Source organism: Curtobacterium sp. 8I-2 (assembly GCF_902506155.1).
Taxonomy (GTDB): Bacteria; Actinomycetota; Actinomycetes; order Actinomycetales; family Microbacteriaceae; genus Curtobacterium; species Curtobacterium poinsettiae.
Map to the genome: position 1 here is coordinate 2,527,813 of NZ_LR732827.1, position 57,137 is coordinate 2,584,949.

Sequence of the window (57,137 nt, forward strand, 5' to 3'; positions counted from 1 at the left end):
TCGCCGCCGCCTGGCCGCTGCCGACCAGGATCGCCTGGACCCCGCGTTCGAGCAGCGCCACGCGACGCTCGACGTCGGCGTTCGTGGGGTTGCCGAGTCGCGTGTAGGTGTAGCCGTCGTCGGTGTCGGCGAAGCGGTCACGGGCCTGGTCGAAGTCGTCGAACAGGAACCCGGAGGACATGTGGATCGCGGGCACCCGGGCGCCGTGCCCGGCGTCGGGCACGAAGCCGCCGTGCACCTGCTCGGTCGCGAAGCCGTGGTCGTCGGTCGCCATGGGACACCTCCGGGGGGTCGTGTGGCGGTAGCCTCGCAGCCCCTCGGGGCGGACAGGCGATTGCGGCCCCCGGTTACGTGGCCGCTGCCCCTCAGACGAGCGCGCGGACCCTGGCGACGACGGTGTCCCAGACCTGGAGCAGGGGCTCGCGCGCCAGCCACACCGCGACGGCGTTGACGAGGACGAACAGCACGAACCACAGCGACGCCGGCACCCGCATCTCGGCTGCGGCGATGTGGAAGTCGGTCTGCACCCGGGCGCCGGTGAGCAGCCAGCGACCGACCTGCGCCACCGACCGCAGGCCGTCGACGACGAAGAAGGCCCCGACGGCTGCGACCACCAGCACGGTCACCTCGGACGGGCGGACGGCCACCCACAGGGCGAGGGCGTCGAAGCCGAGCACGACGAGCAGGCCGAACCAGTTCCGGACGAAGGCGAGCGCCACGAGGCCGATGACCGCGAGCACCACCACGGGCAGCCAGCGGGAGCCGTGCAGCACCCCGGTGACCAGGAGCACACCCGCCCACAGGGGCGCGCTGTAGCCGGCGTAGAGGTTCAGGATGCGGACGAGCCACCGGATGCCGCCGGGCACCCGTCCGAGTTGGACCCAGGCCTCGCCGGAGCCGTCCGGGTGCAGTTCGATGCGCTGGATGCGTCCGCCGAACGGCACGACGACGATCGCGTGCCCGACCTCGTGCGCGATGGTGGCGGCGATGCGTGCCACACGGCCGACGAACGGCACGAACGGCAGGACGGCTCCGACGAGGAGCGCGACGAAGACGAGGGGTGGGGCTGCGGTGGTCAAGCCACCAGCATCGCAGCCCCGCCCAGGAAGATCCTGCGGGACCGGCGTCAGGGGAGCACAGCGGTCGTCAGCACCACCGTGACCAGGACCACGGTGCTGGTGATCGCCAGGGCGGTGAGGACGGCGAGGAACACCGTCAGGCGGTTCACGCGTCGGCGCCCGGCTACTCGACCGTCACCGACTTCGCCAGGTTCCGGGGTTTGTCGACGTCGCACCCGAGCTGCAGGGCGAGTTCACGGGCGAGCATCTGCAGCGGCACGACGGCCTCGAGCGGACCCCACGGCGCCGTCATCGCGCCCCAGGCCAGGCCACCGGTGCCACGGCGGCCGAGCGCGGGGATGTCCGCCGACTCGCCGCCGATGGTGATGACGAAACCACCGCGGGCCCGGACCTCGGCGATCGCCGACCGGATCTTCGGTTCGCCGTGGTCGATGACGACCACCGGTGTGCCCTCGTCCACCAGGGCGAGCGGTCCGTGCTTGAGTTCACCGGCGGGGTAGGCCTCGGCCCAGCGGTAGCTGAGCTCCTTGAGCTTCAGGGCGCCCTCGGCGGCGTACGGCAGCCCGGTGCCACGGCCGAGGAACAGGAATCCGGTCGCCTCCTTGACGCTCGACGCCAGCAGCGGCATCCGCTCGGCGGACACCCGCGCGGCGTGCTCGATCCGGGCGGGCAGGTCGAGCAGCTCGTCGACGAGCACCTGGGCGTGCGACGGCTCGATGCGGCCGGAGGCGACCATCGCGGCGATCATCGCCGCGACGCCGACGACGACCTGCGCCGTGAACGTCTTCGTGGCGGCGACCCCGATCTCCGGACCGGCGTGGCAGTCGAGCACGGCGTCCGCTCGTCGGGCCAGCGAGGAGTGCATGTTGTTCGTCAGCGCGAGCACCGGGTGGCGGTCCTCGAACCGGTCCAGGGCGCGGAGCACGTCGGCCGTCTCACCGGACTGGCTGATCGCGACGACCAGGGTGCCAGGACCGAGCACGGCCTGGTCGGCCTCGCTCGCGACGACGATGTCGGTCGGCACCCCGCCGATCCCGCGCAGTGCCGTCGCGATCACCTGACCGGCGTTCAACGACGTGCCGCAGGCGACGATCGCCAGCCGGTGGAAGCCGGCCAGACCGAGGCCCACCCACATGCTGCCGTCGGCGGTGCGCCGGGCCACCCGGTCCAGGATCGTCGCGACGACGTCGGCCTGCTCGCCGATCTCCTTGGCCATGTGGTCGGTGTGGTCACCGAGGTCGAGCGCGGCCGCGGCGAACGGGGACGCCGTGGGGAACGGCACGGGCACCGTGATGCCGTCGGACGACCAGGTCCAGGCTTCGCCGAGCTCGACGACGTCGCCGTCGCGGAGCGCCACGAACGTCTCGCACCACTCGGCGATCGCACCGATGTCGCTCGCCACGAAGTCACCACGGCCGGAGCGCGCGACGACCAGCGGGGAACGGTCCGCCGCCACGACCATCCGGCCGTCCCGGGCGTCCAGCACCACGATCGCCCACGACCCCTCGAGCTGCGCCGTCGCGATCTGCACCGCGAGCATCAGGTCTGGGTCGACCGTCAGGGCCCGCTCGACCAGGTGGGCGATGACCTCGGAGTCGACGTCGGACCGGAACCGGTGCCCCTGCGCCTCGAGCGTCTGCCGCAGCCGCTCCGCGTTCTCGATGATGCCGTTGTGCACGATCGAGATCCGGCCGGTGCAGTCGGCGTGCGGGTGTGCGTTCGCCTCACGCACCGCACCGTGCGTGGCCCAGCGGGTGTGGCCGATGCCGATGCCGGTGAGCGCGTCGCCGGAACGGGCCGCGACGAGCGTGCGCAGGTCGCCGACGCGGGAGACCGAGCGGATCGTCTCGGCGCCGCCGACGGCCGTCCGGACGGCGATGCCGGCGGAGTCGTACCCGCGGTACTCGAGTCGTTCGAGTCCGTCGAGCAGGTAGGGGGTCGCGTCGTCAGACACGCGGGCCGCGATGATGCCGCACATCGGTTGTCCCTTCGGGGGAGCGAGGGTGGGTGGAACGGGGCGGTGGGGCTGCACCGACCGCCGTCGGGTCTGCCGCGCGTCCGGGTCCCCTGGGCGAGGGAACCGGCGCCCGTCCTCGGATCAGGCGAGGACGGACGTCGGTGTCGTTGGGCCGAGGGGCTCGGGTACCGGACGGGGGTCGGGTACCGGACGGGGGTACCGCGGGCTGGCCCCGGGGGAGGGGCACGGCGGTCGGTGCAGGAGAAGCCTCACCCGCCGCCGACCCCACGGCAACACCGGTCGGCCGCTCTTGCGGTTCCCCGCGCGCGGGGGCACACCGCCCTGCGGGCGCGTGCGGACTCCCGCAACCGCGCGCGCTTCGCGTGGAGCGACGCGCCAGCGGCGCGCGGCGCCAGCGCCGACCGAGCCTGCGAGGTCGGTTGCGTGAAGACGTGGAGCGCAGACGGACAGGAGGCCCGGTACCAGCTGGTACCGGGCCTCCCCTTCATCCTGTGGTGGCGTCTCCTACGTGAGGAGCGCGACCAGGTGCGATCGCGACCGCGCGCCGACCTTGCGGTAGATCTGCGTGAGCCGCAGTTCCACCGTGCGCTGCGACATGAACAGCGACGACGCGATCTCACGGTTGCGGTACCCCTCGGTGACCTTCTGCACCACCGCGCGCTCCTCGGCGGTCAGCGACGTGAGCACCGCCGACGCGTCCGGCGCGCTGCGCGGCGTCCCGGGGAACGCCGGCGACAGCACCGGCGCGGACCGGACCGACGACGAGCCCGTGCCGAACGGCGGCATCGCCGCAGCCGGCGCCGGGGTCACGAGCGGACGACGCAGGCCCGCCGCCTCGTAGGCCGCTGCGGCCGCCGCACCCAGGCGCGGACGCTCCGCGGGGTTGCCGACCGCGGCCAGCGCCGCGAACGTCCGGGCCCGCTCGTACTGCGAGTCGTGCGGCTGGAACAGCTCCAGCGCGCGGCGACGAGCCGACTCGCGGGTGGTGTCGTCGGCGACGAGCGCCAGGCTCCGCGCCAGCACCAGGGCACCCCACCGACCCGGGCGGGCGTGGTGGTCCGCAGCGAGACGGGCCGTGATCGTCCGGGCATCGTCGATCCGACCGAGGCGCACGTACGCCTCGACCAGGTCACCGAGGTGCCGGAGCACCGCCGGGTTCCGGAGCGACCGGCCGATCGCGTCGGCGGCCTCGAGCGCGGTCGCTGCCTCGTCGAGCCGACCGTCGAGCAGCAGGACCTTGCCGCGGAGCGCGTGCAGCTTCGCCGTCGCACCCCAGAGCCGACTCGTCGAACGGTGCTCGAGGCACCGGTCCACCACGTCGAGCGCCTCGGCCGACCGGCCCTCAGCGAAGTGCCGCCACGCGACGGCGATCGCCCGGGACGGCTCACGCAGCCGCTCGGCGACGGACGAGCCGGACTCCCAGACGTCGATCGCGCGGAGCGCCTGCCGGAAGTTGCCGGAGCGCACCTCGTTCTCGGACGTCAGGTACCGGGCCGCCTCGTTCCACACCGCCGCGGACTCCTGCCCACGGGCGAGCACGAGTGCGAACACCCGTCGCGCGCTCCGGTAGCGCTCGCCGATGCTCAGCGCGTGGGCGAGGAGCAGCAGGGCCGGGTCGGACATCGCCACGAGCGCCGACGTCGCGAGCCCGTCGTGCAGCTCGGTGTCGGGCGGCAGCACGCCGTCCACCGCGGCGATGAGCTCGCGCGCGGTCGTCGTGATCTCGAGGGTGTGCGCGGACGCCGACGCCTCGAGCGGTTCGATCCGGTGCAGCAGGTCCTTCGCCTGGTCGAGCTCCCACGCCTCGGCGCGGAAGCACGCCACCATGGCCATCAGTCCGGCGACGGCGTCCACCTCGGTGGGGTCGGTCGCGTCGACGGGGACGAGCAACTCGTCCGCGTGAACGGCGTCACCGCTGAGGTACTCAGCCGAGTACTGCAGACGCAGCCGGCGGACCTCGTTCGGCGTCGTCCGGAACGGACGGAGCGCCGCCAGGTACCGCGCGGCGAAACCGAGCAGACGCTTGCCGAGCATGGCCTCCGCGACCCCGAGGAGCGCGACGTGCTCGTCCTCGGTCCCGCCACCGATGTGCAGGGCACGCTCGGTCAGCGCGATCGCGGCGTGCACGGCACCGTCCACGACGTACGACCGTGCGGCCTGCAGCAGTGCGACCACGTCGGGGACGTCGTCGACGAAGCTCCGGTGCCACGCGGCCGACCGCGGGTCGGTCTCGGCGCTCGCCGTGGCCAGCTCGGCGTGTGCCGCGCGGCGGTCACGGGCGGGCATCCGCCAGTAGAGCGCGGAACGGACCAGCGGATGCCGCACGGTGACGCTCTGCCCGCGGACGGTCGCGAGACCGGCCCCGACCAGGTCGTCCAGCTCGTCCCGGTCCCACGCCGTGGTCTTCGCGACGGGCACCAGGGCGAGCTTCGCGAGGACGTCCAGATCGCGTCCTGCGGCCGGCTCGAGTGCGAGCGCAGCGATGGCCTCGGTGGTCGGAGTGGGGCGGAGCGGGAGCACGATCGGCTCGGCACCGGTGAGCTGCTCCCGGGTGAGCACCGCGAGCTGTTCGCGGAGTGCGCCGGGGTTGCCGCCGGTCTCCTCGGCGAGGACGGCGAGGACGCCGTCGTTCGCCTCGGCCGGTGCCATGGACCGGGCGAGGAGCAGGGCCTCGTCCGACGGCAGCGGTTCGATGCGCAGGGTCGGCAGGGCCGCGAGCGGACCGTCCGACGGCACCGAGCGGACCGTCGCCACGACGCGCAGGGCGGTGCCCGCGAGTCGTCCGGCGAGGAACGCGATGAGCTCCTGGCTCTCCGTGTCCATCCGGTCGAGGTCGTCGATGAGGACGAGCGTCGGCGGCAGGGTCAGAGCGTGCACGGCGTCGAGGAAGTCGTGCGCCGCCGCCAGTCCGGCCGTCACAGCGGCCGCGGTCCCACCGGCCTGCAGCAGGTGGGCGATGTGCGCGGTCGCTCGTGGGTCGTCCAGCGCGGTGAACAGGGAGGTCACCCCGGCCAGTGGCCAGCGGGATTCACTCCCGTTGACACCGACCCGGACGATGGGCAGGGAAACGCGGTTCGAGACCGCGTCGAGGACGCTGCTGCGTCCGGAACCAGGGTCGCCGACCACGACCATCGCGGACTCCCGTGGGAGCACTGCGAGGGTCGCGATCCGGTCGACCTCGAGACGTCGACCGGTGAGTGCCATGACTCACCGGCCTCCGGGTCCGGAGGCGGATGCTGCGAGGAGGGCGTCGGCGAACACGGGGGTCGCTGCGACGGGGCGCACTGCGGCGGACCGGGCTGCTGCACGGCGGGTGACCGTGGCGGAGCGCGGACGAGAGGCGGCGACTGAGCGCGCGCCGGAACTGTCGTGGATTGGATGCGGTCGTCGAGTGAGGGTGCACTCGGTTCCGCTCGGGAACGATGATGTCATCGTCTGTATCACCCCTCGGGTTAGGGTCTTCGGACGAACACGACGGGTCGGTTCCACCGTTCGGATCTAGGGAATCCGAGGGCGTCACGTGACCTGCCGTCTGGAGCACGATAACTCAGGTCTCGTCCCGCTGAGCGGACTCGCGCGGACGGATGTCCACATCCGTGCCCCCAGTACGGGGGGCCACGAGGGGGCCCCTCGTCCGCTCGCTGCGGGGTGTCCGAACGGGCCGATCGGGGCCGTCGGAGCCAACCGGGGTACAGGGCTGTCCGGACCGTGTTCGTCGCCGCAGGTGTACCACGGACGGGATGTCCAACGCCGAACCGACCGACGCCCGCCTCGATGACCGCACCCGGTGGCGCGCCTTCGCCGTCTGCGTGGCGGTCGCGGCCCTGACGATCCTCGACCTGTCGAAGGTGAACGTCGGGCTGCCCTCGATCGAGCAGTCCCTCGGGGCCACCAGTTCGTCGCTCCAGCTCATCGTGGCGGGGTACGCGCTGGCCTTCGGTCTCGCCCTCGTGCCCGCCGGCCGGCTCGGCGACCTGAAGAGCCGACGGGTCATGTTCATCGTGGGGCTCAGCGCGTTCACCGGATCGAGTCTGCTGTGCGCCGTGGCGCCGAACATCGAGGTCCTGATCGTCACCCGGATCCTGCAGGGCTTCGCCGCCGGCATCCAGATGCCCCAGGTCATCGGACTCGTGCAGCAGCTGTTCCGCGGGCCGGAGCGGGGCCGTGCGTTCGGGCTGTTCGGCGCGATGATCGGCATCTCCACCGCACTCGGCCCGACCATCGGTGGTGGCCTCATCGCGATCGGCGGCGAGGAGTCCGGCTGGCGGCTGCTGTTCTGGATGAACGTGCCCCTCGGCATCGCCGCGCTCGTCTTCGCCATCCGCCTGCTGCCGAAGGGGGCTCAGGGGACGGCGCAGGACCGCGAACTGGACGTCGTCGGCATCCTGCTGCTCGGTGCGGCCATCGTCACCCTGATGCTGCCCTTCGTGCTGACCAGCGGCGGTGGTGGTTCCGCGACGCGCTGGTTCTGGCTGGTCGGCTTCGCGGTGTTCCTCGTGCTGTTCGTGCTCTGGGAACAGCGGTTCAAGCGGCAGGGCAAGTCGCCCGTGGTGCACTTCGAGCTCTTCCGACTGTCGTCGTACCGCAACGGACTGTCGATCGTCGCCGTCTACTTCGCGGCGCTGCCGGCGTCCTTCCTCATGGTGACGCTCTACCTGCAGGAGGGCCTCGGCCTCTCGCCGCTGTTCGCCGGCATGGTGAGCATCCCCTTCGCGGCGACGAGTGCCGTGGGCTCGTACATCGGCGGACGGATCGTCGACCGGGTCGGGCGGGCGCTGGTCGTCGCCGGGCTCGGGATGGTCGTCGTCGGCTTCCTGCTGCTCATGCTCGCCGCGGTCGCCACTCCGCCGGAGGTCACCCCGTGGGCGATGGCCGGAGCGTTCCTGGTGGGTGGTCTCGGTGGCGGGTTCGTGGTGTCACCGAACCAGACGCTGACCCTGGCCGAGATCCCCGTCGAGCAGTCCGGTGTCGCGGGCTCGATGCAGCAGCTCGGGCAGCGGGTCGGGACGGCGATCGGTACCGCGGTCGCGACGAGCATCTTCTACGGCATTGTCCGGAGCCAGACGGCGGGGTCGGGGTCCGGCGGGTCCGGGCCGGGCAGCCGGCTCGACGCGTACCACGACGCGTTCCGCAGCGGCACGACGTTCACGGTGTCGCTGATGGCGCTGGCGTTGGTGCTGGCGGGTGCGGACCTGGTGGCGCGTCGCCGGGCGGCGCGGCGGTCCGAGGGGGAGTCCGAGCGCTCCGACGCGGCTGTGGAGCCCGCCGACCGCGGCTGATCCGCTCGACGGCGGCCGATCCGCTCGAGGGCGGCCGATCCGCTCGAGGGCGGCCGATCCGCTCGGCCGCCGGCCTAGGACTCGCGGCGGATGACCTCGACGACGGCGTCGTGCACCAGGCCGTTCGTGGCGAGGGCGCTGCCGTGCCAGGGCCCGGGATCGCCGTCGAGCGAGGTGAAGCGACCGCCGGCCTCCTCGACGATGGGGACGAGGGCGGCGATGTCCCACGGCTTCAGGTCCGGTTCGCCGGCGACGTCGAGGACGCCCTCGGCCACCATCATGTACGACCACATGTCGCCGTAGGCCCGGGTGCGCCAGACCCGGCGGGACAGGTCGACGAGCGGCTCGAGGCGGTCGTCGTCGTCCCACTGCTGGATGCTGTTGTAGCTCAGGCTGGCGTCGGCCAGGTCGGCGACCCCGGACACCCGGAGCGGTCCGTCCAACGAGAACGCACCGGAACCCTCGGCCGCCCACCAGCGCTTGCCGAGGGCCGGAGCGCTGACGACGCCGAGCACCGGGCGACCGTCGACCGCGAGCGCGATCAGGGTCGCCCACACCGGCACGCCACGCAGGTAGTTGGCGGTGCCGTCGATCGGGTCGACCACCCACTGCCGGTGCCCTTCGCTGACGGCCTCGGCTCCGGTGTCGGCCGTAGTCTCCTCACCGAGGAACGCGTCGTCCGGTCGCTCGGCGGCGAGCCGCTCGCGCAGGGCCCGTTCGACCGCCTGGTCGGCGTCGGTGACGTGCGTGCTGTCGGCCTTCTTCGTCACGTGCAGGTCGGCGGCACGGAAGCGCTCGAGGCTGATCGCGTCGGCGGTGTCGGCGAGGGAGCGGGCGAAGTCCAGGTCGGCGCTGAGGTCCACGTCGCCCAACCTACCGTCGCTACGCGGCGACGACCTCTTCTTCCTCGAGCCGGGTGACCTCGCGTTCGCGGGCGATGCGGGTCCGGCGTGCGACGAGCCCGTGCACGACGGCACAGAGCAGGAGCGCCGCCGCCAGCCAGAGGGCGAGCACGAGGGACGGTCGGCCGAGCGACGCATCCGGGAAGTACTGCAGGTCCTGTGCGGCCTGCAACCACGCCGCGCCGCTCCAGAAGGTGTGCAGCGCGGCGAAGAACCCCGGCTGGAACGCCGGCTGGAAGATCCCGCCGGAGGACGTGAAGTTCAGCATCACGAACAGCATCGTGAGGATCGGGGTGGTCCACCGTCCGAGCACGGGGTGCAGCCCGACGCCGAGCGCGACGATGACCGCGTCGTAGAGCCAGGCGAACAGGAACACCTGCCAGTGGTGCGTGGTGATGACGCCGTAGACCGGGCCGGCGACGACCACACCGATCCCCGCGACGACCCCGGCGGTGGACAGGCCGATGACCGCGGTCCACACGGTACGGAGCTTCGTCGCGACCGAGGCCACGGCGATCGCGGACGCGTACCCGCCGACGCTCAGGGCCACGAGCAGGAAGAACAGCCCCTGGCCGGTGGTGTCCTGGCCGCCCGTGGGCACGACGTCGACGACCCGGAACGGCACGTGCTGGTCGTAGGCGATCGGCAGGAACACCTTCTGTGCGGCGCTCGCGGTCGTCTCCGACGCGGCGGTCGAGACGAAGAGCGTGGCACCGGTCGCGGTGGGTGCGTAGACCGCCGCGAGGTCGCGGTCGCGCACCTGCTGCTCGGCGGCCTTCGTCGAGGCGACGACGTGGGCCACGAGGGCGCCGTCGGACTGGTCGGTCACGGTCTGGGCGAACACCTGGGTGGCGGCGCCCTGGCCGACGATGCCGACGGGGAGTTCGTGCGGCGCCGGGGCGTGGAAGGCGCCGAGGTACGCCAGGCCCATGCCCGCGGCCAGGAACAGCGGCACGAGGATGTGCGAGGCGAACGTCAGCAGCACGCGACCGAGGCCGGCCGGGCGCAGGACGCTGTCGGAGCCCTGCGGCTTCGGGGCTCGCGAGGACTTGTGCGTGGGGGAGTGGTGCGCGTGCGACGTCGTCGTCGTGCTCGGGGACGGGGCGTCGACAGCGGGGGTCGGCGCAAAGTTGTACTTTGCAACTTCAGACACGATCGCCAACCGTACAACGCTGGTGCGTGCTTGTCGACGCAGGCCCGGAGTCGAGTCGTCGTCCGGTGCGAGGTTGCCCGCTCCGTGCGAGGCCGCGAGCCCGCACGGAGCGCACGACCTCGCACCGTTCAGAGCCCCTCGCACGGTGCGAGGTCTGCGCGGTGCGACGGGGCGGGCGCGGGCTGAGTGGTCACGACTCACCGCGCGCCAGCGCTCGGGCGGTCACGAACTGTCGGATGCCGCGCAACCAGCCGACAGTTCGTGACCGCTCGACGCACACACCGCGGGGTGTCGTGACCAGCCGCCGACCAGCCGCCGCCCAGCGCCGAGCGCCGACCGGCCGCCGACCAGCCGCCGAGCGCCGACCGGCCGCCGACCAGCGCCCGCAGCCACCGCCCCTCGCGCTACTCCGAACCGGGGTCCGACGCGCCCATCCCGGTCAGCAGCGCCCGGAACGAGTCGAGCCGCTCGACACCGGTCGGCCCGAGCTCCCCGTCCTGCACCCGGTCGACGATCTCCCAGTCGTGCGCCTGCGCCAACGGGATGCCGTCCCGCGCGGGCAGCACCGGGATCGCGTGCGAGGCGAACGCCCGGAACACGTTCGCGGGGTCGACGTGCCCCAGGCCGAACGACCGCACGCCCGGGGTGTCGATGATCCAGCCGCCGTCACGGACCCGCAGCGCGATCGACGACGAGGACGTGTGCCGCCCCCGGCCGGTCACGGAGTTCACGACGCCGATCGCCCGCGTGGACCCGGTCAACGCGTTCACCAGGGTCGACTTGCCGACGCCGGAGTGCCCGACGGTCACGGTCACCTTGTCGTCGAGCAGTTCGTGCAGCGCCTCGAACGGGACGTCGTCCGATCGGCTCGTCACGATCCGCAGGTCCAGGCAGGCGAAGTGCGCCAGGAACGCACCGGGGTCGGCGAGGTCGGTCTTCGTGATGCAGAGGATCGGGTCGAGGCCGGCGTCGAACGCGGCCACCAGGTACCGGTCGATCAGGCGGGTGCGCGGCTCGGGGTCGGCCGCGGCCACCACGATGAGCATCTGGTCGGCGTTCGCCACGATGACGCGCTCGACCTCGTCGGAGTCGTCGGCACTCCGGCGCAGCAGGGTGGTGCGTTCGGCGACCTTCACGATGCGCGCGAGCGACCCGGGGTCCCCGGAGACGTCCCCGACGAGTGACACGTGGTCGCCCGTGACCACGGACTTCTTGCCGAGCTCGCGGGCCTTCGTGGCCGTGATGACGTGGTCGTCGATCAGCACCCCGAACCGCCCGCGGTCGACGTTCGTCACCCACCCGACGGGGGCGTCGTCGTAGGTCGGCCGGGTCTTCGTGCGTGGCCGGTTGCCCTTCGGGTTCGGACGCACCCGCACGCTCGACTCGTCGTACTGCCCGTACGGCTCGTCCGCGTCGGTGTCGTCACCGTCGGCGTCGTCCCACCAGCTCATGCGTCAGTCCCCACTCACCGGTGCAGCGGCCACCGAGGACGCCACGAGTGCCGCCCACAGCTCCGGGAACTGCGGCAGCGTCTTCGCCGTCGACCCGATGTCGTCGACGGCGACGCCGTCGACGACGAGGCCCACGATCGCCCCAGCGGTCGCCATCCGGTGGTCGTCGTACGCGCCCCAGGCGCTGCCGTGGAGCGGCGCCGGCTCGATCCGCAGGCCGTCGTCGAGTTCGTGCACCGCGCCTCCAGACCGGTTGAGGTCCGCCGCCAGCGCGGCCAGGCGGTCCGTCTCGTGGCCCCGCAGGTGCCCGATGCCGGTGATCTCGCTCGGCCCGCCGGCCAGCGCGGCCAGCGCGACGAGCGCCGGTGCGAGTTCGCCGCCGCGGCTCAGGTCGAGTTCGAGACCCGGCAAGGAGGCCCCGCCGCGGATCCCGACGCCGCCGTCGACGAGCAGGTCGTCACGGTCACGGGCCACGGTCGCCCCCCACAGGGGCAGGAGCGTCTCGAGGTCGGCGCCGACCTGCGTCGTCTCGGTGGGCCAGGTGCGGATGCGGACCGTACCGCCCGCGACGAGCGCGGCCACCGCGAACGGTGCGGCGTTCGACAGGTCGGGCTCGATCGTGACGTCGCGCGCGCCGATCGGACCGGGGTGCACGACCCACTCGCCGACCGACGGTTCGTCGACCCGGACGCCGCGGGCACGGAGCGCCGCGACGGTCATCTCGATGTGCGGCATGCTCGGCAGACGCTCGCCGACGTGGGTCAGGTGCAGTCCCTCGTCGAAGCGGGGTGCCGACAGCAGGAGCCCGGAGACGAACTGCGAGGACGCCGACGCGTCGATCGTCAGGGCGCCCCCGCGGACCGAGCCGGTGCCGGTGAACGAGAACGGCATCGAGCCGCCGCCGTCGTCCGTGACGTCGACACCGAGGTCCACGAGGCCCTGCACGATGGCGTGCATCGGCCGCTTGCGGGCGTAGGGGTCGCCGTCGACCGTGACGGGCCCGACGGCCAGGGCGGCGAGCGGCGGCAGGAAGCGCATCACGGTGCCGGCCAGCCCGCAGTCCAGGCGGACGTCGCCGTGCATCGGGGCGGGCGTGATCCGGAGGTCCGGGCCGTAGGGGTTCGGGGCGGTGCCGGCTGCGGGCTCGAGTTCCTCGATGCCGACGCCGAGCGCCCGGAGGCCGGCGATCATCAGTGCGGAGTCGCGCGAGTGCAGCGGCAGCCGGATCGTCGAGGGGCCGTCGGCGAGGGCCGCGAGCACGAGCTCCCGGTTCGTCAGCGACTTCGACCCGGGCAGCGCGACGTCACCGCGCAGCGGGCCCCCTGCGACCGGGGCGATCCAGGGTGCGGCGGGCTGGGTCCCGCTCTGGGAATGCGTCGTGTCTGCCATCGGTTCACCAGGGTACTGAACGCACCGGGAGGATCAGTGGCGACAGCAACACTCGCTCGAGAGCGGACCAGCACGGCGACCGTGCTGACCGCGGTGCCGACGACGCTCGGCACGCTCGGCCTAGACTTGGCCGCGATGACGACCGACGAACCGCAGGCAGCTCCGCACCACCTGGTCGACGAGACCGAGGTGCAGCTCGACGCCGTCGAAGACGAGCAGACTGCCCTCGACGAGGCAGCCGACGAGCCCGTGGACGCGAAGACCGTCTCCGAGGCGGAGCTGCGGTCCCTGTTCGAGGACCAGGCCCTGCCCTTCATGGACCAGCTCTACGGCGCGGCCATGCGGATGACCCGCAACCCGGCCGACGCGTCGGACCTGGTGCAGGAGACCTTCGTCAAGGCGTTCGCCGCGTTCCGCCAGTTCAAGCAGGGCACGAACCTGAAGGCCTGGTTGTACCGGATCCTCACGAACACGTTCATCAACACGTACCGCAAGAACCAGCGGAACCCGTACCAGGGCACCATCGACGAGCTCGAGGACTGGCAGCTCGGCGGCGCCGAGAGCGTCACCCAGTCGATCTCCGCCCGGTCCGCCGAGGCCGACGCGATCGACCACCTGCCTTCCTCCGCCGTGAAGGACGCCCTGCAAGCGATCCCCGAGGACTTCCGGATGGCCGTCTACTTCGCCGATGTCGAAGGCTTCTCGTACCAGGAGATCGCCGACATCATGAAGACCCCCGTGGGGACGGTCATGAGCCGCCTCCACCGTGGTCGCCGGCTCCTCCGTGGGCTCCTGGCAGACCACGCCCGCGAGACCGGCATCGTCCCGGACGCAGCGTCGACGGCGACGATGCGCGGACGAGGCCGGGGCGCGGCGTCGACGACGAAGGCAACCGCGGCCACGGGTCGCACCGGACGGAAGGACGCACGATGAGCGGCTGCGACTGCTCGAAGGCGAAGGCCGAACTCGAGGAGTTCCTGCACGACGAGCTCCGCCACGAGGACGCTGCGGACATCCGCGAGCACATGGACGGGTGCGAGGACTGCCAGACCGAGCACCGCGTCGGCGTCGTGCTCATGGAGACCGTCCGCCGTGCGTGCAAGGAGACCGCTCCGGACCAGCTGCGCAGCGAGATCCTCGAGCGCATCCGGCAGGAACAGTCGACGCACTGACGTCACGGGCCGGGCGCACGCCCGGCTCGGGTGGCGCCCGGACCGGTCAGGCATCGGCGTTCGCCTCGGCCCGGTCCGGCGTCAGCGGCCGGCCTGGAACGCACGGGTGATCGCCGCTGCGTCGAGGACGCGCTCGTGCACCCGGACCGTGTCCACGTCGCCGGTGTAGACGTAGTCACCGGCGTTCGGCCAACCGGCCAGCGTCTGGCGTCCGGCGCGCCAGTGTCCGGCGTACTGCCGCAGGGTGACGGCGTCGGAACGACTGCCCTGCAGCTGGCCGTCGACCCAGAGCGCCATCGATCGTGACTGGAACGTCGCGACCGCGTGGTGCCATTCGCCGTCGGTGACCGTCGCCGTCGATCCCAGCGTGAACTTGAACTGCGACCCTGATCCCTCGACGCCGAACCGCAGGACTCCGTCGGCACCGATGTACAGGTGCCGGTCGCGGTACTGGGACGCCGCAGAGCGGTCCGAGCCGAAGCCGAACACGCGCCCGCCGTCGGTGTCCTGGGTGCAGAACCAGACCTCGATCGTGAAGGCGTTCGGAGCGTCGACCGCGGTGTCGGTGACCGCCCACCCTTCGGCCCCGTCCTCGGTCCAGAACGTCGCGTACGGGTTCGTGGCGCAGTCGGCGTCGACCCGGGCAGCGGCGGGCGTGAAGGTGCCGTCGGCCCCGGACCCGCTCGAGTCCACGACCCGGGGGCCGCTCTTCTCGGCGAAGTCCCACGCGAGTGCCGCGCCGGGTGCGGGCTGGTGGAAGCACCCGAACCCGCCGGTGCCGAGTGCCGAGGCGGTGCCGGTCGAACCGCTGAACCCGGCTCCGGCCCCGAACCCGGTTCCCGCTCCTGCTGCGGCGAGCAGGGTGAGGACGATGGCAGCCGCCGTGAACGCCGCGACCGGCACGGTGGACGACGACACGGCGGTGATGGTGACGGTGCCGGGCTCCGCGACGACCGGCGAGTGGACGTCCCGGCGCGGCGCGCCGCAGGTCCGGCAGGGGTGACCGGCGGTGATGTCCCGGTCGGCCCGCCCGGCGACGACGAGCACAGCGGCGACGACACCGGTCAGCAGCAGGGAGGTCCAGTCGCCCCCGCGGATCCAGACACCGGGCAGCCCGACCCACGGGAAGCGCAGGACGCCCACACCGAGGACGGCGTCCGGGGCGACGGCAGTCCGGTCGGCCGTCGGGTTGGCGTCCCCGCGCAGACGCAGGGCGCCGTCCTGTTCGACGCGCTCGAGCCGGTGCAGCCGGAGTCGGTCCCGGTGGTCCGGGTCCTCGACGAGCAGCACTCGTCCGGCCTCGACGGTGTCCAGGCCGGCCGGCATCGCGGCGACGACGTCCCCGGTCCGGATGCCGGGGGCCATCGAGTCGGAGACGACGGTCGTCACGTGCCACCCGAGGGCCGCGGGGAGCGACGCCCACAGCGAGAGCAGCAGGGCCGACCAGAGGACCGTGCGTGCTGTGACCGCGAGGAGCAGCCGGGGCACGTCGCCGGCGCAGCGGACGTGACGGCGGGTGGTGGCGTTCGGCATCGGCTGCTCCTCGGGTCGGGCGGGTCGGGCGGGTCGGGTTCGGGACGGGGTCAGTCGGTCTGCGCTTCCCACACGAACGTGGTGCCCGCCTCGGACGACTGCACGGTGTTCGGGGCGCCCGCGCTCAGGTCGTAGCTGATGCGATAGGTCGTGCTCGCCGTACCCGTCGCCGGCTTCCACGCGTCGACGCCGGTGCCGAAGGACTCGGACTCCATCAGGCCGGCGAGCGTCCCGTCGTGCACGGTCGTCGCCGTGGTGAAGGTGCTGCAGTCTCCGGGGGTGCCGAGGCTGCCGCGCTCGACGGTCAGTCCCACGTGCTCGGCGAGTGCGTCGTCGTCGGCCTGGTCGGTGGTGAAGAGCTTCACGGTCGAGGCGTTGGTGGTGTTCGCCGTGACGGTGATGCAGTTCGAGCCGCTGGACCCGGGCACCAGATCGTCGGCGTCGAACATCGCGACGCCCTGGTCGTCGTCGGTGAGCGAGACGGCGCCGGTGCGCCAGCTGTTCGCGGCGTTGTCGGTGCTGCTCGAGAAGGCGGCGTACGAGGCCGTGGCGATGAGGGCACCGCTGGCGACGACGGCGAGCGGGAACGCGATCCAGGCTGCGGTGCGGCCGTGGCGGGAGGTGATGTGCATGGCTGTCCTGTCGGTCGGGATCACCCGGCGGGTGATATGACAGCAGAGTATATGAATATCAGTTGTTATGGAAGCCCGTCGCAACACGACCGGCGGCCCGGGTAGGTTGGCCGACATGACCCTCACCGTCGAGTCGACCACCGCCTGGTCTGACACGGACGTCGCCGACGTCGCCGCCCTCGTCCGCCTGCTCGGTCACGACGTCGACGACGCGTCGATGCGCGCCCGCCTCGAACGGCTCACGCCCGAGGCCGGGCACCGCACCTGGGTCGTCCGGGGGGACGACGGCCGTGTGGCCGCCGTGGCCGGGGCCCAGGTCACGTGGGCGTACGCCAGCGACGAACCGACGGCGCAGCTGCTGCTGCTGGTCGTCGACGACACGGCCCGGAGGCTCGGCACCGGTTCCGCACTCATCGACACGTTCGAAGCGTGGGCCGTCGAGCAGGGCGCGCGTCGCCTCAGCGCGGTCAGTGCGGCAGCGACGGACAACGCGCACCGGTTCTACCAGAAGCGCGGGTACCACGACGCCGGAGTCCGGTACACCAAGTTCGCCTAGGGGCGTCGCACTCCTCGGGAACAGCGAAGCGCCCCGTGTGGGAGTCCATCGGGCTCCCACACGGGGCGCTTCCTCGTGGTTACGCCGACGTGCTCAGTGCCGTGTCGATGACGTCCGCGGCCTCTTGTGCGGAGCGCTTCGACGACCCGGTGGCCGGTGCTGCACTCGCCGAGCGGGCCGCGACGGACAACGGTCGGCCGCCCAGGTGCGGCGACAGGTTCATGCAGACGAACGGCCAGGCGCCCTGGTTCTCCGGCTCCTCCTGTGCCCACACGACGTCGGCGTCCGGGTAGCCGGCCAGCACCTCGAGGATGCGGTCGAGGGGGAGCGGCGCGAGCTGCTCGAGGCGGACGAGCGCGACGTCGGTGATCCCGCGCTTGTCGACCTCGGCGCGCAGGTCGTGGTGCACCTTGCCGGAGTGCAGCACGACCCGGCGGACGGCACCCTTGTCGGTGATCCGGTGGTCGTCCAGCACGGGCTCGAACGTGCCCGTCGTGAAGTCCTCGACCGCGCTCGTCGCCTGACGGAGCCGGAGCATCGCCTTCGGCGAGAACACGATGAGCGGCTTCTGCGGACGGGCCCAGGCCTGTCGGCGGAGCAGGTGGAAGTACGACGCCGGGGTCGACGGTCGTGCGACGATCATGTTGTCCTCGGCGCACAGCTGCAGGTACCGCTCGATGCGCGCAGACGAGTGGTCCGGCCCCTGGCCCTCGTACCCGTGCGGCAGCAGCAGGACGAGGCCGGAGCGCTGTCCCCACTTCTGCTCGGCGGACGAGATGAACTCGTCGATGACGATCTGGGCGCCGTTCGCGAAGTCACCGAACTGCGCTTCCCAGAGCACGAGGGACTCGGGGCGTTCCACCGAGTAGCCGTACTCGAAGGCCATCGCCGCGTACTCGCTCAGCAGCGAGTCGTACACGTAGAACCGGGCCTGGTCCTCGGTGAGGTTCGACAGCGGCAGCCACTCCTGGCCGTTCACCCGGTCGTGGAAGACCGACTGGCGCTGGACGAAGGTGCCACGGCGGGCGTCCTGTCCGGCGAGGCGGACCGGCTTGCCCTCGACCAGGATCGACCCGATCGCCATGAGCTCGGCCATCGCCCAGTCGATGCCGCCGTTGCGCGTCATCTCGGTGCGCTTGGTCAGCAGCTGCTGCAGCTTCGGGTGGATGGAGAACCCGGCGGGCGGGTTGCTGTGTGCGTCGCCGATCGCCCGGACGAGCTCGTCGGACACGGCGGTCTCGTGCACCTCGACCTCGGAGTCGTCGCGCTGCGCTGCCGGGCGCTCGAGGCCCTGCACCGCACCGTCGTCGTCGACCTCGATCACCGGGATGGTGCCGGTCTGCGCCTCGTGCGTCTCGGCGAAGGCGCGTTCCAGGCGGTCCTGGAAGTCGCGGTGCGCTTCGTCGTACTCCTCTTGCGTGATGTCACCACGGCCGACGAGGGCCTCGGTGTACAGCGTGCGGACGGAGCGCTTCGCCTCGATGAGGTTGTACATCAGCGGCTGCGTCATCGAGGGGTCGTCGCCCTCGTTGTGGCCGCGACGGCGGTAGCAGATCAGGTCGATCACGACGTCGCGGTGGAACTCCTCGCGGTACGCGAAGGCGAGCTCGGCGACGCGGGCGACGGCCTCGGGGTCGTCACCGTTCACGTGGAAGATCGGCGCCTGGATCGTCTTCGCGACGTCGGTGGAGTACACCGAGCTGCGCGCGGACTCGGGCGGGGTGGTGAACCCGACCTGGTTGTTGATGACGAGGTGGACCGTGCCGCCCGTGCGGTAGCCGCGGAGCTGCGACATCTGCAGCGTCTCGACGACCACGCCCTGGCCCGCCATCGCCGCGTCGCCGTGCACGAGCACGGGGAGCACGCCGAAGCTGCCGGGGGCCTCGCGGTCCTGCTTGGCGCGGACGATGCCCTCGAGCACGCCGTCGACGGCCTCGAGGTGGGACGGGTTCGCGGCGATCGTCACCGGGATGCTCGAGCCGTCGGACGTGCGGAACACGCCCTCGGTGCCGACGTGGTACTTCACGTCGCCGGAGCCCTGACCGGACACCGTGCCCGGCAGCGATGAGCCCTCGAACTCACGGAAGATCTGCCCGTAGGTCTTGCCGGCGATGTTCGTCAGCACGTTCAGACGGCCACGGTGGGCCATGCCGATCGCGACCTCGGCCAGTCCGGCTCCGGCGGCGTGCTGGATCAGGGTGTCGAGGAAGGCGATGGTGGACTCGCCGCCCTCGAGCGAGAAGCGCTTCTGCCCGACGTACTTGGTCTGCAGGAAGGTCTCGAACGCCTCGGCCTCGTTGAGCTTGCCGAGGACGCGGAGCTGCTCTTCCTTCGACGGCTTCGAGTACGGCACCTCGATGCGCTCCTGCACCCAGCGACGCTGTTCCGGGTCCTGGATGTGCATGTACTCGATGCCGACCGTGCGGCAGTACGCGTCGCGCAGGATCCCGAGGACGTCGCGGAGCGGTGCCGAGGTGGTGCCGGCGAGCCCGCCGGTGACGAACTCGCGGTCGAGGTCCCAGAAGGTGAGCCCGTGGCTCTCGATCTCGAGGTCGGGGTGGGTGCGCTGGCGGTACTCGAGCGGGTCGATGTCGGCCATCAGGTGCCCACGGACGCGGAAGCTGTTGATGAGCTCCTGCACGCGCGCGGTCTTGTTCACCCGGTGCGCCAGGTCGACGTTGATGTCGTTCGCCCACTGGATCGGCTTGTACGGGATCCGGAGCGCGGCGAAGATGCCGTCGTAGAACCCGTGCTCACCGATCAGGCGCTCGTGCACGTGCTTGAGGTACTCGCCCGAACCGGCGCCCTGGATGACACGGTGGTCGTAGGTGCTCGTCAGGGTGATGGTCTTGCCGATGCCGAGCTCGACCAGGGTCTTCGACGCCGATCCCTGGAACTGCGCCGGGTACTCCAGGGCACCGGCGCCGATGATCGAGCCCTGCCCCTTCGTCAGACGGGGGACCGAGTGCACGGTGCCGATGCCGCCCGGGTTGGTGAGCGAGATCGTCGTGCCCTGGAAGTCCGCCGGGGTGAGCTTGTTGTCACGGGCGCGCTTGACGAGGTCCTCGTAGGCCGAGAGGAACTGGCCGAACGTCAGGGACTCGGCCCGCTTGATGCTCGGCACCAGGAGCGAGCGGGTGCCGTCCTTCTTGGGGACGTCGATCGCGATGCCGAGGTTCACGTGTGCCGGGGCGACGACGAACGGCTTGCCGTCGCGCTCTTCGTAGAAGACGTTCTGGCTCGGGAAGTCCTTGAGCGCCTGCACCATCGCCCACCCGATCAGGTGCGTGAAGGAGATCTTGCCGCCGCGGGCCCGCCGCAGGTGGTTGTTGATGACGATGCGGTTGTCGATCATCAGCTTCGCCGGGATGGTGCGGACGCTCGTGGCGGTCGGGACCGTCAGCGAGGCGTCCATGTTCGACGCCAGGGTCTTCGCCATGCCCCGGAGCGGGGTCGCCACGTCCTCGTGGGTCTCCTCGTGGTCGTCCGCCGCGTCGTTCGCCTCGGCCGGGATCGGCTGCGGTGCCGGCTGGCGCGAGGTGGTCTTCGCCTGGATCGGACCGGACTTGGCCTCGCCCGGAGCGTCACCGGTGGCGGGCTGCTGCGTCGACGACTGCTGCTGGGCCGGTGCCGGCTGCGCGGGGGACTGGGCCGGGGCCGCAGCGCCACCGACCTGCGTGCGGTGGTAGCTCTCGAGGACCGGCCACCAGGACTTGTCGACCGACTCCTTGTCCGCGACGAACTGCTCGTAGAGCTCGTCGACGAGCCACTCGTTCGCCCCGAATTCGCCCGCGGTCTCGTCCGTTCCGGTCAGATGGCTCGACACAGCCGATCGCCCACTCTCCGTCGATAGATGCTCGTGTGTGTCGTGCGGAGCAACCCTGCGCCGCACAGGTTCCAAGCCTAGCCGCTCCGACATGTCCGTTCCGTGTCAGCCACGGCGCGAGTCGGCGGCCCGTGGGCACCCGGTCGGGGCCGTGACCGGAGCCGTACAGTGGAGCGCATGAGGTTCTACGAGACGCGGCCGACGCACGACCTGACCTACTCCGACGTCTTCCTCGTCCCGAGCCGTTCCGGTGTGACGAGCCGCTTCGACGTCGACCTGGCGGCGAACGACGGCAGCGGCGCCACGATCCCGATCGTCAGCGCCAACATGAACTCGGTCACGGGCCCCCGGCTCGCCGCCACGCTCGCCCGGCGCGGTGGCCTCGGCGTGCTGCCGCAGGACATGCACCTGCAGGACCTCGACGCCGCGATCCGCTGGGTGAAGGACCAGCCGGTCGACTTCGACACCGCCTACGACATGGGGGCGCAGACCACCGTCGCCGAGGCCCTGGAGCAGCTCCTGCCCGTCGCCGGTCGTGGCGTGGTCGTCCGCGACGCCGACGGCGAGTACCTCGGCTGCGTGCCCGCCACCCGCCTCGGCACCGCCGGCCCCGACGCCGTCCTCGGCGACCTGCTGCACGGAGCCTCGACCGCCATCGACGCCGAGGACGCCGGGACGCCCCGCCACGTCCACCAGGTGCTCTCCGCCGCCGAGGTCGACTTCGCGCCGGTGATGCGGCACGGTCGGGTCGTCGGCACCACGAGCCAGACGAGCGCGATCCGCTCCGACATCTACACGCCCGCCGTCGACGCCTCCGGGCGGCTCCGGGTCGCCGCCGCGCTCGGCATCAACGGTGACGTCGCGGCCAAGGCGAAGGCGCTGGCCGCCGCGGGCGTGGACGTCCTGGTCCTCGACACCGCGCACGGCCACCAGGACGGCATGCTCCGTGCCCTCCGCACGGTCTCGTCCCTGCGGCTCGGCATCCCGCTCGTCGCCGGCAACGTCGTCACCGCCGACGCCGTTGCGCACCTGGTCGGCGCCGGGGCGGACATCATCAAGGTCGGTGTCGGGCCGGGCGCCATGTGCACGACCCGCATGATGACCGCCGTCGGCCGCCCGCAGTTCTCCGCCGTGCTCGAGACGGCCGCCGCCGCTCGGTCGCTCGGCGCGCACGTCTGGGCCGACGGCGGGGTGCGCTACCCGCGCGACGTCGCCCTCGCGCTGGCCGCCGGGGCGTCCGCGGTCATGATCGGCTCGTGGTTCGCCGGCACGCTCGAAGCGCCCGGTGTCCTGCGCCGCGACACTGCGGGCAAGGCGTACAAGGAGAGCTGGGGCATGGCCTCGGCCAAGGCCGTCCGCGAGCGCTTCGAGCGGCTCGACCCGTACGAGCGGGCCCGCAAGGAACTCTTCGCCGAGGGGATCTCGTCGTCGACGATCTACCTCGACCCGGAGCGCCCGAGCGTCGAGGACCTGCTCGACATGATCACCACCGGCGTCCGCAGCTCCGCGACCTACGCGGGTGCGTCGTCGCTCGCCGAGTTCTCCGAGCGCGCGCTGGTCGGCATCCAGTCCGCCGCCGGGTACGAAGAGGGCAAGCCCCTGCCCGTCAGCTGGTAGCGCGGACGGGGCGCGCGTCGCCCTGGTCGCGACCACGAACGGACGGGAGGCGCGGTGCCAGCTGGCACCGCGCCTCCCGTCCGTCCTGCCGGTGCGTCTACCGGCGTCGGGTCGCGTCCTCGACCTCGCCGACGAGTTCCTCGAGGATGTCCTCGAGGAACAGCACGCCGAGTGTGCGGCCGTCCGCGTCGAACGCGCGCGCCACGTGGCGGCCTGCGGCCCGCATGGTCGCGAGCGCGTCCTCGAGGTCCATCTCCGTGTACAGCGAGATGAGCTGCCGGATGCGCTTCGGCGGCACCGGGTCGTCGAACTCGTCCGGACGCAGGTCGATGACGTCCTTCACGTGCACGTAGCCCGTGGGGGAGCCGTCCTCGCCGACGAGCACGTAGCGGGAGAACCCACGCTGTGCCACGGCGTGCTCGACGTCACCGGGGGTGGCGTCGTCGGGCAGTGTGACGAGCTCGGCCATCGGCACGGCCACGTCACGGACCTTCTTCTCGGTGAACTCGAACGCCAGGGCGAGCTTGCCGTCGTCGGTCAGGGTGCCCTCGCGGCGGGACTGCTCCACGATCGTCTGCACCTCTTCCACCGTGAACGCGCTCACCGCTTCGTCCTTCGGCTCGACGCGGAACAGTCGCAGCACGGCGTTCGCCACCTCGTTCAGGCCGACGATGACCCAGTGCAGGCCGTGGCCGATGTACCAGAGCGTCGGCACGAGCAGCAGCGCGGCGCGGTCCGGCATCGAGAACGAGATGTTCTTCGGCACCATCTCGCCGAACACGACGTGCAGGAACGACACGAGCAGCAGCGTGAACACGAAGGCCACGGTGCCGATCACCTCGGCGCTCCAGCCGGTCAGGTGCAGCGGGACCTCGAGCAGGTGGTGGATCGCCGGCTCGGAGACGTTCAGGATGAGCAGCGAGCAGACCGTGATGCCGAGCTGCGTCGTCGCGAGCATGCGGGTGGCGTGCTCCATCGCCCACAGCGTCATCTGCGCGGCCTTCGAGCCCTCTTCGGCGCGGGGCTCGATCTGCGAGCGGCGTGCGGAGATGACCGCGAACTCCGCCGCGACGAAGTACGCGTTGCCCAGCAACAGGACGACGAGCCAGAAGATGCCCCACCAGTCGGAGCTCATCGGGTGCTGCCCTTCGTCGTGGTGGCCGCGGCCTTCGTGGTGGTCGGGGTGCTCTTGGTGGACGGGATGATGATCGCGGTGGCCGCCGTGTCGGTCGGCTCGCGCGTCGGGGTCCAGCGGATGCGGTCGATCCGGCGGCCGTCCAGACGCTCGACGCGGAACACGCCGCCGTCCAGCGGGACCTCGTCGCCGACGACGGGCAGACGGCCCAACGTCGACATGACGAACCCACCGACGGTCTCGTACGGGCCGTCCTCGGGCACCTTCACGCCGGCGCGGTCCTCGAGCTCGTCGGGACGCAGCAGACCGGGGAAGGTCAGCCAGTCTCGGGAGCGGACCACGTCGATGCGTGCGCGGTCGTGCTCGTCGGAGACCTCGCCGACGATCTCCTCGATCAGGTCCTCCAGCGTGACGACCCCGGCGGTGCCGCCGTACTCGTCGACGACGATGACCATCTGGTAGCCGCGGCCGCGGACCTCGGCGAGCAGGGTGTCGCCCGGCATCGTCTCCGGCACACGCTCGGCGTCGGTCATGAGCGCCCCGACGGGGACCTCCGGACGCTTCTCGCGCGGCACGGCGACGGCCTGCTTGACGTGCACGATGCCGACGACGTCGTCCGCGTCCTCCTCGATGACGGGGAAGCGGCTGAAGCCGGTCTTGCGGGCGAGGGCGATGACGTCCTCGGCGGACTCGGACACCCGGATCGTGGAGAGCCGGGGGCGCGGGGTCATCACGTCACTGGCGCTCAGCTCGGAGAACGAGATGGTGCGCTCGAGGAGCGTCGCGGTGTCCTGCTCGAGCGAGCCCTCGGACGCCGACCGGCGCAGCAGCGAGGTGAGTTCCTCGGCACTGCGGGCGCCGGAGAGCTCTTCCTGCGGCTCGATGCCCATCGACCGCAGGACGGCGTTCGCGGTGCCGTTCAGCAGCGCGACCGCCGGCTTGAAGACCGTCGTGAACGCGATCTGCAGCGGGACCACGAGCCGTGCGGTCTGCAGCGGCAGCGCCAGCGCGAAGTTCTTCGGCACGAGCTCGCCGAGGATCATCGACAGCAGGGTCGCGATGACGAGCGCCACGATCGAGCCGACGGTCTCGACGATGCCCTCCGGCAGGTTCATCGCCAGGAACGGTGCCTCGAGCAGCTTCGCGATCGAGGGTTCGAGCAGGTAGCCGGTCAGCAGCGTGGTCAGCGTGATGCCGAGCTGCGCGCTGGACAGGTGGGTCGAGGTGACCTTCAGCGCGCCGATGACCGGTGCGAGGCCGGCCTCTCCGCGGTCACGCCGTGCTTCGACGTCGGCGCGGTCGAGGTTCACCAGCGCGAACTCGGACGCGACGAAGACACCCGTGCCGAGGGTCAGCAGGATGCCGCCGATCAGCATGACGATGTCGATCGGACTCATGATTCACCCCCGTTCGCGCACAGGGATGACGTGCAGCTCACCGAGTGAGCGGCGGATGAGTGAGGCGAAGAACTATTCGGGGGATCGTCCACAGTGCTGCCAATCGTACCGCCTGCGCGGGCTCGGAGCCGTGGAACCGTACAGATCCGGTCCGCCGTCTACGCCGTGATCCGCGCGCGGTGGTACTGCTGCGGCTCGTAGTCGACCGCCACGCGGAGTTCCAGCGCGGCGCGGAGCGCGAACGACGGGTCGCGGAGCATCTCGCGCCCGATCATCACCACGTCGGCCAGGCCGGTCGCGACGATCTGCTCGGCCTGGAACGCCTCGGAGATCATCCCCACCGCGATGGTCGGGATGCCGGCGTCGCGCTTGATCGCTGCGGCGTGCGGTACCTGGTAGCCGGGGCCGACCGGGATCGGCGCGCTCGCGACGTTGCCGCCGGTCGACACGTCGGCCAGGTCGGCACCGCGCTCGGCGGCCCAGCGGGCGACGACCGTGGTCTCGTCGAGCGTGAGCCCGCCGTCGACCCAGTCGGTGGCCGAGAAGCGGACGACGATCGGGAAGCCCTCGCCGACCTCGGCACGCACGGCGTCGACGACCTCGAGCAGCGCGCGGGCACGGTTCTCGAGCGAGCCGCCGTACTGGTCGGTGCGCTGGTTGCTCAGCGGCGACAGGAACTGGTGCAGCAGGTACCCGTGGGCGGCGTGGATCTCGACCAGGTCGAACCCGGCCTCCACCGCGCGGCGGGCGGACTGGGCGAAGGCGAGCGCGACGACGCGGATGTCCTCGACCGCGAGCTCGCGGGGCACGTCGTAGCCGTCGAACGCCACGGCTGACGGGGCGACGGTGGTCCAGCCGCCCTGGTCGGCGGGGACTGTGCCGTGCGTCGCGTCCCAGGGGCGGTACGTCGAGGCCTTGCGGCCGGCGTGCGCCAGCTGGATGCCCGCTGCGGCGCCCTGGTCGTGCAGGAAGTCGACGATCGGCTTGTAGGCGTCGCGCTGCTGGTCGTTCCACAGCCCCAGGTCCTGCGGGGTGATCCGTCCCTCGGGCACGACGCCCGTCGCCTCGACCACGACCGCGCCGGCACCGCCCTTCGCGAACCCGCCCAGGTGCACGAGGTGCCACGGGGTCGGCACGCCGTCCTGCTGGTCCACCGAGTACTGGCACATCGGGGAGACCCAGATGCGGTTGCGGACGGTCAGGTCACGGACGGTGATCGGGTCGAACAGGGCGTGCGTCACGCGGGCTCCTCAGAGGACGGGTGCCGGTGCCTCGGCCAGTTCCGTCAGGAACGACCGCAGCGACGCCGGCGACGTGTAGTGGTGGCCGACCGCCCCGATCGCTTCCGCACCGGTGGCGTTCTCGGCCCTGTTGTCCACGAACACCATCTGACCCGGGTCGATTCCCAAGCGCGCACAGGTGTCGCGGTAGATGGATGCCGCGGGCTTCAGGACGTGCTCCTCGGCGCTCACCACGACGGTCTCGAACAGCGAGCCCATCGGGGATCGTCGGTACGGGTCGCCGAAGTCGAAGCCCGCGTTGGAGAGCAGCGCCACGCGGGTGCCGGCGTCGTGCAGCTCCTCGACGATGTCGAGGGTCTCCGGCTCGACCTCGAACCACCCGGTGAAGTCGATCGCCCAGAACCGGTGGATCTCGGAGATGCTCCAGTTCCGTCCGGTCCGTTCCGCGATGGCACGCCAGTACGCCACGACGGACAGGTCGCCGCGGTCCAGGTCGTGCCGGAGCTCCTGGTACACCGGGAACAGTTCCTCCGCCGGGACACCGGTGGCGGCCACCAGGGCGTCCCGCGAGGCGTGCGGCGTCCGGCTGATCACCTCGCCGTAGTCGAAGACCACCACGCGACCAGGCAGGAACAGGCTCATGGCCTCCACCGTAACGTGGGGCCGGTGAACGACTTCGTGCCCGTCCGACCGTCCGATGCCGCCGCGTGGGTCACCGCGCCGACGGGGGAGTCCACCAAGTACCGGCGCGGGGTGCTCGGCATCGCGACCGGGTCCGACCAGTACCCCGGCGCCGCCGTGCTCGGGGTCGACGCCGCCGTGCACACCGGCGTCGGCATGGTCCGGTACGTCGGACCCGCACGCGCCACCGACCACGTGCTCACCCGCCGCCCCGAGGTCGTGTCCGGCGTCGGCCGCGTGCAGGCCTGGCTCGTCGGCTCCGGCATCTCGGCGTCGTCGCTCGGCGACCTGGACGAGGCGACGGCGTCGGGCTTCTCGCACGCCTCTGACGACGGCGTCCCGGTCGTCGTCGACGCCGGGGCGATCCCGCTCGTCGACCTCGGGCCGCTCGCCGTGCTCACACCGCACGCCGGTGAGCTCGCTTCGTTCCTGGGGGCGGATCGCGCCGACATCGAGCAGGACCCGGCCGCCGCGGCGCTCCGTGCGGCCGAGCGGTCCGGCAGCGTCGTGCTGCTCAAGGGGGAGCGGACCCACGTGGTCACCCCGGACGGGTCGGTGCGGCTCGTGGCGTCGTCGGCGACGCCGTGGCTCGCGGCCGCCGGCGCCGGGGACGTGCTCGGCGGGGTCCTCGGGGCACTCGTCGCCGCGCGGCAGGGCGCCGTCGAGGCTGCCGGGTCGTCGCTCACGCCGTCCGACCTCGCGCACCTGGCCGCGTCGGCCGCGGTGGTGCACGGGCTCGCGGCGCGACGGGCATCCGGCGGCGGGCCGTTCCCGATGACGACGCTCATCGCCGAGCTGCCCGGGGTCGTCCGGGACCTCGTCGTGGACGGGGATGCGCGCGGGTAGCGGTCGGTGCGCGTGCACCTTCCGACGATCCACGAGGTGATCGACGCGTGTTCTGTCGAAGGATGCGAACGCAGTGGGTTCGGCGGTCACGTCACGGGCGTGACGCGCGTCGCGGACGTCAGGTCGCGGGGGTGGCGTGCACCAGGAACTCGACGGAACCGGCGTCGTCGACCTTGACGAACCCCAGGCTCGGCGCCTGCACGCCGTAGTCCGAGAAGGTGATCGGGACCGAGCCGGAGATGTCGACGCCGTCGCCGTTCAGGCCGACCTGCAGCTTCGCGGTGACGTCCTTCGTGACGCCGTGCAGCGTGAGCTTCCCCGGAGCCGTCACGGTCGTCGTGTCGGAGCCCCTCGGCACCGCGTCCGCGATCGGTGCGGTGAGCTCGAACGTGGCCTCGGGGAAGGCCGCGGTGTCCATGGCGGAGTCGCGGAAGTACGAGTCGCGCTGGTCCGAGTCGGTGGTGATGTCGCCGACCTGCACCGTGATCTTCGCGGCGGTGATGCTCGTGCCGTCGACGGTCGCGGTGCCCGAGACGCTGTCGGTGCGGCCGGTGACGGTGACGTCGGAGCCGTTCAGGACCTCGTGGACGCGGTACCCGGCCTCGGAGTCGCCGCCGACCGTCCACTCGCCGGACAGGTCGGTGTCGTCGAGGGTGGAGGCCTGGCGCGTCGCCGCGACGGACGGCGCGGCCGAGGCCTTCGCGTTCTCGTTGCTCGTGTAGACGTTCGTGAAGACCACCGCGCCGACGACGCCGAGGACGACGACGGCGGCGATGACGGAGATCCAGATGACGGCCTTGCGGCGCTTGCGCGGGGTGTCGGAGGTCACGAGCTGAACGGTGACACGTCATGCTCGGGAGACCCTGAGTCCGTGGCGGGGATCGTCTCCGGTCCTGCCGCTACGCTCGTCCGGTGCAGAGGACCTCGACCCGGTGGCTCGAACTCGCCGGCTTCGTCCTGGCGTTCGTCGCCGTGCACGGCTTCCTGTGGTGGCTGACCCTCGTGTCGACGAACCTGCCGCTCGGTGACGTGACCATCACCTACAGCCGCTGGATCGAGACCGGGCGGAGCGCGGACTTCTGGGTGGGCATCGACGGCGCGTGGGTGTACCCGATCCTGGCGATCGTGCCGATGGCCGCAGCGGCCCTCGGGGGCGTCGAGTCGATCGGCACCGGCTGGCTGCTGCTGATGGTGCTGCTCGACGCCGCGGCGTGCGCGTTCCTGTGGCGGTTCCGGGCGCGCGTGGGGTCGTCGGACCGCTTCGGCGTGCACGGCGTGCGGGTCGCCTGGTGGTGGCTGCTGTTCCTGCTCGTGCTCGGGCCGATCGCACTGGGCCGGATCGACACCGTCGCGACGGCGTTCGCGCTGGTGGGGGTGGCGTTCGTGGCCTCGAGGCCGGCCGTCGCTTCCGCGCTGTTCACCGCCGGTGCGTGGACGAAGGTGTGGCCGGCGGCACTCGTCGCGGTGCTGCTGCTCGTGCGTCGTGGACATCGCCGTGGCGTGCTCGCCGGTGCGCTGGTGCTGAGTGCGCTGATCGTGCTCGTCGACGTGCTGTGGGGTGGTGCGCCGTTCCTGCTGTCGTTCATCGGCGAGCAGACCGGTCGCGCGCTGCAGATCGAGTCGCCGCTCGCGACGCCGTTCATGTGGGCCGCAGCCTCCGGCGTTCCGGGGGCAGCGGTGTTCTACAACCAGGAGATCCTGACCTTCGAGGTGTCCGGTGCCGGCACGTCCGCCGCCGCCGCGGTGTCGACGCCGTTGATGGCCGTCGTCGTGGTGGCCGGGGTCGTGCTCGCGCTCTGGGCCGCCCGCCGCGGTGCCCGTCGGGCCGAGCTCGCGCCGGTGCTCGCGCTCCTGTTCGTGGCCGCGCTCATCGCGACGAACAAGGTGGGGTCGCCGCAGTACATCGGCTGGTTCGCGGTGCCGATCGTGTGGGGGCTCGCCGCAGGCACCCCCAGTGCGCGCCGGTTCGTGCCGATCGCGGTGACCGCCCTGCCGATGGCGCTGCTCACGCAGGTGATCTACCCGGGCTACTACGACCAGTTGCTCGGCGTGCAGCCGTGGATCCTCGTGGTGCTCACGGTGCGGAACGTACTCGAGGTCGCGATCCTGGTGTGGAGCGTGGTCGTGCTGGTGCGGATGGGGCGGGCTGCGGGGCCCGGACGGGTGTTTGGACGCTCGTCGCCGTCCGTGCACGACCAGCCCGAGCCGGGCAGGATGGACGCATGATCGTCGCCTTCTCCGTCGCTCCGTCCGGTGGTCCCGCTGCAACGTCCGACGGGTCCGTGCACGATGCCGTCGCGGCCGCTGTCCGCGTGGTGCGCGAGAGCGGGCTGCCGAACCGCACCTCGTCGATGTTCACCGAGATCGAGGGGGAGTGGGACGAGGTCATGGACGTCGTCAAGCGCGCCACCGAGGCCGTCGGTGCGTACGGCACGCGGGTGTCGCTCGTGCTCAAGGCCGACATCCGCCCCGGGCACACCGGCGAGATCGACGGCAAGCTCGAACGGCTCGAGGCCGCGCTCGGCGAGTAGCCCGCGGCGCCGTCGCCCGACACGCCGGACCGGTCCCTCGGATGTCGGTGGCCGGGTGTCTCATGGTCGGCATCGAGCCACTTCCGGTGGCCTCCGAGACGACGATGAGGAGCGCGTGATGATGCACGATGGGTGGTGCCCCGACTGCGACCTGCGAACGGTCGTCATCGACACGGACGAACAGGGCGAGAACGCCTGGGCGAGCTGCGCGGAGTGCGGCACCGGATGGGTGCACCGTGACGAGCTGCCCGATCTGCAGGGTGCGTCGAGCGGTGTCGCCGGGCAGGGTCGCCGCGCAGCCTGACCGCCACGGGTCGGGGCGGTGCCCTCAGCGCTCGAGCGCCCCGTGCACGCCTTCCGCGCGCTGCTGCACCCGCTCGAACACGTAGTCCGGCTCCGGCCGTTCGAGTGACCCCGTGTAGAACCCGAGCACGAAGTCATGGCCGAAGAAGCTCGTGTGATGCTGGTACGCGGTGGCGAACGACTTCTCGCCACTGTCGAGCCGGACCACGCCGAACTGCCCTTCGGCCACGGTCCATGTGCCGTCGGCCGACACGGTGCTCGGGCGGGACCTGCAGGCGTCGAGCTGGTACCCGCCGTTCCCCGAGCCGTCGCAGACCAGGGCAGCGGGGAAGTCCTGTGCCCGGAATGTGCCGTCCTCGTCCAGCACCAGCACCGACTGCCCCCGGTCGTCCTGTGCCCACGTTCCGACGAATCCCTGCTGGACGTCTCCGGGGCTCGGCGTGGCGGGCACCCCGGAGCAGGCTGCGAGCAGCAGTGAACTCACCGCCAGGACGCCAGAGAAGCCCGCCCTGTTCCTCCGCTTCACCGGTCCACCGCCCCCGTCCGTGTCGTGCGCATCGTTCGACCGCAGCGCCTCGGTGCTCGCCAGGAGCGCCCGGCCGGGAGCGCGGCCCGTTCCGGCCACTGTAGTTGCGTGCGCTTCCGTTCGCCCTTTGGAGCGGTCTACACTGCTGAGACCGGGTCGTCGCGGCAGTCACCCACGACGCCGCCCGGACCGTCCCGTTCGTCGCTGAACCCGGACCGGCACCTCCGGTCGTGACGGCGTGATCGACCGTCGCACGCACGCACTGCGCGGACCGGTCTGCCGAACCGGCTGCAGCCGTCGCCGCGTTCCCGATCGCCGCGGTCCCGCACTGCGGACAGTTCTATCTCCCTCCCGCACAGAACAGGCCCCATGTCACAGCTCACGCCTGCGCGTCGCACCCTCGCGCTCATCTCGCTCGCCCTCGGTGGCTTCGCCATCGGCTCGACCGAGTTCGTCGCGATGGGTCTGCTGCCGAACATCGCGCAGGCCCTGCTCCCCGAGCAGTACGGCATCGACCCCGACGCCGGGATTGCCCACGCTGGCTGGCTGGTCAGCGCGTACGCCCTCGGGGTGGTGGTCGGTGCGCCGACCATCGCGGCGATGTCCGCACGGTTCCCGCGCAAGGGCCTGATCCTCGTGCTGCTCGTCGGCTTCGTCGTCGCGACGATCGCGAGCGCCCTGCTGCCCTCGTTCGGCCTGGTGCTCGTCGCCCGCTTCGTGGCCGGGCTGCCGCACGGCGCCTACTTCGGCATCGCCTCGATCGTCGCCGGCGACATGATGGGTCCGGGCAAGCGCGGCAAGGGCATCGCCATGGTGCTGCTCGGTCTGTCGGTCGCGAACGTCGTCGGTGTCCCCGCGATCACCTGGGTCGGCCAGATGGCCGGCTGGCGGGTCGCGTACGGCGTCGTCGCCGCACTGTTCGCCCTGACGTTCCTGGCCGTCGCGGCCTTCGTGCCGAAGAGCGCCCGCGACGAGCACGCCACGATCGGCCGTGAGCTCCGGGCGTTCCGCGTGCCCCAGGTGTGGATCGTGATGGGCCTCGGCGCCGTCGGGTTCGGTGGCTTCTTCGCCGTCTACTCGTACATCTCGCCGCTCGTGCAGAACGTCACCGGGATGTCGGAGTCGTTCGTGCCGATCGTGCTCGTCGTCGTGGGCATCGGCATGGTCGTCGGCGGGGTCCTCGGCGGACACCTGGCCGACCACAGCGTGAAGCGCACCATCTACGTCGGCATGTTCTCGCTCATCGGCGCCCTGCTCATCACGGTCCTCACGGCGCAGTGGCTCTGGGGCATGCTGCTCGGCGCGTTCCTGCTCGGGGCGACCTCGTCGGCCATCCCGCCGGCGGTGCAGTCGCGCCTGATGGACGTCGCGGGCGATGCGCGCACGATCGCCGCGGCGCTGAACCACTCGGCGTTCAACATCGGCAACTCGATCGGTGCGGCCCTGGGCGGCGCGGTCATCGCGGCCGGCTTCGGGTTCCTCGCCCCGGGCTGGCTCGGCATCGGCCTGGCGCTGCTCGGTGTGCTCGTCACGATGGCGAGCTACGCCGTCGAACGGCGGAGCACCCGAGGGGCTGTCCGTTCCTCGTCGCCGTCCACCGGTCCGATCACCGCACCGGTCCCGACGGCTTGACACGCGGGGTGCGCGTACGCACCCACCGGACGGGAGGCCCGTGGCGGCGCCGCCACGGGCCTCCCGTCCGTCACGTGGCGCGGAAGACCGCCCCGAGTGAGCAGAAGAGGTCGGGTTCCGTGACGGGACCCGACGTCTTCTGCTCACTCGATGCGCGACGCGACGCGCGTCAGAGCCCCAGGGGGCTGCCGTCCTGCACGATGATGCCGTCGGTGATCGCCCGCTTCCGGAGCGCCACCTTCGTGCCGACGTCGAAACCGGCGACGCGGTACTTCTCGCGGATCCGCTTGAGGTAGCTCTTCGCGGTCTCCTCGGAGATGCCGAGCTGGTAGGCGACGCTCTTGACGGGCTCGCCGCCGCCGTACAGGGCCATCACACGACGCTCCTGCGCGCTGAGCTTCGGGACGCCGCCGACGTCGCCGCTGTTGATGGCGAGGTCGAGCTCGGCCGAGACGTACTGCTCGCCGCGCTGGGCGGAGCGGATCGCCTCGACGATCATGTCGGCGTCCTCGCTCTTGACCAGGTAGCCGAGGGCGCCGGCGCCCAGGGCTTCGCGCACGACGTTCGGCTCCGAGTAGGTGCTCATCACGACGGTCTTGACGCCGGCGGTCTTGAGCGTCGAGATCTTCAGCGACACCGGGATGGAGTCCTTGAGGTCCAGGTCCAGCAGCACCACGTCGACCGGGAACGCGGGGCTCGTCAGGAGCTCCGGCCAGGTCGTGACGGCGGCGACCAGGGTGATGTCGTCGGCGGCGTTCCGGATCCACTCCGTGAGCGCGCCGAGGAGCATCCTGTGGTCGTCGACCAGTGCGAGTCGGATCGGTTCCTCTGGAGTCGCCATGCTGGCGTCCTTTCTCGGTGCGGATTGCTCGGCCGATCCTAGGAGGATCCCGGCCGGAAGCGGGTGAGGCGTGCTGGTGTCCGACAGTTACATCGACGGATGTCGGTTCACGACGCAGTGCGCGACGATGTGCAGCGTGCCGTCGCGAACGGTCTCGGTGTACTGGCCGATGCGCTGCAGGGCGCTCCAGGCCGTCGGGCCGAGGCTGCGCCGGGGCACCCCGCGGGACTCGATGACGACGGGCACGTCCATGGTGTCGTCGCTGACCGGGTGGCCGTCGGAGCCGATCGGGCCGAGCGTGACCGAGACGACGGGCATGCCGGGCTGCGCGGTACGGCCGTCGCCGACCATCTGCCAGATCGCCTGCAGCAGGCCGTCGCGCTGCGTGGGGGAGAGGTGTCCGGCCAGGGCGGTCGGGTCCGCGACGCTCACCGAACGACCGAGGTGGTCGGACTCGGTGATCGCGTGGTAGAGCCAGGTCTCACGGCGGCCCTCGATCAGGTGCAGACGGAGCTCGGTGGCGAGGGACGCGGCGACGGAGCTCGAGGCGTCGGACAACGGCAGCGGGTCGGTGCCGTTCGCGACGGCGTCGAGCAGCTTCTCGGCGGCGAGGTCGAGCCGGGCGAGCTCGTCCGAGGCGAGCATGCCGACGGCGAACTGCGGCGCCTGCACGTTGCTCTGCACGAGCACCCGGTCGAGCTCACGCTGCACGAGTTGGCGGAACCGCTGCACGACGTACAGGGCGAGCGACGGCGGCACGACGACGAGCGAGAGCAGGGACACGATGCCGGGCAGGGTGTCGTGCGTGATCGGCGTCGACACGACGGCCATCACCACGAACGCGATGCCGAGCACGCCGATGGCGGCGGCGACCTCGCGGGCGGGTCGGAGCGTGGCGATCGGCAGCAACGCGAACCCGGCTGCCATCGAGGCGCTCGCGGTGTGGGCGATGTCGTGCTCGGGCCAGATGCCGATGAAGTCGAGCGTGACCACGCAGGCCAGCACGACGCAGATCAGCGCGAACGCCGGCCCCGTCAGCCGTTCGCCGTAGGTCAGGACGCTGAGCCCGACCCCGACGGCCGCGACGATGTAGAGCACCCAGGCGACCGTGGGCAGCAACGGGTCGGAGTACTCGTTCCAGCGCACCAGGAAGAACGCGATGCCGGCGACGGCTTCGATCGCGGTGAGGATCGCGGCGCCGAGGCCCAGGTACCCGGCACCGAGTGACGCGCCTGGTTTGGCGGCCTGGCGCAGGGACCGGGCGCCGGTGGACGTCGAGGGGAGTCCTCGGGCCTGGCGGCGCTCGCTCGTGCGGTAGCGCTCGCGCGCCTCGCGACGGGTGCGGGGCGCCGGCGGAGCGGTCTCGCCGGGCAGACTGCGGCCGATGGTGTCCTCGGGGATCCGGCTCATCGCGGTGCCTCCAGGACGACGGTGGTGCCGGAGCCCGGCGCGGAGAAGAGCTTCGCGTCGCCGCCGACCTCGCGCAGACGGTTCACGACGCTCTCCTTGAACCCGAGGCGTTCGGCGCTGACGGTGGTCAGGTCGAAGCCGACACCGGAGTCGGTGACCATGGCTCGGACGACCTCGTTGTCGTGGACGATCGTGACGTGTGCCTCGCCGACGCCGGCGTGCCGACGGACGTTCTCCAGGCACTCGCCGAGTGCGAGCAGGAACGCGTCGAGCACGTTCGACGGCAGCAGGACCTGCCCGGTGCCGTGCCAGCTGACCTCGAGGCCCATCCGGCCGAAGCGCTGCTTGACCGATTCGAGGGTCTGCCCGAGCGGTGATTCCTCTTCGCGGGTGAGCGAGTAGTCGCCGGACTGCGAGGGCTGCGGGGTCGCGCCGAGGCGCAGGTGCCGCAGCAGCCGGGCGTCCTCGGCGGCCTGCTCGCGCATCGCCTGCTCGGAGACGCCGACGCCGGAGTGGGCGAGCAGCGTCAGGGTCGCGAGCACGGTGTCGTGCAGCAGGCGGGCACCCTGGCGTCGCTGCGCCTCGGTCTCGCTGGCCTGCCGTTCGGCGCGGTGGGCGGTGCCGATGCTGTAGATCCGGCGGGCCACGCGGGGGATGCTGCGCGAGATCCAGATCGCCACGACGGCCATCAGGATCCACCCGAGCAGTGCGCCGCTGACCGGGGTCGACAGGATCGAACCCGAACCCCAGACCATGAGCACGACGACCACGCCGCCTCCGGCGATGGTGATGCCGAGCCCGAACGGGTGCCCGCGCTGCGCCATCAGCGGTGCCGAGAGCCCGCCGGCGGCCAGGGGCATCACGGCGCTGGCGATGAGCGGCCGGGCCGTGTCGTCGACGCCGGTGAAGAGCAGCACCATCGTGGCGAGCCCGGCGACGACGACGGCGGCGGTCCACCACACTTCGCCGCCGCGGCCGAAGCACACCAGCGCGGTGATCATCGCGGCGACGCACAGGAGTGCGCCGATGAGGACCGGCACGGGCACGGCTGCAGCGGAGACGATGCCCACGACGCTGACGAGCGCGCAGACGATGCCCACGACACGGGTCGCCGACCGCAGCAAGCGGTCGCGTTCCTGTGCGATGAAGTCCATCGATGTCCTGGTTGGTGACGATCTGGGTGGAGCGGGAAACCGAGCGTCGGTCAGTGCCGAGCTCCACGCCATCATTCCACGCGCGCCACCCGTTGGGGGGTCTTCGGCGCGCCGCCCGCGCTCTGCGGCACCGGTTCAGGACTCGAGCAGCCGCCGCAGGTGCGCCCCGACCTGCTCGTGTTCGATGAGGAACCCGTCGTGTCCGAACTCGCTCTCGATCACCGCCGCGGTGTCACCGTCGAGCGCGTCCGGCACGCCTGCGGCGATCCGGTGCTGGTCCTCGACGGGGAACAGCCGGTCACTCGAGATGCCCACGACCAGGGTCCGCGCGGTCACGAGCGCCAGCGCCGCCGCCACCCCGCCGCGCCCGGCACCGACGTCGTGCGAGTCCATCGCGTACGTCAGCGTCACGTAGCTCGAGGCGTCGAACCGCCGGGTGAACTTGTTGCCGTGGAAGTCGAGGTAGCTCTCCACCGAGAACCGTCCGTCGTCGCCGAGCGGTGAGACGTCGCTCTGCCAGGACCGCGCAAAGCGGCTGTTCAGCTCGTCCGACGCCCGGTAGGTCATGAGCGCCATCCGCCGTGCCAACGACAGTCCGCGGTGCGGCCCCTCGCCGGTGTCGGCCTCGTAGTAGTCGCCGCCCGCGAACGCCGGGTCCATCTGGATCGCCGCCCGCTGCAGCGAGTTCGCCGCGATCTGGTCGGCGGTGGTCTGCGCCGTCGACGCCAGGACCGCCAGCCGCCCGACCCGCGCCGGGTGCGAGACCGCGAACTCGAGGGCGTGCATGCCGCCCATCGATCCGCCGACGACGGCCGCGAAGGTGTCGATGCCGAGCCGGTCGGCGAGCTGCGCCTGCACCTCGACCTGGTCCCGCACCGTCAGGAACGGGAACCGCGAACCCCACTCCGCGCCCGTCGGCGACACCGACGACGGTCCGGTGGTGCCCTGGCAGCCGCCGAGCATGTTCGGCGCGATCACGAACCACCGGTCGGTGTCGATCGCCCGGCCGGGTCCGACGACGTCGCCCCACCAGCCGGCGGTGCGGTGTCCGGGGCCGGCGGGCCCCGTGACGTGCGAGTCCCCGGTGAGCGCGTGCAGGACGAGCACGGCGTTGTCGCGAGCCGCGTTGAGCGTGCCCCACGTCTCGTACGCCACGCGCACGGACGGCAGGCGGCCGCCGCGCACCCACTGCTCGCCGAGCGACGCGAAGTGCCGTGCACCCGGGTGGTCACCGGGGCGCCAGGCGCCGGTCACGGGCGGCTTGCCCAGGGTGCCGAGTTCGGTGCCGGGCACCAGGGTGGACGGCACGGAGTCCTCGGGGGTCGTCTGCCAGTCCATGGTGCGTCCAGTCTGCCGGGAGGCGCGGGTCGCCGCCGCCGTGTTACGTCACCTCGGCGCGTCGCCGCGCCCCGGGCCCGGGTGCCGCGGCCGTGTGTGCGCATGTTCCGACATCGTGCGCGTTGTTCGACTCGTGGATCGTCGCATCATGCACACGTACCGGATACGTGTGCAACGAACGACGTCCCACGCGTCGATCGACACGTGGGACGTCGGAACATGCACACGCATCGAGCGAGTGGTGCCGGCGGCGCGGCGAACCCTACGCGCGCTGGCTCTCCTGCGCGACCGCCCGGGCCGCGGCGAGCCCGGCCTCGAGGTCTGCCTTCAGGTCGGCGATGTTCTCGATGCCGACCGACAGTCGCACCAGGCCGGGCGTGACCCCGGTGGTGAGCTGCTGCTCGGGCGTGAGCTGCGAGTGGGTGGTCGACGCCGGGTGGATGACGAGGGAACGGACGTCACCGATGTTCGCCAGGTGCGAGAACAGCTGCAGGTTGTCGACGAACGCCTTGCCCGCGGGCACCCCGCCCTTGAGCTCGAACGACAGCACGGCACCGACGCCCTTCGGCGCGTACCGGTTGGCTGCGGCGTACCAGGGCGACGTCGGCAGGCCCGCGTAGGCGACGGTGGCGACGTCGGGGTGCTGGTCGAGCCACTCCGCGATCTCCTGGGCGTTGGACACGTGCCGCTCGATGCGGAGCGACAGGGTCTCGATGCCCTGCAGCAGCGCGAACGCCGTGTCCGCCGAGTTCGAGGCGCCGAGGTCACGGAGCAGCTGCACCCGGGCCTTGACGATGTAGGCGAGTGCGTCGCCGACGGCCTCGGCGAAGACCGCACCGTGGTACGACGGGTCCGGGGTGCTGAACTCCGGGAACCGGTCGGCGTGCTGCGACCACGCGAACGTCCCGCCGTCGACGATGAGCCCGCCGATGACGGTGCCGTGTCCGCCGAGGAACTTCGTGGCCGAGTGCACGACGATGTCGGCACCGTGCTCGAACGGACGGATCAGGTACGGCGTCGCGATCGTGTTGTCGACGATCAGCGGGACACCGGACTCGTGCGCGACGTCGCTGACCCCGGTGATGTCGAGGACGTTGATCTTCGGGTTGCCGATGGTCTCGGCGAAGAACAGCTTCGTGTTCGGGCGGACGGCGCGGCGCCACTCCTCGAGGTCGTCCTGGTCCTCGACGAACGTCGTCTCGATGCCGAGCTTCGCCAGCGTGTACTTGAACAGGTTGTACGTGCCGCCGTAGATCGACGACGACGACACGATGTGGTCGCCCGCCCCGGCGATGTTCAGGACCGCGTAGGTCTCGGCAGCCTGGCCGGACGCGACGAGCAGGGCCCCCGAACCGCCTTCGAGCGCCGCGATCCGCTGCTCGACGACATCGTTCGTCGGGTTCGTGATCCGGGAGTAGATGTTGCCCGGCTTGGCGAGCGCGAACACGTCGCGCGCTTCGTCCGAGTTCGCGAAGACGTACGAGGTCGTCTTGTAGATCGGCGTCGCTCGGGCCCCCGTGGTCGGGTCCGGCTGCGCGCCGGCGTGGACCTGGGTGGTCTCGAACTGCCAGGCGGCGGCGTCGTTCGTGCTCATCGGTGCTCCTGTCGGGTGCGGTTCTCGTGCGGTCGCGCCGTCGGCCGGGAGGCGCGTGCGGCGCTGCGTCCCCGGTCACGGTACGCAGGTGGCCTGGTCCACACCAGCGCACCCGCCTCGGGACGTAACGCGCGCGCCCGGCGCGCCACGGGCCTCCCGGCCGTCCGTCCGTCCGCACCGTGCTGTCACCGTCGGACGGTGCGAGGTCGGTGGTCCCGTGCGGAGCTGCCGCGCCGCAAGGGACGGGCAAGCTCGCACGGGCCGGAGGAACGCGCACGGTGCGGGGTTCCGTCGGACGGTGCGAGGTCGGTGGTCCGGTGCGGAGCTGCCGCGCCGCAAGGGACGGGCAAGCTCGCACGGGCCGGAGGAACGCGCACGGTGCGGGGTGGCACCGCTACGCCGCGTCGCGGCGGAACAGCCAGTCGACCTTCGGCTCGAGCAGCCAGCGCATCCCGCGCCGCACGAAGGGCTGCGCCAGGAAGAGGCTGACGACGCAGGCGATGACGACCATCAGCAGCACGAACGGCCAGGCCGAGTGCTCGCCTGCCAGGACGCCGGACTCCCGGATCGGGTAGAGCACGAACGTGTGGAGCAGGTAGACGTACATCGTCGCGGCGCCGAACCGGGTGATCCAGACGTTCCGGCGGGGGATGAGCACCAGGAACGACGCCGTCAGCAGCGTCGCGAGCAGCATCAGGCCGAAGCGCACCGCGCCGGCCCACCAGGCGTCCTCGCCGAGCCCCGAGTAGGAGTCGTCGTAGAAGAACCAGTGGTGCAGGTCGAACTCCTTGAACTGCGGGATCCAGACCGCGCACGACACCGCCCACGCGGCGAACACCACGGCGGCCGCCACCCGCACCCGGACGACCGTGCGGCGCGACGCCTCGTACCAGCGGTCGAAGACGCCCCACTGCTTGACCTGCCACCCGAGCAGGAAGAACGGCAGCAGGCTGATCGCACGGGACAGCGAGAGCGTCGAGTCGACGTTGTCGAAGTACCCGACGCCGATGCTGAACACGACCGCCCAGAACAGCGGCCACCGCAGCTGCGCCAGGTACGGCAGGATCAGCTTGAAGATGCCGAGGGCCAGCAGGAACCACAGGGTCCACGTCGGCTGCGTCGGGTTGAAGTCCTTGCCGCCCTCGACGATGCCCTGCACCACGGTCCAGATCGTCTGCATGATGATGTACGGCACGACGATGTCCGTGATCGTCCGGCGCATCCGCTTCGCCGTCGGGGTGTCCGCCGACGAGAAGTACCCGCTGATCACGCCGAACGCCGGCATGTGGAACGCGTAGATGAACGTGTAGAGCGCCAGGGCGTGCTCGCTCGCCGGCGTCTGCCGCTGGATCGCGTGGCCGATGACCACGAGCGTGACCGCGACGAAGCGCGCGGTGTCCCACATCGGGATCCGGCGCGGGGCTCGACCGGGCTCGAGCTGCGTCGCCGGGGCCGAGGGGGCGGGAGGGGCGGCATCCGTCGTCATCGCCGGTCACGTTACCGGATCGTGACCTGGACGGCCTGGTGCGGTGCCGGAACCGTCCCGCTCGGTACGGTGGACGGACCGGGCCACCACGTGCTCCGGTCACCGACGCAGGAGGCAGATCACATGGCAGCACGGCGCGCAGTCGTCACCGGAGCGAGCTCGGGCATCGGGGCGGCCACCGTCCGGCTGTTCCGGTCGCGGGGCTGGGACGTGCTCGCCGTGGCCCGCCGCACCGCGAAGCTCGAAGCGCTCGCCGCCCAGACCGGGGCGGACACCCTGGTGGCCGACATCACGGACGCCGACGACGTGACGGCGCTCGCCGCGCGGGTCGCGGACCTCGGCGGCGCCGACGTCCTGGTGAACAACGCCGGCGGGGCGTTCGGCTCGGCGAGCGTCGAGGAGTCCGACGTCGACGACTGGCGCGCCATGTTCGAGGTCAACGTGATCGGCACGAAGCGAGTGGTCTCCGCGCTGCTGCCGCACCTGCGTGACCGGGCTCGGGTGTCCGGGGGAGCCGACATCGTCACGGTGACCAGCACCGCCGGGTTCGTCGCGTACGAGAACGGCGGCGGCTACAACGCGGCGAAGTTCGCAGAGCACGCCCTGGTCGGCGCACTCCGGCTCGAACTGAACGGCGAGCCGATCCGGGTCGTCGAGATCGCGCCGGGCATGGTGAAGACCGACGAGTTCGCGCTCACCCGGTTCCGCGGCGACGAGCAGAAGGCCGCCGCGGTGTACGACGACGTGCCGGAGCCGCTGGTGGCCGACGACGTCGCCGAGGCGATCGTGCACGCGGTGGAGCTGCCGCCGCACGTGAACCTCGACCTGGTGACGATCCGGCCGGTGGCGCAGTCGGCACAGCACAAGCTGGCGCGCGGCCCGCTGACGCCGCGCTGAGCAGCCGGTGCGCCGCGCACCGCGGCGACCCGCGCAGCGCCCGGGCGGCGGGCGCGGGTCGCGGGCGTGGGCTCCCTGCCGGTACCGTGGTCGGATGCCGATCAGCAGCGAACCCGAGCCCGCGGCTCCGTCCACCGTGACCGTGACGAGCGGGCCCGAGGTACTCGGCTGGCTGGAGTTCGGTGACGCCGCACGCCTGCTCGCCAAGGACGTCCTGTCCAGTGGCTTCGAGCCCGAGGTCGTCGTCGCCGTCGCCCGCGGCGGACTGATCATCGCCGGCGCCGTGGCGTACGCCCTCGGCACCAAGGAGTGCGGCTCGATCAACGTCGAGTTCTACACCGACGTCGAGCAGCGGCTGGAGGAGCCGGTCGTGCTCGCCCCCGCCCTCGACGCCCCGAGCCTGGCCGGCAAGCGGGTCCTGGTGGTCGACGACGTGTCCGACTCCGGCCGCACCCTGCGCCTGGTGGTCGACATCATCCGGAACGCCGGCGGCGACGTCCGGAGCGCCTGCCTGTACTCGAAGCCCGGCACCGTCCTGGAGCCCGACCACGTGTGGCGCCGGGTCGACGGCTGGATCACGTTCCCGTGGAGCGCCCTGGCGCCCGTGACGGCCGAGTCGTGAGCATCCACCTGGTCGGCGGCGGGCTGTTCGCCGCCTCGGACGCCGCCGCGCCGTTCCTCGCCGAGGCCACCGCCCGTTCGGCGGCGGTCGGCCGCAGCGTCCCGCGCATCGCCCTGCTCTCCGTGGCGGGCCCGGACGGCGGCAGCCCGGCGTCGACCGCCGACATCGCCGAGGTCCTCGGTGGTCCGCGAACAGCCGAGGTGCTCGTCACCGAGGTCGCTGCCGGCCAGGTCTTCGACACGACGGTCCTGAGCGATGTCGACGCCCTGGTGATCGGCGGCGGTGTCACGCCCGACTACCTCGCGGCGATCGCGCCGCTGGTGGACCAGCTCCGCCTGCTCGTCTCCGACGGTCTGCCCTACCTCGGCTACTCGGCCGGCGCGATGATCGCCGCCGACCGTGCCCTGGTGGGCGGCTGGCGCATCGGTGGCGTCGAGATCTGCCCCGAGGCCGCGTCCGAGGGCGTGGACGAGGTCGAGCTCCGCGAGGGCCTCGGGCTGGTCGACCTGACGATCGACGTCCACGCGGTGCAGGCCGGCACGCTCGCGCGGCTCATCGCCAGCGCCGAGGCCGAGTTCGTCACCGCCGGGCTCGCGATCGACGAGGACACCACGCTCGTCGTCGGTGAAGGGGCGCTCGAGGTCCGGGGGACCGGCAGCGTCTGGCGCGTGATGGCCGGCGACGAGTCGGTGTCCGTCGCCACCATGGGCGCGTAGCCGACGTGGAACCGCGGCCGCTCGCCGACCTGGTCGACCCCGGCTGGGCGTCGGCGCTCGCCCCGGTCGAGGACGACGTGCACCGGATCGGTACGTGGCTCCGTGACGAGACCGCTGCGGGTCGGCACTGGCTGCCCGCCGGCGGTGACGTGCTGCGCGCGTTCACGACCCCGTTCGACGCCGTCAAGGTGCTGGTCGTCGGCCAGGACCCCTACCCGACGCCCGGCCACCCGATCGGCCTGTCGTTCGCCATCGACCCCGCGGTCCGTCCGGTGCCGCGGAGCCTGGCGAACATCTACCGCGAGCTGTCCGACGACCTCGGGGTGACACCGCCCGCGCACGGTGACCTGCGGGCGTGGTCCGACCAGGGCGTGCTGCTGCTCAACCGGGTGCTCACCGTGCAGGCGGGTGAGGCCGGCAGCCACCGCGGCAAGGGCTGGGAAGCGGTGACCGACCAGGCCGTCCGAGCGCTCGTCGCCCGCGGTACCCCGCTCGTGACCGTGCTCTGGGGCGCCCAGGCCGGGTCGGTGCGGCCGCTCCTCGGCGACACCCCGGTCGTCGCCTCGGCCCACCCGAGTCCGCTCAGCGCGTCCCGCGGGTTCTTCGGCAGCCGCCCGTTCTCGCAGGTGAACGCCCTGCTCGAGTCGCAGGGCGCACCGCCCGTCGACTGGACGCTGCCCGCTCAGTAGGCTCGGCACGTGCTCGAGGAGGAATACCAGCGACGGCGGGTCCTGCCGCGACACCTGCGTGCCCCGGCGGCGACCGAGACGGCGTTCGAGTACCGCATCCGTGCGGCCGAGGTGGGGGACCTGCCCCACGTGCGCGAGATCCACACGCACTACGTCCGGAACTCGTCGGTGACCTTCGACCCGTCGGCGTTCACGTACGCCGCGTGGAAGAAGCGCTACGACGACATCCGCAAGCGCCGGCTGCCGTTCCTGGTCGCGGAGAACCCCGCCGGGCAGATCCTCGGGTACGCGCTGGTCGACGCGTGGAACCCGCGGGACCGCTCGAACCACGTCGTCGAGGACTCGATCTACCTCGGTGCCGCGTCCGGTGGCAAGGGCCTCGGCCGTGCGCTGATGGAGGCCCTGCTCGACGAGTGCCGGTTGGCCGGGGTGCGCGAGGTGGTGGCGGTCATCGCGGACCGGCAGGCCGAGGCGTCGATCCGGCTGCACGAGCGGCTCGGCTTCGAGGAGGTCGGCCGGATGGGCAAGGTCGGCTACAAGTACGACCGCTGGCTCGGCACCGTCACGATGCGGCTCCGCCTGCGCGGGCCGCGGCTGTTCGCCCGCCGCCGCTGACGGCACCGGCACCGGCACCGGCGCCGGCACCGATACGGACCTGACGGACGTCCGTCACGCTCGCCACGTGGCCGCAGGGCGGACGGGAGGCCCGTGGCGGGCCCGGCACGCGCCTCCAGGACGTCGCCCGGTCGCCGCCACGGCGACCCCGCCGTCTGAACGCGCGCGCTCCGGCACGTCGAGCGCCCGGCACTCGTCACTGCGGAGAGCGGTCCGAGCGACTACTCGTCCGACGGCGCCTCGTACCCCGCGGACGTCGCAGAGGCCGTCTCGGTGCCGAGCTTCGCGGTGACGGTGACGGTGAGGACGGTCCCCTCGTCCGCTGCGACCGGCGTGTACGAGTAGCTCGTCGCTCCGCTGATCGCAGTGCCGTCGCGGTACCACTGAGCAGTGCTCTTCGCCGTCCCCGGGGAAGCGGCGACACCACTGACCACGAGCAAGCCGTCCTGGAACTGGTCCTGCTGGATGACCGGGTTGCCGATGAAGCGCAACGCACCCGTGTGCGGGGAGACGGGGATCGTGCCGAGGTCCGCGCTCCCGCTCGTCGGCACGGTGATGACGGTCGCGTCGTCGAACGAAGCGGCGTCGCGGTACCAGGTCGTCTCGAACGGAGTCCGGGTCTGCGGGTTCTCGTCGTCGCTGCCGAGCGAGTCGGAGAACAGCAGCTTGTACCGGGTCGCGGAACCGAGGTCGCCAGTGAGCCGGAAGTACCCCTGCGCGTCGGTCTCGTTCGGACCCGACCTCGGCCCGACGAACTGGTCGGTGCCCGGATCGAAGCGCATCGGGACCATGGTGAGTGCGGGGACACCGTTCCCCGCGGCGTCGACCACCCGCCCGCTCACGAACGGCGTGACGGACAGCGCGAAGTCGATGTCGGGCTTCGTGGAGGCCGGGACCAGCGGGACCGGCGTCGCGGCACCCGGCGTGGAGGCGTGGTCCCACCACTGCGTGCTGTACCGGATCGGGAAACCGTGCGCGTCGGGGTGCGCGGAGTCGTAGAAGCCTGCGCTGATGACGTCGTTCGTCGTCGTCAGTTGGTCGAGGGTGTAGCTGCCGTCGGCGGCCGTGGTCGTGTGGCTGTTCGAGAAGCCACCCACCGGGTTCGCCGACACCGACGCGCCGGCGATCGGCGTGCCGTCGGCGGTGGTCACCGTGCCCGAGACCGCCGCGCCCCGAGCGAGTTCGTCGTCAGCGACTGCCGTCGGGTGGGCTGCAGTCAGTGTGACCTTGGTCGAGTCACTCGACAGGAGCGTGTGGCCGAGGTACTCCACGACGTAGTCGTGGTTGCAGCTGCTCCTGCCGGTGGTGGCGCAGTTGAACTGGACCGTGTACGAGCCCGCGGCGAGCGGGACGTCGTCGGCGCCGCTGGAGTGGTCGTCCATCTCGGAGATCGACCAGTGCCCCGCCGCGTCGGTGTACGCGTACGCGGAAACGTAGTTTCCCGCGAGGCCACTGAGGTAGACCTCGACGCCGGCGAGCGGGACAGCGGCGGCTGTGGCGGACGGTTTGCCGGTCAACGTCCCGGACACCGAGAACGCAGGGTCGGCCTGCGCTGGACCGGCCAACCCGACCAGCCCGACCATCGTCGTCGCGGCGATGGCGATCATCGCCACTGTTCGAGCGACACGGGTCTGTCGTTGCACGAGATTCCTCCGATTTCGGTCGAGGAACCCTAGATGCTCCCCCGGCAACAGGCTAGTCAGGACCGCGCGCACCACAACCCGTGGGGCGCAAGTCCTGAACCTCCTGAGCGACCGCTCATGAGGGTGCGGCTCTGCCCGTGGTGACCAGCAGCTCCGGGTCGAGCGCTGGTGTGGTCGCTCCCTGCAGGGCGGACGGGAGGCCCGTGTCGGGCCCGGCACGCGCCTCCAGGCCGTCGCCCGGTCGCGTCAGCCCGCCGCAGCCTCGGTGATGAACTCGTCGCGCGTCACGCGCAGCAGCGCGGTCGCCGCTGCCGCAGCGGCGTCGGCATCGCCGTCGACCGCTGCGCGACCGACCGCCTGGTGCCGGAGCGCCGCTTCGCGCGTCCAGCGCGTGATCGGGTCGCGCGACTCCGACGTCCGGGTGCGCAGGAGCGCCTCGACGGTGCCGGCGAAGTGCGCGAACACGGCGTTCCCCGACCCGGTGAGCAGTGCACGGTGGAAGCGGACGTCGGCCTCCAGGTAGGCGCGGCTGTCCTCGCGCCCGCAGGCGTCGAGCATGTCCTCGGCGGCGGCGAGCACGGCGGAGGCGCCGTCGGTGCCGGCGGTCAGGGACGCCGCGACCGGTTCGACCCCGAGCCGGAGTTCGACCAGCTCGCGCTGCTGCACGAAGTACGCCGGTGACGTGCCCCGCCACCGGATGACGGTCGGGGCGAGCAGTTCCCAGGCGGTGATGTCGCGGACGAGCGTGCCGACGCGCTGCCGGGGCTCGACCAGGCCGAGCGACTGCAGCACGCGCAGGGCCTCGCGGACGACGGAGCGGGACACCCCGAACTCGTCGGCGACCACGTCGGGCCGGACGACGGAACCCGTGGCCAGGTCGCCGTCGACGATCCGCTGGCCGAGCGTGTCGAGCACCTGGGCGTGCAGTCCGTGTGCCGTGGGCATCGTTCCTCCGTGCAGTACGGGTCACGCGGTCGCCGTGACACCGATCCCATCGAAGCGGCAGACTCCGGGGACGGGCGGTTGGCGCGCGGGACGACGTCGTATAGTCTGATTAATCAGATTATTGAGGGTCGGCGTTCGTCGCGCCAGTCCACCCTCGACACGAAGGCGACGGAGCCGCGCAGCAGCGACTCCAGGAAGGGGCGCTGATGCCTCACGCTCTCCCGGACCACCTGCTCGCCGCAGGTGGCACCACCGAGACGGTCGACCCGTCCGGTTCGATCCCGCAGCTGATCATCGCGGCACTCGTCGGCATCGTGGTGATCATCGCGCTCATCACCTGGCTCAAGGTGCACCCGTTCATCGCGCTCACGATCGGTGCGCTCGGCGTCGGTATCGGTGCAGGGCTCGCTCCGGACAAGGCGGTCACCAGCTTCGGCGACGGCTTCGGCGCGACCATGACGAGCGTCGGCATCCTGGTCGGACTCGGGGCGATGTTCGGCAAGATGCTCGTCGACTCCGGAGCAGCGGACCGCGTGGTGGACACCCTGGTGCGGAAGTCGTCGAAGGCGGCGCTGCCGTGGACGATGGCCCTGATCGGGGCGCTCATCGGGCTCCCGATGTTCTTCGAGGTCGGCCTCGTCCTGCTCATCCCGATCATCGTGCTCGTCGCCAAGCGCAGCGAGGTGCCGATCATGAAGATCGCCGTCCCCGCCCTGGTCGGCCTGTCCACGATGCACGCGTTCGTCCCGCCGCACCCCGGCCCGCTCGTCGCGATCTCCACCGTCGGCGCGAACCTCGGCACCACGCTCGCCTTCGGCATCGTGCTGGCGATCCCGGTGATCATCCTGGCCGGGCCGCTCTTCGCCCGCTTCGCGGCCCGCTGGGTCGACATCCCCGTGCCCGACATGTTCGGGTCGCGTGGGGCGGTCGCCACCGCCGGGTCGGGGTCGGGTTCCGCCTCGGGGTCGGGGTCCGGGTCCGCCGCCTTCGCCGACGACCCGGCGCACCCCGGACGGGAGGCCCGGCGCGGCCCCGCCACGCAGGACACCGCGTCCCTGCCCAACGGCAAGAGCGACTTCACGCGCGTCATCAGCGAGCCGCGCAGCCCGTCGTTCACCGTCGCGCTGATCGGCATCCTGCTGCCGGTCGTGCTCATGCTCGCCCAGGCGATCCGTGAGGCCACCGCACCGGACGCCGCTGGCTCGTGGGTGAGCCTGCTCGACTTCCTCGGCTCCCCGATGATCGCCATCGGCATCGCCGCCGTCTACGCCATGGTCTTCTTCGCGATCGGCGGCGGCATGGACCGCTCGGCGGTGTCGAAGTCGCTCGAGAGCGCGCTGCCCCCGATCGCCGGGGTGCTGCTCATCGTCGGCGCAGGCGGTGGCTTCAAGCAGGTGCTCATCGACACCGGCATCGGCGGCGTGATCGCCGACGCCGTGAAGGACTCCGGCGTCTCCGTGCTGCTCGTCGCCTGGATCGTCTCGGCCCTGGTGCGCGTCGCGACCGGTTCCGCCACGGTCGCCACGGTGACCGCCGCGGGCATCATGGCACCGATCGCTGCCGACCTGTCGACGCCGATGACGTCGCTGCTCGTGCTCGCGATCGGTGCTGGCTCGGTGTTCCTGTCGCACGTCAACGACGCCGGGTTCTGGCTGGTGAAGGGGTACCTCGGCACCACCGTGGGGCAGACGTTCAAGACGTGGACGGTGCTCGAGTGCCTCATCTCGGTGTTCGGTCTGCTCGGGGTCCTGCTGGCCGGGGTGTTCATCCGATGAGCGGCGCAGCAGACCTCGGTGCGGCAGCTGCTGCCGGTGCGGCCGACACCGGGCTCGACGCCCGCGTCCTGGTCGTGATGGGGGTCTCCGGGTCCGGCAAGTCGACCGTCGCCGCGATGGTGGCGGAGCAGGTCGGGTGGGAGTTCGCCGAGGGCGACGCGATGCACCCGCAGGCGAACGTCGACAAGATGCACGCCGGTACCCCGCTCACCGACGAGGACCGCTGGCCGTGGCTCGACGTCGTCGCCGGGTGGATCCGCGGGCATCTGGACGCCGGGACGAACGGCGTCGTGACCTGCTCGGCCCTGAAGCGCTCGTACCGCGACGTGCTGCGGGCCCCCGGGGTGGTGTTCGTGCACGTCGCCGGTGACGGCGCGCTCATCGAGGAGCGGATGGCGCAGCGCTCCGGGCACTTCATGCCGACGTCGCTGCTGCAGTCGCAGCTCGCCACGCTCGAGCCGCCTCAGCCCGACGAAGCCCACGTGACGATCGCCGCCGACCGCACCCCGGAAGAAGAGAGCGCCGAGGTCGTCGAGCGGCTCGGACTCGTCCGGATCCCGCGAGGCTGATCCGGTGGTGCCGGTGCTCAGCTGAACCGGATCGGCGTCCCGACGGGCAGTGCCGCCAGGGTGCGGGTCATCTCCGCCGAGATCCGCACGCAGCCGTGCGAGCTGCCGGTCGGGTCCGGGTAGTAGTGCAGTGCGGTCAGCGCAGCGTTGCCGCCGTAGGACGGGATCCGGGACGAGTGCGCCCCGGTCAGGATGATCGGGTTGCCCTGCGTGTACGCGACGCGGGTGTCGACGTACGCGGCCTCGACGTAGGTGGCGGTGTCGGCCGGTGTGGGGTCCTCCGGTGTGCCGAGCCGGGCCGCCTCGGTCGCGGTGACCTTGCCCGACCGGGTGACGACGGACACGGTGCTGGCGGCGACGTCGACGGTGATCATCCGGTCGGTGCGCACCACCGTGAAGTCGGCGGCCCGGGCCCAGGCGAACGTCGCGCTCGGGGCGTCCGGGTCGCCGCCGTCACCGGGGGTGCGGTTGCGGGACGGCGTCGACACCAGGAGCATCCCGCCGTCCTTGCCGGGGGAACGACCCCAGACCGCCGTCGCCGCGGGCCGGTTGATCGTCGACACCAGGTGGGACAGGGTCGCCACCGGCCGGGCGCGGCTCGACGGGCTCGCGTACAGGGCGACGAGCGGCGTGCGCGGGGTCGCGATCTGCCAGGTGTCCTCCGGCTCCACGTCCGAACCGTCGAGCAACTGCGGGACGACCGCGTCGTGGAACGCCAGCGGCAGCGCGGCCAGGGTCGCGTCGGACGGTGCGGCGGGGACGGCCGCGAGCGTCGGCGTCCGCGTGGCGCTCGGGGTCGGTGTCGTCGTCGCCCGTGCCGCGCGGGTCGACTCCGGCTCGGGCTCGGGCTCGGGCGACCCGACGCTCACCCCCACCACGACGGCGGCGACGGCGAGCACCACCACCCCGGCGGTCGTCGCGATCCAGGTGTTGCGTCGCATGGTGCTTCCCCCCTCGGTCGATCCGTCAGCGTTCGGTCGATCCGTCAGCGTTCGGTGGATCCGTCAGCGTTCGGTGACGGTGCCGCCCTCGACCCGCCACTGCCGGTCGAGTCGGACGGTTTCCAGCATGCGCCGGTCGTGTGTGACGAGCAGCAGGGTCCCGTCGTAGGACTCCAGCGCCTGCTCGAGCTGCTCGATCGCAGTGAGGTCCAGGTGGTTGGTCGGCTCGTCGAGCACGAGCACGTTCACCCCGCGGGCCTGCAGCAGTGCGAGCCCGGCCCGGGTGCGCTCGCCGGGGGAGAGCGCCGAGGCCGGTCGGCCGACGTGGTCCGCCTTGAGCCCGAACTTCGCGAGCAGCGTCCGGACGTCGGCCGTCGTGTACTCGGGGACGATCGCCTCGAACGCCGCCGCCAGGGGCTGGTCGCCGGTGAACGCCGCACGCGCCTGGTCGACCTCGCCGACCGCGACGCTCGAGCCGAGCGAGGCCGTGCCCGTCGTCGGCGCCTGCTTGCCGAGCAGCGCCCGCAGCAGGGTGGACTTGCCGGCGCCGTTCGGACCGGTGATGCCGATCCGGTCACCGCCGTCGACCTGCAGTGAGACCGGGCCGAGGGTGAAGTCGCCCTGGGTGAACGTGGCGTTCGACAGCGTCGCCACGACGGCCGACGACCGGGGTGCGCTGCCGATCGTGAACTCGAGCTGCCACTCCTTTCGCGGCTCCTCGACCTCGTCGAGCCGGGCGATGCGGGACTCCATCTGCCGGACCTTCTGCGCCTGCTTCTCGCTCGACTCCGAGGCGGCACGGCGGCGGATCTTGTCGTTGTCCGGGCTCTTCTTCATGGCGTTCCGGACACCCTGGCTCGACCACTCGCGCTGCGTCCGAGCCCGCGAGACCAGGTCGGCCTTCGTCGACGCGAACTCGTCGTACGCGTCCCGCTTGTGCTGCCGGGCGATCTCGCGCTCCTCGAGGAACGAGTCGTACCCGCCACCGAACAGCCGGTTCGACGACTGCGCCAGGTCGAGCTCGAGCACCGAGGTCACCGAGCGCGCCAGGAACTCACGGTCGTGGCTGACGAGCACCACCCCGCCGCGCAGCCCGCGCACGAACGCCTCGAGTCGGTCGAGGCCGTCCAGGTCGAGGTCGTTGGTCGGCTCGTCGAGCAGGACGATGTCGAACCGTGACAGCAGCAGCGCGGCGAGCCCGACGCGGGCGACCTGCCCACCGGACAGCGCGGTCATCAGGGAGTCCGGGCCGACGCCGTCCGCAGCGGAGTCGCCGGTACCGGGCTCGAGGCCGAGGTCGGCGAGCACCGCCGGGATCCGGTCCTCCAGGTCGGCGGCCCCCGCGGCGAGCCAGCGGTCGAGCGCCGCCGAGTACCGGTCGGCCGCTGCGTCGCCGGCGTCGGGGTCCCCGAGGGCCGCCGCCGCTGCGTCCATAGTCACCGTCGCCTCGGTGCAGCCGGTCCGGCGCCCGAGGTACGCCGCGACGGTCTCGCCCGCGATGCGCTCGTGCTCCTGGGGGAGCCACCCCACGAACGCGTCCGTCGGCGCCAGGGAGACCGTGCCGGCCAGCGGCTCGTCGACCCCGGCCAGCAGCCGGAGCAGCGTGGACTTGCCGGCACCGTTCACGCCGACGACCCCGATCACGTCGCCCGGCGCCACCGTCAGGTCGAGGGAGTCGAACAGCGTGCGAGCGGCGTACCCGCCGGACAGGCCCTTGGCGACGAGCGTGGCGGTCATGCGCCCATCGTGCCACGCGGGAGCGGCACCACCGGCGCGACCCTCAGCCCCGCGGCGTCAACCGGCCCGCACCGATCGGCAGCAGCCCGCCCCGGTACTCGAGCGCGTTCGAACCACCCACCGGCACCGAAGCCGCCCCGAACCGCCACGCGCGGTTGAACAGGTACACGCCGATCACCGTGTCGCCGTCGTCCGGCACCGCCCACGTGCCGGTGCCCCACTGCGCCGGGTGCCCCACCCCGTCGACGGTGACGGTCGGCCGGGCGAACCAGACGAACAGGGGCTTCACGAGCCGCAGTTCGATCCGGCGCTTCGTCGTGCCGGAGGGGAGAGTCGTGTCCACCGTCGAAGGATACGGGCCGCCGCCTAGGCTCGGAGCCGTGTTCGAACTCCACCACCTCTCCGCACAGGAACTCTGGGACTGGATCCGTCGAGGGGAGGCGACCGCCCTCGAGGTCACCGAGCACTACCTGGCCCGCGTGGAACGCCTGGACGCCGGACTCGGCGCCTTCGTGACGGTCACCGCGGACGCGGCCCGGGCCCGAGCCGACCGCCTCGGCCACCTGGTGCCGACGTCGAGACCGCTGTGGGGCCTCCCGTCCGCCGACAAGGACCTGTACGACCGTGCCGGCGTCCCCACGCGGAACGGAACCGCGAGCCTGCCGGAGCGGCCCGCCGCGGCCGACCACCCGCTCGTCGCCGCGCTCGACGCGGCCGGCACGGTCAGCCTCGGCAAGACGGCGTCACCGGAGTTCGGCATGTCCTCGTCGTCCGAGACCCGGGTCGGCGTGACCCGGAACCCCTACGACACCACGCGGGCGCCGGGCGGGTCGTCGAGCGGTGCGGCCGTCGCCGTCGCCGCCGGGCTGCTGCCGGCCGCGATCGGTTCGGACGGCGGCGGGTCGGTGCGGATCCCCGCGGCGGCGACCGGACTCGTCGGGCTGAAGCCGAGCCGCGGTCGTGTGCCGTCCATGCCCGGCCGCTCCGGCGTCGGCGGCCTGTCGGTCGCCGGACCGCTCACCCGCTCCGTCGCCGACGCGGGCATGCTCCTCGACGCGCTGGTCGCGCCGACCGGGCTGCCGGAGCCGTCGCCGTACGCCCTCGTCGCCCCCGACGTCGGCGAGGGGCCGTTCACCGCGGCCGCCGTCCGCGGCGAGGGCCGGTTCGTCGTCGGGGTGCTCGACGGTTCGCCGTGGGACGACACCGTCGACGTGGTCGTCGATCCCGCTGCCCGTGCCGCCGTGGAGACGGCCGTGCGGGTGCTCGGCGAGGTCGGGCACGGCGTCGAGGACGTCCGGATGCCCCGCGTGCCCTACGCCGACGCGTTCCGGGTGGCGTGGGAGAGCTCGGCTGCCCGCCTGCCGCTGGTGCCCGGCATCGACCTGTCGGCGCTGACCCCGCTCGTGGGTTGGCTCGTCGCGCGCGGGCAGGCGCTGTCCGCCACGCAGGTCCTCGACGCGATGACGACGCTCGACGCCTTCTCGACGACGCTCATCGGCGCGTTCGACCGGTTCGACGCGGTGCTCACGCCGACCCTCGCGATGACGCCGCGGCCCCTCGGCTGGTACGGCGACGACCCGGACGAGGACTTCCGCCGCCAGTGCGCCTACTCGCCGTGGACGTCGATGGCGAACGTGTCCGGGCTCCCCGCGATCACGTTGCCGGTCGGCGTGACCGACGACGACCACCCCGACGGGGGCGGGCTGCCGATGGGCGTGCAGCTGATCGGACGCCCCGGCGGGGAGCGCGTCCTGCTCGCGATCGGCGCGCAGCTCGAGCGCCGGTTGCGCTGGCAGCGGCGGCACCCGGCCGCCTGGACCGCCTGACGCCAGGCCCGGGCGGCTCCGGGGGCGCGCGGGGCGCGGGGCGAGCGGCGCACCGTGCGGCGTTGTCAGGCTGGTGCGGCGTTGCACGTTCGGTGCGGCCTTGTAGGCCGGCCGCGTGCGGGCAAGCCCGCCCGGGTTGGCGGGGAGTGCACGGTGCGGTTTCGTGCATGTGGTGCGGCGTTGCTTGTTCGGTGCGGCCTTGTAGGCCGGCTCCGTGCGGGCAAGCTCGCACGGAGTGGCGGGGCGTGCACGGTGCGGTGGGCTCGTGTGCGTCTGGTCGGGAGGTGCGGGGCGGGCCGGTGCCGTGCCTCCTGGCTGGCGCACGGTGCGGTTTCGTGCATGTGGTGCGGTGTTGCTTGTTCGGTGCGGCCTTGTAGGCCGGCTCCGTGCGGGCAAGCCCGCACGGAGTGGCGGGGCACGCACGGTGCGCCGCCCGCCCGGCGCCGCCCGCCTACGGCAGCGTCGGCGCCGCCGCCACCAACGCCCGCGTCACCGGGTGCTGCGGCGCATCGAGGAGCGAAACCGGCCCGTGCTCGACGACCCTGCCGTCCGACATCACCGCGACCGTGTCGCACAGCCGCTGCACGACGCCGATGTCGTGCGACACCAGCACGAGCGTCAGCCCGAGGTCGTCGGCGAGCGATCGGAACAGCTCGATCACCCGGGCACGGACGACCACGTCGAGGGCGCTCATCGGCTCGTCGCCGAACAGGATCCGGGGCGAGTGCACCACGGCCCGGGCGATCGCGATCCGCTGCCGCTGCCCGCCGGAGAACTCGTGTGGGTACCGGTCGACCGTGTCCGCGGGCAGGTCGACGCGCTCCAGCACGGCACGCACGAGCTCGTCGTGCGACCCCGGGACCTGCAGTGCCCGCAGCGGCTCGGCGACGATCGCGCCGACGCGCATCCGCGGGTCGAGGGACGCGTACGGGTCCTGGAACACCACGCCGGTCTCGCGACGGAACCAGCGCAAGGCGCGCGCGGACCGGGACGCGACCACCGGACGACCGGAGGCGGCGACGGTGCCGGCGGAAGGGCCCTCCAGGCCGGCGAGCAACCGGACCAGCGTGGACTTGCCGGATCCCGATTCGCCGACGATGCCGAGCCGTGCGCCGGGGGCGACCGTCAGGTCGACGCCGTCGACGGCGGTGCGGACCGGGCCGGGCTCGAACGGGCCGCGGCGGGGGAGGCGGTAGGTGCGGTGGAGACCGGTGGCCTCCAGGGCGGGGAGGGTCACGGGGTCCTGGCGGTGGCACGTGCGGCGTCGACGAGCGCGACCGTTGCGGGGTGCTGCGGCGCGGCGAGCAGGTCCGCGACCCGGCCCTGCTCGACCACCCGGCCGGCGTCGAGCACCACGGCGGTGTCGGCGATGCGCGCGAGCACGGCGAGGTCGTGGGTGTCGAACACCATGCCCGCGGGCAGGTGCTCGAACAGGTCGAGGATGCGTGCCTCGGTCGTGACGTCGAGCGCCGTGGTCGGTTCGTCGGCCACCAGGTACGACGGCTCGCCCGCCATCGCCATCGCGATGCAGATCCGCTGCCGCTGCCCGCCGGACAGCTGGTGCGGGTACTGCCGCAGCAGCGATTCCGGGTCGGGCAGGCCCACGGACGCCGCCAGGTCGACGGCCGCCGCGCGGGCCGCGCGACGGTCGAGCCCGCGGTGCAGGCGCAGCGGCTCGGCGATCTGCCCGCCGACCCGTCGCAACGGGTCGAGCGCGGTGCCCGGCTCCTGGAACACCATCGCGATGCCCGATCCGCGGTGTCGCGCGCGCTCGCGGTCGGGCAGGCCGACGAGTTCGGTGCCGTCCAGGCGGACGCTGCCGGTCACGACGGCGCCGGTGGGCGCAAGGCCCATCAGGGCGAGCGAGGTCATCGACTTGCCGGATCCGCTCGCGCCGATCACGCCGACGCGCTGGCCGGGAGGCACGGTGAAGCTGACGTCGTCGAGGATCGTCCGCCCCGTGATGCGGACCGACAACCCGCGCACCTCGAGCCCGGAGGCTGCGGTGGTCGCGTCGGTGCCGGCTGGGCCGGTGGGGCCGGATCCGTCGCGTGCGTCGGCGGTCATGCGGTCACCCCCGGGGTGGTCGTCGCCGGATCGCTGCGACGGCCGTCGGTGCTGCGGTCGCTCGTCGTCAGCCGCGGGTCGGAGGCGTCGCGCACCGCGTCGCCGAGCAGCGAGAGTGCCGCGACGACGAGGGCGATGGCGGCGCCCGGCCAGGTCGCACTCCACGGGTGGACCCCGATGTAGGTCTGCAGGTCGGACAGCAGGCTGCCCCACGACGCGGTGTCGGACCCTGCGCCGTAGCCCAGGTAGGACAGCCCGGCCTCTGCGAGCACGGCCGTGGCCATCGCGAGCGACAGCTGCACGGTGAACAGCGGCGCCGCGTTCGGCACCAGGTGGCGGAACAGCACCCCGGCACCGCCGACGCCCGATGCCCGCGCCGCGGTGACGTAGTCGCTCCGGGCGATCCGCCGGATCTCGCCGCGGGCAACGCGGGCGATCGTGACGCCGAAGGACAGCCCGACGCTGACGATCACCACGCCGAGCGACCCGCCGAACACCGCGGTCAGGAGCATCGCGGTGAGCAGGGTCGGGAACGCCACCAGGATGTCGAGCAGGACCGCGGTGCCCTCGCGCACCCAGCGGGCGGTGAGCGAACCGATCGCGGTGAGGACGATGCCGACGACGCTCGCGATCACGCCGGAGCCGACGGCGACGAGCACGGTGGTGCGGGTGCCGGCGAGCAGGTAGCTGGCGATGTCGCGGCCGGCGGCATCGGTGCCGAACCAGTGCGCGGCGCTCGGTCCCTCCCACTGGTGGAACGGGTCGGCGCGGAACGGGTCCTGCGGCGTCCAGACGAGCGACACGGCGGCGAGCACGACCAGCAGGCCGAGCACGACGACGGCGAAGACCCCGGTCGGTCGGGACACCAGGCGGCGGATCATCCCTGCACCTCGCGCTGTCGGGGGTCGAGGGTGCGGTGCACGACGTCGACGGCGAACCCGACGAGCAGCACGAGCCCCGTGAGCACGAGCAGTTCGGACTGCACCTTGGTGATGTCACGGCGGCCGACGTCGGTCACGAGCATCCGACCGACCCCGGGCAGCGAGAACAGCTGCTCGACGACGACGGCCCCGACGAGGAGCCCGGCGATCTGCACCCCGAGGACGGCGAGCACCGTCAGGGCGACGCTCGGCAGCCCGTGACGGAGCAGGGCCTGCGTGCGGGTGAGGCCGATCGCGGCCGCGGTGCGCAGGTGGTCGGCGTCGAGGACGGAGAGCGTGGCGGAGCGGGCGAACCGCAGGATCACGGCCCCCTCGACAGCACCGATGGTCAGCGCGGGCAGCACGAGCGACGCGAACGCCCGCCCGGGTTCCGACCAGCCGTCCAGTGGGAAGCCCTGCGTCGGCAGCCAGTGCAGCGTCACGGCGAACAGCGCGACCAGGAGCATGCCGGCCCACACGACGGGCACGGCGG

The 57,137-nt window shown here is 72.1% G+C and carries 50 protein-coding genes (2 of these 50 only partly in view); 18 read left to right on the top strand and 32 right to left on the bottom strand.

The features are described 5' to 3' along the window. The 4 genes from BOSE127_RS15745 to BOSE127_RS15760 form a co-directional block, all read right to left on the bottom strand. Nucleotides 1-274 carry the 5' portion of an O-acetylhomoserine aminocarboxypropyltransferase/cysteine synthase family protein gene (locus BOSE127_RS15745; RefSeq protein WP_017888210.1) on the bottom strand. It extends 1,109 nt beyond the left edge of the window, so 274 of the gene's 1,383 nt are visible here — the first part of the coding sequence; its start codon is at nt 272-274; its stop codon lies beyond the left edge, outside the window. Between the two features lie 91 nt (nt 275-365). Then, a complete protein-coding gene (locus tag BOSE127_RS15750) occupies nt 366-1,079 on the bottom strand; it encodes a M50 family metallopeptidase (RefSeq protein ID WP_159557939.1) in 714 nt (237 codons plus the stop codon). A gap of 163 nt (nt 1,080-1,242) precedes the next feature. Then, complete coding sequence (glmS, locus tag BOSE127_RS15755) at nt 1,243-3,057, bottom strand: glutamine--fructose-6-phosphate transaminase (isomerizing) (RefSeq protein WP_017888207.1); 1,815 nt, start codon at nt 3,055-3,057, stop codon at nt 1,243-1,245. A gap of 504 nt (nt 3,058-3,561) precedes the next feature. Further along, nucleotides 3,562-6,261, bottom strand: a complete 2,700-nt coding sequence (locus BOSE127_RS15760) for a helix-turn-helix transcriptional regulator (RefSeq protein ID WP_056068912.1) — start codon at nt 6,259-6,261, stop codon at nt 3,562-3,564. A gap of 536 nt (nt 6,262-6,797) precedes the next feature. Here BOSE127_RS15760 and BOSE127_RS15765 point away from each other — a divergent pair. Beyond that, nucleotides 6,798-8,336: an MFS transporter gene (locus BOSE127_RS15765; protein WP_159557941.1), complete on the top strand. Its 1,539-nt coding sequence runs from the start codon at nt 6,798-6,800 to the stop codon at nt 8,334-8,336. A gap of 74 nt (nt 8,337-8,410) precedes the next feature. On the opposite strand, the gene hisN is transcribed toward BOSE127_RS15765, so the two are convergent. The 4 genes from hisN to aroA form a co-directional block, all read right to left on the bottom strand. After that, entirely contained in the window at nt 8,411-9,199 is a 789-nt protein-coding gene (gene hisN / locus BOSE127_RS15770) for a histidinol-phosphatase (protein ID WP_017888204.1), read from the bottom strand. Nucleotides 9,200-9,218: 19 nt separating this feature from the next. Continuing rightward, a complete protein-coding gene (locus BOSE127_RS17400; RefSeq protein ID WP_236559575.1) occupies nt 9,219-10,391 on the bottom strand; it encodes a hypothetical protein in 1,173 nt (390 codons plus the stop codon). A gap of 404 nt (nt 10,392-10,795) precedes the next feature. Next, a complete protein-coding gene (gene rsgA / locus BOSE127_RS15775; RefSeq protein WP_159557945.1) occupies nt 10,796-11,842 on the bottom strand; it encodes a ribosome small subunit-dependent GTPase A in 1,047 nt (348 codons plus the stop codon). Between the two features lie 3 nt (nt 11,843-11,845). Next, nucleotides 11,846-13,231 (bottom strand): 3-phosphoshikimate 1-carboxyvinyltransferase, encoded by a 1,386-nt coding sequence (gene aroA, locus BOSE127_RS15780; RefSeq protein ID WP_159557947.1) that lies wholly within the window; start codon nt 13,229-13,231, stop codon nt 11,846-11,848. A gap of 81 nt (nt 13,232-13,312) precedes the next feature. On the opposite strand from aroA, the gene BOSE127_RS15785 reads away from it, so the two are divergent. Further along, nucleotides 13,313-14,164, top strand: coding sequence for a sigma-70 family RNA polymerase sigma factor (locus tag BOSE127_RS15785; RefSeq protein WP_159558213.1), 852 nt, complete (start codon nt 13,313-13,315; stop codon nt 14,162-14,164). Continuing rightward, complete coding sequence (locus tag BOSE127_RS15790; RefSeq protein ID WP_017888199.1) at nt 14,161-14,403, top strand: zf-HC2 domain-containing protein; 243 nt, start codon at nt 14,161-14,163, stop codon at nt 14,401-14,403. Before BOSE127_RS15785 ends, BOSE127_RS15790 begins: the two co-directional genes overlap by 4 nt. Before the next feature lie 81 nt (nt 14,404-14,484). Here BOSE127_RS15790 and BOSE127_RS15795 read toward each other — a convergent pair whose 3' ends face one another. Beyond that, the gene (locus BOSE127_RS15795; protein ID WP_159557949.1) at nt 14,485-15,936 is read right to left on the bottom strand and encodes a LamG-like jellyroll fold domain-containing protein; all 1,452 of its coding nucleotides are present in this window, start codon (nt 15,934-15,936) and stop codon (nt 14,485-14,487) included. Nucleotides 15,937-15,986: 50 nt separating this feature from the next. Further along, on the bottom strand, nt 15,987-16,568 hold the full coding sequence (locus tag BOSE127_RS15800) for a hypothetical protein (protein ID WP_042539623.1): 582 nt from the start codon (nt 16,566-16,568) through the stop codon (nt 15,987-15,989). Between the two features lie 115 nt (nt 16,569-16,683). Between BOSE127_RS15800 and BOSE127_RS15805 the strand changes: the two genes are divergently transcribed. Further along, complete coding sequence (locus BOSE127_RS15805) at nt 16,684-17,124, top strand: GNAT family N-acetyltransferase (RefSeq protein WP_042539621.1); 441 nt, start codon at nt 16,684-16,686, stop codon at nt 17,122-17,124. A gap of 79 nt (nt 17,125-17,203) precedes the next feature. Here BOSE127_RS15805 and BOSE127_RS15810 read toward each other — a convergent pair whose 3' ends face one another. Then, nucleotides 17,204-20,950 carry a multifunctional oxoglutarate decarboxylase/oxoglutarate dehydrogenase thiamine pyrophosphate-binding subunit/dihydrolipoyllysine-residue succinyltransferase subunit gene (locus BOSE127_RS15810; RefSeq protein WP_175470728.1) on the bottom strand — a complete coding sequence of 1,249 codons (3,747 nt, stop codon included), beginning with the start codon at nt 20,948-20,950 and terminating at the stop codon, nt 17,204-17,206. Nucleotides 20,951-21,127: 177 nt separating this feature from the next. Between BOSE127_RS15810 and BOSE127_RS15815 the strand changes: the two genes are divergently transcribed. Beyond that, nucleotides 21,128-22,567 (top strand): GuaB1 family IMP dehydrogenase-related protein, encoded by a 1,440-nt coding sequence (locus BOSE127_RS15815; protein WP_159557951.1) that lies wholly within the window; start codon nt 21,128-21,130, stop codon nt 22,565-22,567. Nucleotides 22,568-22,664: 97 nt separating this feature from the next. Here BOSE127_RS15815 and BOSE127_RS15820 read toward each other — a convergent pair whose 3' ends face one another. The 4 genes from BOSE127_RS15820 to BOSE127_RS15835 form a co-directional block, all read right to left on the bottom strand. Continuing rightward, nucleotides 22,665-23,702, bottom strand: coding sequence for a hemolysin family protein (locus BOSE127_RS15820; RefSeq protein ID WP_017888193.1), 1,038 nt, complete (start codon nt 23,700-23,702; stop codon nt 22,665-22,667). After that, nucleotides 23,699-25,099 (bottom strand): hemolysin family protein, encoded by a 1,401-nt coding sequence (locus tag BOSE127_RS15825; RefSeq protein ID WP_159557953.1) that lies wholly within the window; start codon nt 25,097-25,099, stop codon nt 23,699-23,701. Before BOSE127_RS15825 ends, BOSE127_RS15820 begins: the two co-directional genes overlap by 4 nt. Nucleotides 25,100-25,257: 158 nt before the next feature. After that, nucleotides 25,258-26,340: an NADH:flavin oxidoreductase/NADH oxidase gene (locus tag BOSE127_RS15830; RefSeq protein ID WP_159557955.1), complete on the bottom strand. Its 1,083-nt coding sequence runs from the start codon at nt 26,338-26,340 to the stop codon at nt 25,258-25,260. A 9-nt stretch (nt 26,341-26,349) separates the two neighbouring features. Then, the gene (locus BOSE127_RS15835; RefSeq protein ID WP_056068896.1) at nt 26,350-26,982 is read right to left on the bottom strand and encodes an HAD family hydrolase; all 633 of its coding nucleotides are present in this window, start codon (nt 26,980-26,982) and stop codon (nt 26,350-26,352) included. A gap of 24 nt (nt 26,983-27,006) precedes the next feature. Between BOSE127_RS15835 and BOSE127_RS15840 the strand changes: the two genes are divergently transcribed. After that, the gene (locus BOSE127_RS15840) at nt 27,007-27,867 is read left to right on the top strand and encodes an ADP-dependent NAD(P)H-hydrate dehydratase (RefSeq protein WP_017888189.1); all 861 of its coding nucleotides are present in this window, start codon (nt 27,007-27,009) and stop codon (nt 27,865-27,867) included. A gap of 118 nt (nt 27,868-27,985) precedes the next feature. Here the strand turns inward: BOSE127_RS15840 and BOSE127_RS15845 are convergent, their stop codons facing one another. Further along, nucleotides 27,986-28,696 (bottom strand): YceI family protein, encoded by a 711-nt coding sequence (locus BOSE127_RS15845; protein WP_017888188.1) that lies wholly within the window; start codon nt 28,694-28,696, stop codon nt 27,986-27,988. Between the two features lie 83 nt (nt 28,697-28,779). On the opposite strand from BOSE127_RS15845, the gene BOSE127_RS15850 reads away from it, so the two are divergent. From BOSE127_RS15850 to BOSE127_RS15860, 3 genes are all read left to right on the top strand, one after another. Continuing rightward, nucleotides 28,780-30,093 carry a glycosyltransferase 87 family protein gene (locus BOSE127_RS15850; protein WP_159557957.1) on the top strand — a complete coding sequence of 438 codons (1,314 nt, stop codon included), beginning with the start codon at nt 28,780-28,782 and terminating at the stop codon, nt 30,091-30,093. Further along, nucleotides 30,090-30,398 carry a thiamine-binding protein gene (locus BOSE127_RS15855; protein ID WP_017888186.1) on the top strand — a complete coding sequence of 103 codons (309 nt, stop codon included), beginning with the start codon at nt 30,090-30,092 and terminating at the stop codon, nt 30,396-30,398. Before BOSE127_RS15850 ends, BOSE127_RS15855 begins: the two co-directional genes overlap by 4 nt. Before the next feature lie 118 nt (nt 30,399-30,516). After that, nucleotides 30,517-30,702 (top strand): hypothetical protein, encoded by a 186-nt coding sequence (locus BOSE127_RS15860; RefSeq protein WP_159557959.1) that lies wholly within the window; start codon nt 30,517-30,519, stop codon nt 30,700-30,702. 24 nt (nt 30,703-30,726) lie between these two features. Here the strand turns inward: BOSE127_RS15860 and BOSE127_RS15865 are convergent, their stop codons facing one another. Next, nucleotides 30,727-31,185 carry a hypothetical protein gene (locus BOSE127_RS15865; protein ID WP_017888184.1) on the bottom strand — a complete coding sequence of 153 codons (459 nt, stop codon included), beginning with the start codon at nt 31,183-31,185 and terminating at the stop codon, nt 30,727-30,729. Between the two features lie 411 nt (nt 31,186-31,596). Between BOSE127_RS15865 and BOSE127_RS15870 the strand changes: the two genes are divergently transcribed. Continuing rightward, nucleotides 31,597-32,859 (top strand): MFS transporter, encoded by a 1,263-nt coding sequence (locus BOSE127_RS15870; protein WP_042539615.1) that lies wholly within the window; start codon nt 31,597-31,599, stop codon nt 32,857-32,859. Nucleotides 32,860-33,028: 169 nt separating this feature from the next. Here BOSE127_RS15870 and BOSE127_RS15875 read toward each other — a convergent pair whose 3' ends face one another. The 6 genes from BOSE127_RS15875 to BOSE127_RS15900 form a co-directional block, all read right to left on the bottom strand. Then, a complete protein-coding gene (locus tag BOSE127_RS15875) occupies nt 33,029-33,700 on the bottom strand; it encodes a response regulator transcription factor (RefSeq protein WP_017888182.1) in 672 nt (223 codons plus the stop codon). Between the two features lie 87 nt (nt 33,701-33,787). Continuing rightward, nucleotides 33,788-35,110 carry a hypothetical protein gene (locus BOSE127_RS15880; protein ID WP_017888181.1) on the bottom strand — a complete coding sequence of 441 codons (1,323 nt, stop codon included), beginning with the start codon at nt 35,108-35,110 and terminating at the stop codon, nt 33,788-33,790. Continuing rightward, nucleotides 35,107-36,264 carry a sensor histidine kinase gene (locus BOSE127_RS15885; RefSeq protein WP_159557961.1) on the bottom strand — a complete coding sequence of 386 codons (1,158 nt, stop codon included), beginning with the start codon at nt 36,262-36,264 and terminating at the stop codon, nt 35,107-35,109. Before BOSE127_RS15885 ends, BOSE127_RS15880 begins: the two co-directional genes overlap by 4 nt. 135 nt (nt 36,265-36,399) lie before the next feature. Next, nucleotides 36,400-37,602 carry a homoserine O-acetyltransferase MetX gene (gene metX / locus BOSE127_RS15890; RefSeq protein WP_017888179.1) on the bottom strand — a complete coding sequence of 401 codons (1,203 nt, stop codon included), beginning with the start codon at nt 37,600-37,602 and terminating at the stop codon, nt 36,400-36,402. A gap of 262 nt (nt 37,603-37,864) precedes the next feature. Continuing rightward, a complete protein-coding gene (locus BOSE127_RS15895; protein WP_159557963.1) occupies nt 37,865-39,196 on the bottom strand; it encodes a bifunctional o-acetylhomoserine/o-acetylserine sulfhydrylase in 1,332 nt (443 codons plus the stop codon). 394 nt (nt 39,197-39,590) lie between these two features. After that, on the bottom strand, nt 39,591-40,682 hold the full coding sequence (locus tag BOSE127_RS15900; RefSeq protein WP_017888177.1) for an acyltransferase family protein: 1,092 nt from the start codon (nt 40,680-40,682) through the stop codon (nt 39,591-39,593). Between the two features lie 123 nt (nt 40,683-40,805). Between BOSE127_RS15900 and BOSE127_RS15905 the strand changes: the two genes are divergently transcribed. The 5 genes from BOSE127_RS15905 to BOSE127_RS15925 all read left to right on the top strand — a co-directional run bounded on the left by BOSE127_RS15905 (nt 40,806) and on the right by BOSE127_RS15925 (nt 44,221). Beyond that, nucleotides 40,806-41,579 carry an SDR family oxidoreductase gene (locus tag BOSE127_RS15905; protein ID WP_031260283.1) on the top strand — a complete coding sequence of 258 codons (774 nt, stop codon included), beginning with the start codon at nt 40,806-40,808 and terminating at the stop codon, nt 41,577-41,579. Nucleotides 41,580-41,673: 94 nt separating this feature from the next. Continuing rightward, nucleotides 41,674-42,201 (top strand): phosphoribosyltransferase, encoded by a 528-nt coding sequence (locus BOSE127_RS15910; protein WP_017888175.1) that lies wholly within the window; start codon nt 41,674-41,676, stop codon nt 42,199-42,201. After that, nucleotides 42,198-42,917 carry a Type 1 glutamine amidotransferase-like domain-containing protein gene (locus BOSE127_RS15915; protein WP_159557965.1) on the top strand — a complete coding sequence of 240 codons (720 nt, stop codon included), beginning with the start codon at nt 42,198-42,200 and terminating at the stop codon, nt 42,915-42,917. The genes BOSE127_RS15910 and BOSE127_RS15915 overlap by 4 nt, the downstream gene beginning before the upstream one ends. Nucleotides 42,918-42,922: 5 nt before the next feature. Continuing rightward, entirely contained in the window at nt 42,923-43,606 is a 684-nt protein-coding gene (locus BOSE127_RS15920) for a uracil-DNA glycosylase (protein WP_159557967.1), read from the top strand. A 9-nt stretch (nt 43,607-43,615) separates the two neighbouring features. Continuing rightward, the gene (locus BOSE127_RS15925) at nt 43,616-44,221 is read left to right on the top strand and encodes a GNAT family N-acetyltransferase (protein ID WP_017888172.1); all 606 of its coding nucleotides are present in this window, start codon (nt 43,616-43,618) and stop codon (nt 44,219-44,221) included. Between the two features lie 221 nt (nt 44,222-44,442). Here the strand turns inward: BOSE127_RS15925 and BOSE127_RS15930 are convergent, their stop codons facing one another. Further along, nucleotides 44,443-45,864, bottom strand: a complete 1,422-nt coding sequence (locus BOSE127_RS15930) for a carboxypeptidase-like regulatory domain-containing protein (RefSeq protein WP_140448133.1) — start codon at nt 45,862-45,864, stop codon at nt 44,443-44,445. Between the two features lie 246 nt (nt 45,865-46,110). Then, nucleotides 46,111-46,809, bottom strand: a complete 699-nt coding sequence (locus BOSE127_RS15935; protein ID WP_159557969.1) for a FadR/GntR family transcriptional regulator — start codon at nt 46,807-46,809, stop codon at nt 46,111-46,113. A gap of 206 nt (nt 46,810-47,015) precedes the next feature. On the opposite strand from BOSE127_RS15935, the gene BOSE127_RS15940 reads away from it, so the two are divergent. Continuing rightward, nucleotides 47,016-48,584, top strand: coding sequence for a GntP family permease (locus BOSE127_RS15940; protein ID WP_159557971.1), 1,569 nt, complete (start codon nt 47,016-47,018; stop codon nt 48,582-48,584). After that, a complete protein-coding gene (locus BOSE127_RS15945; RefSeq protein WP_017888168.1) occupies nt 48,581-49,153 on the top strand; it encodes a gluconokinase in 573 nt (190 codons plus the stop codon). Before BOSE127_RS15940 ends, BOSE127_RS15945 begins: the two co-directional genes overlap by 4 nt. Before the next feature lie 17 nt (nt 49,154-49,170). On the opposite strand, the gene BOSE127_RS15950 is transcribed toward BOSE127_RS15945, so the two are convergent. The 3 genes from BOSE127_RS15950 to BOSE127_RS15960 form a co-directional block, all read right to left on the bottom strand. Next, complete coding sequence (locus BOSE127_RS15950) at nt 49,171-50,094, bottom strand: L,D-transpeptidase (RefSeq protein ID WP_159557973.1); 924 nt, start codon at nt 50,092-50,094, stop codon at nt 49,171-49,173. 63 nt (nt 50,095-50,157) lie between these two features. Next, nucleotides 50,158-51,831 (bottom strand): ABC-F family ATP-binding cassette domain-containing protein, encoded by a 1,674-nt coding sequence (locus tag BOSE127_RS15955; RefSeq protein WP_159557975.1) that lies wholly within the window; start codon nt 51,829-51,831, stop codon nt 50,158-50,160. A gap of 43 nt (nt 51,832-51,874) precedes the next feature. Next, the gene (locus tag BOSE127_RS15960) at nt 51,875-52,174 is read right to left on the bottom strand and encodes a hypothetical protein (protein ID WP_071250963.1); all 300 of its coding nucleotides are present in this window, start codon (nt 52,172-52,174) and stop codon (nt 51,875-51,877) included. Nucleotides 52,175-52,211: 37 nt separating this feature from the next. On the opposite strand from BOSE127_RS15960, the gene BOSE127_RS15965 reads away from it, so the two are divergent. Beyond that, entirely contained in the window at nt 52,212-53,657 is a 1,446-nt protein-coding gene (locus tag BOSE127_RS15965; protein ID WP_159557977.1) for an amidase, read from the top strand. A 451-nt stretch (nt 53,658-54,108) separates the two neighbouring features. On the opposite strand, the gene BOSE127_RS15970 is transcribed toward BOSE127_RS15965, so the two are convergent. The 4 genes in view from BOSE127_RS15970 to BOSE127_RS15985 are tightly spaced (each overlapping or abutting the next) and all read right to left on the bottom strand, a layout consistent with a single transcriptional unit that may run on beyond the window. Continuing rightward, entirely contained in the window at nt 54,109-54,894 is a 786-nt protein-coding gene (locus tag BOSE127_RS15970; RefSeq protein WP_159557979.1) for an ABC transporter ATP-binding protein, read from the bottom strand. Next, nucleotides 54,891-55,724, bottom strand: coding sequence for an ABC transporter ATP-binding protein (locus tag BOSE127_RS15975; RefSeq protein ID WP_201300462.1), 834 nt, complete (start codon nt 55,722-55,724; stop codon nt 54,891-54,893). Before BOSE127_RS15975 ends, BOSE127_RS15970 begins: the two co-directional genes overlap by 4 nt. Then, nucleotides 55,721-56,605 carry an ABC transporter permease gene (locus BOSE127_RS15980; protein WP_159557981.1) on the bottom strand — a complete coding sequence of 295 codons (885 nt, stop codon included), beginning with the start codon at nt 56,603-56,605 and terminating at the stop codon, nt 55,721-55,723. Before BOSE127_RS15980 ends, BOSE127_RS15975 begins: the two co-directional genes overlap by 4 nt. Then, nucleotides 56,602-57,137, bottom strand: the 3' portion of a protein-coding gene (locus tag BOSE127_RS15985) for an ABC transporter permease (protein WP_159557983.1). It continues 418 nt past the right edge of the window; 536 of the gene's 954 nt are visible here — the last part of the coding sequence; its start codon lies off the right edge, out of view; its stop codon occupies nt 56,602-56,604. Before BOSE127_RS15985 ends, BOSE127_RS15980 begins: the two co-directional genes overlap by 4 nt.

Excerpts from the sequence above, each read along its gene's own strand:
- glmS (WP_017888207.1), bottom strand. The coding sequence starts at position 3,057 with ATGTGCGGCATCATCGCGGCCCGCGTGTCTGACGACGCGACCCCCTAC.
- BOSE127_RS15760 (WP_056068912.1), bottom strand. The coding sequence starts at position 6,261 with ATGGCACTCACCGGTCGACGTCTCGAGGTCGACCGGATCGCGACCCTC.
- BOSE127_RS15765 (WP_159557941.1), top strand. The coding sequence starts at position 6,798 with ATGTCCAACGCCGAACCGACCGACGCCCGCCTCGATGACCGCACCCGG.
- rsgA (WP_159557945.1), bottom strand. The coding sequence starts at position 11,842 with ATGAGCTGGTGGGACGACGCCGACGGTGACGACACCGACGCGGACGAG.
- aroA (WP_159557947.1), bottom strand. The coding sequence starts at position 13,231 with ATGGCAGACACGACGCATTCCCAGAGCGGGACCCAGCCCGCCGCACCC.
- BOSE127_RS15790 (WP_017888199.1), top strand. The coding sequence starts at position 14,161 with ATGAGCGGCTGCGACTGCTCGAAGGCGAAGGCCGAACTCGAGGAGTTC.
- BOSE127_RS15795 (WP_159557949.1), bottom strand. The coding sequence starts at position 15,936 with ATGCCGAACGCCACCACCCGCCGTCACGTCCGCTGCGCCGGCGACGTG.
- BOSE127_RS15800 (WP_042539623.1), bottom strand. The coding sequence starts at position 16,568 with ATGCACATCACCTCCCGCCACGGCCGCACCGCAGCCTGGATCGCGTTC.
- BOSE127_RS15805 (WP_042539621.1), top strand. The coding sequence starts at position 16,684 with ATGACCCTCACCGTCGAGTCGACCACCGCCTGGTCTGACACGGACGTC.
- BOSE127_RS15815 (WP_159557951.1), top strand. The coding sequence starts at position 21,128 with ATGAGGTTCTACGAGACGCGGCCGACGCACGACCTGACCTACTCCGAC.
- BOSE127_RS15820 (WP_017888193.1), bottom strand. The coding sequence starts at position 23,702 with ATGAGCTCCGACTGGTGGGGCATCTTCTGGCTCGTCGTCCTGTTGCTG.
- BOSE127_RS15825 (WP_159557953.1), bottom strand. The coding sequence starts at position 25,099 with ATGAGTCCGATCGACATCGTCATGCTGATCGGCGGCATCCTGCTGACC.
- BOSE127_RS15835 (WP_056068896.1), bottom strand. The coding sequence starts at position 26,982 with ATGAGCCTGTTCCTGCCTGGTCGCGTGGTGGTCTTCGACTACGGCGAG.
- BOSE127_RS15855 (WP_017888186.1), top strand. The coding sequence starts at position 30,090 with ATGATCGTCGCCTTCTCCGTCGCTCCGTCCGGTGGTCCCGCTGCAACG.
- BOSE127_RS15860 (WP_159557959.1), top strand. The coding sequence starts at position 30,517 with ATGATGCACGATGGGTGGTGCCCCGACTGCGACCTGCGAACGGTCGTC.
- BOSE127_RS15870 (WP_042539615.1), top strand. The coding sequence starts at position 31,597 with ATGTCACAGCTCACGCCTGCGCGTCGCACCCTCGCGCTCATCTCGCTC.
- BOSE127_RS15875 (WP_017888182.1), bottom strand. The coding sequence starts at position 33,700 with ATGGCGACTCCAGAGGAACCGATCCGACTCGCACTGGTCGACGACCAC.
- BOSE127_RS15880 (WP_017888181.1), bottom strand. The coding sequence starts at position 35,110 with ATGAGCCGGATCCCCGAGGACACCATCGGCCGCAGTCTGCCCGGCGAG.
- BOSE127_RS15885 (WP_159557961.1), bottom strand. The coding sequence starts at position 36,264 with ATGGACTTCATCGCACAGGAACGCGACCGCTTGCTGCGGTCGGCGACC.
- metX (WP_017888179.1), bottom strand. The coding sequence starts at position 37,602 with ATGGACTGGCAGACGACCCCCGAGGACTCCGTGCCGTCCACCCTGGTG.
- BOSE127_RS15895 (WP_159557963.1), bottom strand. The coding sequence starts at position 39,196 with ATGAGCACGAACGACGCCGCCGCCTGGCAGTTCGAGACCACCCAGGTC.
- BOSE127_RS15900 (WP_017888177.1), bottom strand. The coding sequence starts at position 40,682 with ATGACGACGGATGCCGCCCCTCCCGCCCCCTCGGCCCCGGCGACGCAG.
- BOSE127_RS15905 (WP_031260283.1), top strand. The coding sequence starts at position 40,806 with ATGGCAGCACGGCGCGCAGTCGTCACCGGAGCGAGCTCGGGCATCGGG.
- BOSE127_RS15910 (WP_017888175.1), top strand. The coding sequence starts at position 41,674 with ATGCCGATCAGCAGCGAACCCGAGCCCGCGGCTCCGTCCACCGTGACC.
- BOSE127_RS15935 (WP_159557969.1), bottom strand. The coding sequence starts at position 46,809 with ATGCCCACGGCACACGGACTGCACGCCCAGGTGCTCGACACGCTCGGC.
- BOSE127_RS15940 (WP_159557971.1), top strand. The coding sequence starts at position 47,016 with ATGCCTCACGCTCTCCCGGACCACCTGCTCGCCGCAGGTGGCACCACC.
- BOSE127_RS15945 (WP_017888168.1), top strand. The coding sequence starts at position 48,581 with ATGAGCGGCGCAGCAGACCTCGGTGCGGCAGCTGCTGCCGGTGCGGCC.
- BOSE127_RS15950 (WP_159557973.1), bottom strand. The coding sequence starts at position 50,094 with ATGCGACGCAACACCTGGATCGCGACGACCGCCGGGGTGGTGGTGCTC.
- BOSE127_RS15955 (WP_159557975.1), bottom strand. The coding sequence starts at position 51,831 with ATGACCGCCACGCTCGTCGCCAAGGGCCTGTCCGGCGGGTACGCCGCT.
- BOSE127_RS15975 (WP_201300462.1), bottom strand. The coding sequence starts at position 55,724 with ATGACCGCCGACGCACGCGACGGATCCGGCCCCACCGGCCCAGCCGGC.
- BOSE127_RS15980 (WP_159557981.1), bottom strand. The coding sequence starts at position 56,605 with ATGATCCGCCGCCTGGTGTCCCGACCGACCGGGGTCTTCGCCGTCGTC.